This is a genomic window from Pseudomonas asuensis (assembly GCF_014646755.1).
Classification (GTDB): domain Bacteria; phylum Pseudomonadota; class Gammaproteobacteria; order Pseudomonadales; family Pseudomonadaceae; genus Chryseomonas; species Chryseomonas asuensis.
The window spans coordinates 112,900-170,570 of sequence record NZ_BMNW01000009.1 but is presented as its reverse complement, the minus strand read 5'-3'; the positions used below and the strand labels follow the sequence as shown (position 1 = coordinate 170,570).

General features: G+C 51.0%; 48 protein-coding genes and 4 tRNA genes (2 of these 52 only partly in view). 24 read left to right on the top strand and 28 right to left on the bottom strand.

The features are described from left to right. The 12 genes from pheS to IEX86_RS18930 form a co-directional block, all read right to left on the bottom strand. On the bottom strand, positions 1 to 958 hold the 5' portion of the coding sequence (gene pheS, locus IEX86_RS18985) for a phenylalanine--tRNA ligase subunit alpha (protein ID WP_188867706.1). The gene continues 47 nt to the left of window position 1, outside the view; the window shows 958 of its 1,005 coding nt (coding positions 1–958); the start codon lies at positions 956 to 958; its stop codon lies off the left edge, out of view. Positions 959 to 1,052: 94 nt separating this feature from the next. Further along, positions 1,053 to 1,409 (bottom strand): 50S ribosomal protein L20, encoded by a 357-nt coding sequence (gene rplT / locus IEX86_RS18980; RefSeq protein WP_188867705.1) that lies wholly within the window; start codon positions 1,407 to 1,409, stop codon positions 1,053 to 1,055. 26 nt (positions 1,410 to 1,435) lie between these two features. Then, entirely contained in the window at positions 1,436 to 1,630 is a 195-nt protein-coding gene (gene rpmI / locus IEX86_RS18975) for a 50S ribosomal protein L35 (RefSeq protein WP_010794562.1), read from the bottom strand. Positions 1,631 to 1,691: 61 nt separating this feature from the next. Further along, positions 1,692 to 2,243, bottom strand: coding sequence for a translation initiation factor IF-3 (infC, locus tag IEX86_RS18970; RefSeq protein ID WP_188867704.1), 552 nt, complete (start codon positions 2,241 to 2,243; stop codon positions 1,692 to 1,694). Next, on the bottom strand, positions 2,243 to 4,165 hold the full coding sequence (thrS, locus tag IEX86_RS18965; protein ID WP_188867703.1) for a threonine--tRNA ligase: 1,923 nt from the start codon (positions 4,163 to 4,165) through the stop codon (positions 2,243 to 2,245). The genes infC and thrS overlap by 1 nt, the downstream gene beginning before the upstream one ends. A 677-nt stretch (positions 4,166 to 4,842) precedes the next feature. Beyond that, positions 4,843 to 4,929: transfer RNA gene (locus IEX86_RS18960), tRNA-Leu, on the bottom strand. 126 nt (positions 4,930 to 5,055) lie between these two features. Then, a tRNA-Cys gene (locus IEX86_RS18955) sits at positions 5,056 to 5,129 on the bottom strand. 41 nt (positions 5,130 to 5,170) lie between these two features. Then, positions 5,171 to 5,246, bottom strand: a tRNA-Gly gene (locus IEX86_RS18950). 64 nt (positions 5,247 to 5,310) lie between these two features. Next, positions 5,311 to 5,868 (bottom strand): CDP-diacylglycerol--glycerol-3-phosphate 3-phosphatidyltransferase, encoded by a 558-nt coding sequence (gene pgsA, locus IEX86_RS18945; RefSeq protein WP_188867702.1) that lies wholly within the window; start codon positions 5,866 to 5,868, stop codon positions 5,311 to 5,313. Between the two features lie 32 nt (positions 5,869 to 5,900). After that, on the bottom strand, positions 5,901 to 7,727 hold the full coding sequence (gene uvrC, locus IEX86_RS18940) for an excinuclease ABC subunit UvrC (protein ID WP_188867701.1): 1,827 nt from the start codon (positions 7,725 to 7,727) through the stop codon (positions 5,901 to 5,903). 1 nt (position 7,728) lies between these two features. Next, positions 7,729 to 8,373: a response regulator transcription factor GacA gene (gene gacA, locus IEX86_RS18935; protein ID WP_188867700.1), complete on the bottom strand. Its 645-nt coding sequence runs from the start codon at positions 8,371 to 8,373 to the stop codon at positions 7,729 to 7,731. A gap of 132 nt (positions 8,374 to 8,505) precedes the next feature. Next, positions 8,506 to 8,595 (bottom strand) — tRNA-Ser (locus tag IEX86_RS18930). 123 nt (positions 8,596 to 8,718) lie between these two features. On the opposite strand from IEX86_RS18930, the gene IEX86_RS18925 reads away from it, so the two are divergent. The 7 genes from IEX86_RS18925 to IEX86_RS18895 are packed head-to-tail and all read left to right on the top strand — an operon-like array spanning position 8,719 to position 12,796. Then, positions 8,719 to 9,387 (top strand): Bax inhibitor-1/YccA family protein, encoded by a 669-nt coding sequence (locus tag IEX86_RS18925; RefSeq protein WP_188867699.1) that lies wholly within the window; start codon positions 8,719 to 8,721, stop codon positions 9,385 to 9,387. Between the two features lie 46 nt (positions 9,388 to 9,433). Then, complete coding sequence (gene tusD, locus IEX86_RS18920; protein ID WP_188867751.1) at positions 9,434 to 9,826, top strand: sulfurtransferase complex subunit TusD; 393 nt, start codon at positions 9,434 to 9,436, stop codon at positions 9,824 to 9,826. Next, positions 9,826 to 10,185: a sulfurtransferase complex subunit TusC gene (tusC, locus tag IEX86_RS18915; RefSeq protein ID WP_188867698.1), complete on the top strand. Its 360-nt coding sequence runs from the start codon at positions 9,826 to 9,828 to the stop codon at positions 10,183 to 10,185. Before tusD ends, tusC begins: the two co-directional genes overlap by 1 nt. After that, entirely contained in the window at positions 10,182 to 10,478 is a 297-nt protein-coding gene (tusB, locus tag IEX86_RS18910; protein ID WP_188867697.1) for a sulfurtransferase complex subunit TusB, read from the top strand. Before tusC ends, tusB begins: the two co-directional genes overlap by 4 nt. Next, positions 10,478 to 10,792 (top strand): TusE/DsrC/DsvC family sulfur relay protein, encoded by a 315-nt coding sequence (locus IEX86_RS18905; protein ID WP_188867696.1) that lies wholly within the window; start codon positions 10,478 to 10,480, stop codon positions 10,790 to 10,792. The genes tusB and IEX86_RS18905 overlap by 1 nt, the downstream gene beginning before the upstream one ends. Then, the gene (locus IEX86_RS18900) at positions 10,792 to 11,763 is read left to right on the top strand and encodes a glycosyl transferase family protein (RefSeq protein ID WP_188867750.1); all 972 of its coding nucleotides are present in this window, start codon (positions 10,792 to 10,794) and stop codon (positions 11,761 to 11,763) included. The genes IEX86_RS18905 and IEX86_RS18900 overlap by 1 nt, the downstream gene beginning before the upstream one ends. A gap of 28 nt (positions 11,764 to 11,791) precedes the next feature. Continuing rightward, positions 11,792 to 12,796: a glutathione S-transferase family protein gene (locus IEX86_RS18895; RefSeq protein WP_188867695.1), complete on the top strand. Its 1,005-nt coding sequence runs from the start codon at positions 11,792 to 11,794 to the stop codon at positions 12,794 to 12,796. Here IEX86_RS18895 and cysG read toward each other — a convergent pair. The 6 genes from cysG to IEX86_RS18865 are packed head-to-tail and all read right to left on the bottom strand — an operon-like array spanning position 12,765 to position 20,332. Further along, entirely contained in the window at positions 12,765 to 14,183 is a 1,419-nt protein-coding gene (gene cysG / locus IEX86_RS18890) for a siroheme synthase CysG (RefSeq protein ID WP_188867694.1), read from the bottom strand. The two genes, IEX86_RS18895 and cysG, sit on opposite strands and share 32 nt — an antisense overlap. Then, a complete protein-coding gene (serS, locus tag IEX86_RS18885; RefSeq protein ID WP_188867693.1) occupies positions 14,183 to 15,463 on the bottom strand; it encodes a serine--tRNA ligase in 1,281 nt (426 codons plus the stop codon). Before serS ends, cysG begins: the two co-directional genes overlap by 1 nt. A gap of 13 nt (positions 15,464 to 15,476) precedes the next feature. Continuing rightward, on the bottom strand, positions 15,477 to 15,851 hold the full coding sequence (gene crcB, locus IEX86_RS18880) for a fluoride efflux transporter CrcB (RefSeq protein ID WP_188867692.1): 375 nt from the start codon (positions 15,849 to 15,851) through the stop codon (positions 15,477 to 15,479). Then, positions 15,848 to 17,176, bottom strand: coding sequence for a replication-associated recombination protein A (locus tag IEX86_RS18875; RefSeq protein WP_188867691.1), 1,329 nt, complete (start codon positions 17,174 to 17,176; stop codon positions 15,848 to 15,850). The genes crcB and IEX86_RS18875 overlap by 4 nt, the downstream gene beginning before the upstream one ends. A 9-nt stretch (positions 17,177 to 17,185) precedes the next feature. Further along, positions 17,186 to 17,809, bottom strand: a complete 624-nt coding sequence (gene lolA, locus IEX86_RS18870; protein ID WP_188867690.1) for an outer membrane lipoprotein periplasmic chaperone LolA — start codon at positions 17,807 to 17,809, stop codon at positions 17,186 to 17,188. Positions 17,810 to 17,830: 21 nt separating this feature from the next. Next, the gene (locus IEX86_RS18865) at positions 17,831 to 20,332 is read right to left on the bottom strand and encodes a DNA translocase FtsK (protein WP_373290464.1); all 2,502 of its coding nucleotides are present in this window, start codon (positions 20,330 to 20,332) and stop codon (positions 17,831 to 17,833) included. 255 nt (positions 20,333 to 20,587) lie between these two features. On the opposite strand from IEX86_RS18865, the gene aat reads away from it, so the two are divergent. From aat to infA, 3 genes are all read left to right on the top strand, one after another. Next, a complete protein-coding gene (gene aat, locus IEX86_RS18860) occupies positions 20,588 to 21,277 on the top strand; it encodes a leucyl/phenylalanyl-tRNA--protein transferase (RefSeq protein ID WP_188867689.1) in 690 nt (229 codons plus the stop codon). A 41-nt stretch (positions 21,278 to 21,318) separates the two neighbouring features. After that, complete coding sequence (locus IEX86_RS18855; RefSeq protein ID WP_188867688.1) at positions 21,319 to 22,026, top strand: arginyltransferase; 708 nt, start codon at positions 21,319 to 21,321, stop codon at positions 22,024 to 22,026. A 101-nt stretch (positions 22,027 to 22,127) separates the two neighbouring features. Continuing rightward, positions 22,128 to 22,346, top strand: coding sequence for a translation initiation factor IF-1 (gene infA, locus IEX86_RS18850; RefSeq protein WP_002553999.1), 219 nt, complete (start codon positions 22,128 to 22,130; stop codon positions 22,344 to 22,346). Positions 22,347 to 22,397: 51 nt separating this feature from the next. Here the strand turns inward: infA and clpA are convergent, their stop codons facing one another. Together clpA and clpS are read right to left on the bottom strand one after the other, a co-directional pair. Then, on the bottom strand, positions 22,398 to 24,665 hold the full coding sequence (gene clpA / locus IEX86_RS18845) for an ATP-dependent Clp protease ATP-binding subunit ClpA (protein WP_188867687.1): 2,268 nt from the start codon (positions 24,663 to 24,665) through the stop codon (positions 22,398 to 22,400). 26 nt (positions 24,666 to 24,691) lie between these two features. After that, positions 24,692 to 25,051 carry an ATP-dependent Clp protease adapter ClpS gene (gene clpS, locus IEX86_RS18840; RefSeq protein WP_188867748.1) on the bottom strand — a complete coding sequence of 120 codons (360 nt, stop codon included), beginning with the start codon at positions 25,049 to 25,051 and terminating at the stop codon, positions 24,692 to 24,694. Positions 25,052 to 25,278: 227 nt separating this feature from the next. Here clpS and cspD point away from each other — a divergent pair, with 227 nt between their 5' ends. Beyond that, entirely contained in the window at positions 25,279 to 25,551 is a 273-nt protein-coding gene (gene cspD, locus IEX86_RS18835; RefSeq protein ID WP_188867686.1) for a cold shock domain-containing protein CspD, read from the top strand. Positions 25,552 to 25,613: 62 nt separating this feature from the next. Here cspD and IEX86_RS18830 read toward each other — a convergent pair whose 3' ends face one another. Next, positions 25,614 to 25,895, bottom strand: a complete 282-nt coding sequence (locus tag IEX86_RS18830) for an Rdx family protein (RefSeq protein WP_188867685.1) — start codon at positions 25,893 to 25,895, stop codon at positions 25,614 to 25,616. A gap of 65 nt (positions 25,896 to 25,960) precedes the next feature. Here IEX86_RS18830 and IEX86_RS18825 point away from each other — a divergent pair, with 65 nt between their 5' ends. Then, positions 25,961 to 28,162, top strand: a complete 2,202-nt coding sequence (locus IEX86_RS18825; RefSeq protein ID WP_188867684.1) for a patatin-like phospholipase family protein — start codon at positions 25,961 to 25,963, stop codon at positions 28,160 to 28,162. 28 nt (positions 28,163 to 28,190) lie between these two features. Here IEX86_RS18825 and IEX86_RS18820 read toward each other — a convergent pair whose 3' ends face one another. From IEX86_RS18820 to recQ, 3 genes are all read right to left on the bottom strand, one after another. Then, positions 28,191 to 30,491 carry a FimV/HubP family polar landmark protein gene (locus tag IEX86_RS18820; RefSeq protein WP_188867683.1) on the bottom strand — a complete coding sequence of 767 codons (2,301 nt, stop codon included), beginning with the start codon at positions 30,489 to 30,491 and terminating at the stop codon, positions 28,191 to 28,193. A 172-nt stretch (positions 30,492 to 30,663) separates the two neighbouring features. After that, the gene (locus IEX86_RS18815) at positions 30,664 to 31,107 is read right to left on the bottom strand and encodes a MarR family transcriptional regulator (RefSeq protein ID WP_188867682.1); all 444 of its coding nucleotides are present in this window, start codon (positions 31,105 to 31,107) and stop codon (positions 30,664 to 30,666) included. A gap of 117 nt (positions 31,108 to 31,224) precedes the next feature. Further along, the gene (gene recQ, locus IEX86_RS18810; RefSeq protein WP_188867681.1) at positions 31,225 to 33,360 is read right to left on the bottom strand and encodes a DNA helicase RecQ; all 2,136 of its coding nucleotides are present in this window, start codon (positions 33,358 to 33,360) and stop codon (positions 31,225 to 31,227) included. A 327-nt stretch (positions 33,361 to 33,687) separates the two neighbouring features. On the opposite strand from recQ, the gene IEX86_RS18805 reads away from it, so the two are divergent. The 6 genes from IEX86_RS18805 to IEX86_RS18780 all read left to right on the top strand — a co-directional run bounded on the left by IEX86_RS18805 (position 33,688) and on the right by IEX86_RS18780 (position 42,137). Then, positions 33,688 to 34,272: a UPF0149 family protein gene (locus IEX86_RS18805; protein WP_188867680.1), complete on the top strand. Its 585-nt coding sequence runs from the start codon at positions 33,688 to 33,690 to the stop codon at positions 34,270 to 34,272. A gap of 15 nt (positions 34,273 to 34,287) precedes the next feature. Beyond that, positions 34,288 to 34,689, top strand: a complete 402-nt coding sequence (locus tag IEX86_RS18800; RefSeq protein ID WP_188867679.1) for a YbaN family protein — start codon at positions 34,288 to 34,290, stop codon at positions 34,687 to 34,689. Between the two features lie 679 nt (positions 34,690 to 35,368). Next, a complete protein-coding gene (locus IEX86_RS18795) occupies positions 35,369 to 38,281 on the top strand; it encodes a ribonucleoside-diphosphate reductase subunit alpha (RefSeq protein ID WP_188867678.1) in 2,913 nt (970 codons plus the stop codon). 304 nt (positions 38,282 to 38,585) lie between these two features. Further along, positions 38,586 to 39,830: a ribonucleotide-diphosphate reductase subunit beta gene (locus IEX86_RS18790; RefSeq protein ID WP_188867677.1), complete on the top strand. Its 1,245-nt coding sequence runs from the start codon at positions 38,586 to 38,588 to the stop codon at positions 39,828 to 39,830. A 59-nt stretch (positions 39,831 to 39,889) separates the two neighbouring features. Further along, entirely contained in the window at positions 39,890 to 41,215 is a 1,326-nt protein-coding gene (locus tag IEX86_RS18785) for an ATP-binding protein (RefSeq protein ID WP_188867676.1), read from the top strand. Positions 41,216 to 41,327: 112 nt separating this feature from the next. Continuing rightward, positions 41,328 to 42,137 (top strand): DUF6216 family protein, encoded by an 810-nt coding sequence (locus IEX86_RS18780; protein WP_188867675.1) that lies wholly within the window; start codon positions 41,328 to 41,330, stop codon positions 42,135 to 42,137. Between the two features lie 292 nt (positions 42,138 to 42,429). Here IEX86_RS18780 and IEX86_RS18775 read toward each other — a convergent pair whose 3' ends face one another. Beyond that, positions 42,430 to 46,293, bottom strand: a complete 3,864-nt coding sequence (locus IEX86_RS18775; RefSeq protein WP_229685414.1) for a DUF3427 domain-containing protein — start codon at positions 46,291 to 46,293, stop codon at positions 42,430 to 42,432. 278 nt (positions 46,294 to 46,571) lie between these two features. Here IEX86_RS18775 and IEX86_RS18770 point away from each other — a divergent pair, with 278 nt between their 5' ends. Next, the gene (locus IEX86_RS18770) at positions 46,572 to 47,822 is read left to right on the top strand and encodes a serine hydrolase domain-containing protein (RefSeq protein WP_188867674.1); all 1,251 of its coding nucleotides are present in this window, start codon (positions 46,572 to 46,574) and stop codon (positions 47,820 to 47,822) included. A gap of 89 nt (positions 47,823 to 47,911) precedes the next feature. On the opposite strand, the gene IEX86_RS18765 is transcribed toward IEX86_RS18770, so the two are convergent. After that, positions 47,912 to 48,322 carry a septal ring lytic transglycosylase RlpA family protein gene (locus tag IEX86_RS18765; protein ID WP_188867673.1) on the bottom strand — a complete coding sequence of 137 codons (411 nt, stop codon included), beginning with the start codon at positions 48,320 to 48,322 and terminating at the stop codon, positions 47,912 to 47,914. Between the two features lie 314 nt (positions 48,323 to 48,636). On the opposite strand from IEX86_RS18765, the gene IEX86_RS18760 reads away from it, so the two are divergent. After that, a complete protein-coding gene (locus IEX86_RS18760; protein ID WP_188867672.1) occupies positions 48,637 to 51,045 on the top strand; it encodes a helicase-related protein in 2,409 nt (802 codons plus the stop codon). A gap of 43 nt (positions 51,046 to 51,088) precedes the next feature. On the opposite strand, the gene IEX86_RS18755 is transcribed toward IEX86_RS18760, so the two are convergent. Together IEX86_RS18755 and IEX86_RS18750 are read right to left on the bottom strand one after the other, a co-directional pair. Beyond that, positions 51,089 to 52,279, bottom strand: coding sequence for a sugar transporter (locus IEX86_RS18755; protein ID WP_188867671.1), 1,191 nt, complete (start codon positions 52,277 to 52,279; stop codon positions 51,089 to 51,091). An 861-nt stretch (positions 52,280 to 53,140) separates the two neighbouring features. After that, complete coding sequence (locus IEX86_RS18750) at positions 53,141 to 54,145, bottom strand: DUF2167 domain-containing protein (protein ID WP_188867670.1); 1,005 nt, start codon at positions 54,143 to 54,145, stop codon at positions 53,141 to 53,143. Between the two features lie 268 nt (positions 54,146 to 54,413). Between IEX86_RS18750 and IEX86_RS18745 the strand changes: the two genes are divergently transcribed. From IEX86_RS18745 to IEX86_RS18730, 4 genes are all read left to right on the top strand, one after another. Further along, complete coding sequence (locus tag IEX86_RS18745; RefSeq protein ID WP_188867669.1) at positions 54,414 to 54,836, top strand: GFA family protein; 423 nt, start codon at positions 54,414 to 54,416, stop codon at positions 54,834 to 54,836. A gap of 124 nt (positions 54,837 to 54,960) precedes the next feature. Next, positions 54,961 to 55,416, top strand: a complete 456-nt coding sequence (locus tag IEX86_RS18740; protein WP_188867668.1) for a CBS domain-containing protein — start codon at positions 54,961 to 54,963, stop codon at positions 55,414 to 55,416. Positions 55,417 to 55,674: 258 nt separating this feature from the next. Further along, positions 55,675 to 57,291 carry an MFS transporter gene (locus IEX86_RS18735; protein ID WP_188867746.1) on the top strand — a complete coding sequence of 539 codons (1,617 nt, stop codon included), beginning with the start codon at positions 55,675 to 55,677 and terminating at the stop codon, positions 57,289 to 57,291. A 6-nt stretch (positions 57,292 to 57,297) separates the two neighbouring features. Next, a protein-coding gene (locus tag IEX86_RS18730; RefSeq protein ID WP_229685412.1) for an HlyD family secretion protein crosses the window boundary here: on the top strand, positions 57,298 to 57,671 show its 5' portion. It continues 811 nt past the right edge of the window; 374 of the gene's 1,185 nt are visible here — the first part of the coding sequence; its start codon is at positions 57,298 to 57,300; its stop codon lies off the right edge, out of view.

Genomic DNA, 57,671 nt, shown 5'->3' with positions numbered 1-57,671 from the left:
GCAAGTCATTCACGCCATAACGCAGCATGGCTAAGCGCTCAACGCCCATACCAAACGCGAAGCCCTGATATTTCTCAGGGTCGATACCCGCCATTTGCAGCACGTTAGGGTGCACCATCCCGCAGCCTAATACTTCAAGCCAGCTAGGCGTTAGCTGACCATCTTTATTGACATGTCGACGAATATCGACCTCTGCTGAAGGCTCAGTGAATGGAAAATAGGAGGGTCTAAAGCGAACCTCCAACTCCTCTTCAAAAAATTCGCGCAAAAACTCTATTATCGTGCTCTTGAGATCGGCAAAACTGACTTTTTCGTCAATTACCAGACCTTCTACCTGATGAAACATTGGTGAATGCGTCTGGTCGGAATCGCAGCGATAAACACGTCCTGGACAAATAATCCGGATTGGGGGCTGCTGCTGCTCCATGACACGGATCTGTACTGGCGACGTATGCGTACGTAACAAGCGCGTGGCATTGAAATAGAAAGTATCGTGCATCGCACGTGCAGGGTGGTGACCTGGAATATTAAGTGCTTCGAAGTTGTGGTAATCATCTTCGATTTCCGGCCCCTCAGCGACGCTGTAGCCAATACCAGTAAAAAGTCGCTCAATGCGCTCTAGTGTACGGGTAATTGGATGTAGCCCACCGGTTGCTTGCCCTCTGCCGGGCAAAGTCACATCAATGCGCTCTGCTGCCAGCTTTTCAGCTAAAGCAGCTTCTTCCAGAAATTGTTTGCGTGCATTAAGCGCATCTTGTACACGCTCTTTAGCCGCATTAATCAGCGCACCGATTTTTGGCCGCTCTTCTGCAGGCAGATTGCCTAGCGTCTTCATGACCTGAGTGAGCTCACCTTTTTTGCCCAGGTAGCTGACTCGTAGCTGCTCAAGAACAGTCGTGTCTTCAGTTTGCTGCACGGCCTCCAACGCTTGGCTGACCAGTGCCTCCAGGTTTTCCATTCACCGACTCCAGATACAAAATAGGGGAAGAGCTTTAGGCCCTTCCCCTATTGGTGACGTTACCGCCGGGCCGAGGCCCTAATTGACGCGGGGCTTAAGCTAAAGAAGCTTTAGCTTTCTCGACAATCGCAGCAAACGCTAATTTTTCATTTACCGCCAGATCAGCCAAAACTTTACGGTCGATCTCAATGGCTGCCTTTTTCAGACCGGCAATGAAACGACTGTAGGACAGACCGTTTATACGAGCACCAGCATTAATACGGGCAATCCATAGGGCGCGGAACTGACGCTTGCGCTGACGGCGGTCACGGTAGGCGTATTGGCCTGCCTTGATCACAGCCTGCTTGGCAACACGGAACACGCGGGAGCGAGCACCGTAGTAACCTTTAGCCAGCTTCAGAATTTTTTTATGACGACGACGGGCAATGACGCCACGCTTAACACGAGCCATGAGTTATACCTTTACCTTGTGACCGATTAACGAACGCGCAGCATGCGCTCGACTTTTTGAACGTCAGACGGGTGCATCAGAGATGTACCACGCAGCTGGCGCTTACGCTTAGTGGTCATTTTGGTCAAGATATGACTCTTGAACGCGTGCTTGTGCTTGTAGCCGGAAGCAGTCTTTTTAAAACGCTTCGCTGCACCACTCTTGGTTTTCATCTTTGGCATGTTCATATACTCCGCATTGAGTGATTACGCATAACCGCAAGGCCTGCCAGTGCCCTGGTGGTTATTTTTTCTTTTTGGGGGAGATGACCATAATTAGTTGGCGTCCTTCCATCTTAGGATGCTGTTCTACGGTGCCATATTCAGCAAGGTCAGCTTCGACCCGCTTCAATAACTCCATACCCAGCTCCTGGTGGGCCATCTCACGACCACGGAACCGCAAGGATACCTTGGCCTTGTCCCCCTCATTAAGGAAACGTACCAGGTTGCGTAGTTTTACCTGGTAATCCCCTTCTTCCGTCCCTGGACGAAACTTGATTTCTTTTACCTGAACCTGTTTTTGGTTCTTTTTCGCTGCAGCGGTTTGCTTCTTCTTCTCGAAAAGATGCTTGCCGTAATCCATGATGCGGCACACAGGAGGTATCGCATCGGCGGAAATTTCCACCAAGTCTAGCTTGGCTTCATCAGCAGCGCGTAGCGCTTCATCAATCGAGACGACGCCAATTTGTTGGCCGTCAGCACCAATCAACCGGACTTCACGAGCCGAGATATTCTCGTTGATCGGAGCCTTGGGTTGAGTTCGCTTATCCTGTCTCATTTCACGCTTAATAGTCATTACTCCAATTCTTGTCGACCGCGACGAGCAACTGCTTGAGCTAGAAGCTCTTTGAAGTCCGCAATAGGCATTGAGCCCAGATCAGCACCTTCACGCGTGCGTACAGCCACGGCTCTTGATTCAACTTCCCGATCACCTATAACCAGAAGATAGGGAACCTTGAGCAAAGTATGCTCCCGAATTTTAAAGCCGATTTTCTCGTTTCTCAAGTCAGCTTTAGCTCGGAAACCATTTTGATCAAGAATTTGCACTACTTCGTTAGCGAAATCGGCCTGCTTATCAGTGATATTCATGACCACTGCCTGTATTGGAGCAAGCCACGCTGGGAAAGATCCCTCGTAATGCTCAATCAGAATACCAATGAATCGCTCAAAAGAGCCTAGGATAGCACGATGTAACATTACCGGGTGTTTACGGCTGTTGTCTTCACTTACATACTCAGCGCCCAGGCGGGACGGCAGGTTAAAGTCAAGCTGCAATGTACCGCATTGCCACACACGCCCCAGACAGTCTTTCAAGGAAAATTCAATTTTCGGACCGTAAAACGCGCCCTCTCCCGGCTGCAGATCATAGCCTAGTCCCGCATGATCAAGTGCCGCAGCTAGAGCTTCCTCTGCCTGATCCCACAAATCATCTGAACCTACACGCTTTTCAGGACGAGTAGAAAGCTTCAGTTGTATATCAGTGAATCCGAAATCTGCATAAACCGCCAACGTGAGCTTAATGAAGGCGGCCGCCTCTTCCTGCATCTGATCTTCTGTACAGAAGATATGAGCATCGTCTTGGGTAAAGCCCCTTACACGCATAATGCCATGCAGCGAGCCAGAAGGCTCGTTACGGTGACAGGCGCCGAATTCTGCCAGACGAAGAGGCAATTCTTTGTAACTTTTAAGCCCCTGATTAAACACTTGCACGTGACACGGGCAATTCATTGGCTTAATGGCATAATCACGACTTTCTGACTCGGTCGTAAACATGTTGTCAGCATAATTAGCCCAGTGCCCGGATTTTTCCCATAGAGACCGATCCACAACTTGCGGCGTGCGAATTTCAGAATAGCCATTTTCATGTTGAATACGGCGCATATACTGCTCAAGCGCCTGATATACAGTCCATCCATTAGGATGCCAAAACACCATTCCTGGAGCTTCTTCTTGGGCATGAAAAAGATCCAACCGCTTACCTAATTTACGGTGATCACGCTTTTCAGCCTCTTCAATGCGCTGAATATAAGCTGCTAACTGCTTTTTATCAGCCCACGCTGTACCGTAGATACGCTGGAGCTGCTCATTCTTTGAATCACCCCGCCAATAAGCACCTGAAAGCTTCGTCAGCTTGAATGCTTTAAGGAAGCGTGTATTAGGTACATGCGGCCCACGGCACATATCAACGTATTCTTCGTGGTAATAAAGACCCATTGCCTTTTCATCAGGCATATCTTCGATCAAGCGAAGTTTGTAGTCTTCACCACGCGCTTTAAACGTTTCAACAACCTGCTCGCGCGGCGTCATACGCTTAATGACATCGTAGTCCTTATCAATCAACTCGCGCATTCGAGTCTCGATGGCTGCCAAGTCATCCAGCGTAAAGGGACGCTCATAAGAGATGTCGTAATAAAACCCTTCATTAATGACAGGGCCAATTACCATCTTTGCTGTAGGAAACAGCTGCTTTACCGCATGCCCTACCAGATGCGCACAGGAATGACGGATGATTTCCAGCCCTTCCTCATCTTTGGGAGTAATTATCTGCAACGATGCATCGTGGTTAATAACATCACAAGCATCTACCAAACGACCGTCTATCTTTCCTGCCAAAGTGGCTTTTGCCAATCCAGCACCGATCGACTGAGCGACCTCGGCTACAGTAACAGGGTGATCGAATAGACGTTGACTACCGTCGGGAAGAGTAATGGCGGGCATGGCGCCTCCTTTAACAGTGGTGACCCATACCAAGGGCCACATGGTTCGGATGAGCCAGTAAGCTACAGCATCGAAATTAAAAGCCCCTACCGAACGATGGTAGGTCTAAACACTTTTCAATCAGTCGATGAAGGGTCACTGGAGCAACAAAGAATGTATATGCTTTCAGAAAATGATTACCTATACAACCAAGCACTAGCAGTGAGCACTTACAAAGCCATTCTCGATAGCGAAAACCAGCCAGCTGAAACTGAAGAATAATTAACGGAGGCCGATAACCCGCATAACCAAAGCGGGACCGACACGCCGTGATTATTCCAGACATACCCATCGTACGAATTAGCCTGAAAGACTATGCGCTGCTAGCAAGGGCGCTAGATTCAACAGTATTTTCTATTACCTTGAAAACAGACGAAGGAAAGCCCATTGCCTGGCGATTTTCTAAAGGTTATTTCACAAACAAAAGGATGTTTGAGCAGATAATTGGTCGATTGCCGCTATAAACAGGCAAGCCTGTCATTTAGTCTCCCTGCTACCTATAGAACATTTCGCCCAGGCCTGCCCTAGAAAAGGCATACATAGGCCCGCCTAAAAGTTTTAAGGCAGCAAAAGGGGCTAGAGAAAGGAGTTAGCAAATAAAAAAGGGCCTGACCAATCTGATCAAGCCCTTTTTTATTTGGTGCCCGGAGCCGGAATCGAACCGGCACGGAGTTTCCTCCGAGGGATTTTAAGTCCCTTGCGTCTACCGATTTCGCCATCCGGGCGGTAGCGCTTTAACGAATTGAACCTTCACCAACCACAAAGGATAATTACCGCTCTTTATGGTTGGGCAGCCCAACACGTACTAATTAAAAAGCCCTACAGACCATCAGATCTGCAGGGCTACATAGTGGAGGCCGAGGTCGGAATCGAACCGGCGTACACGGATTTGCAATCCGCTGCATGACCACTCTGCCACCCGGCCTCATAAGAAGACGTCATCTACAATGACGACTACAAACAAATTGGAGCGGGAAACGAGACTCGAACTCGCGACCCCGACCTTGGCAAGGTCGTGCTCTACCAACTGAGCTATTCCCGCGTCTTGGTGACGGGCGCCATTTTATACAATCCCATCACGCTGTCAACTCATTGATTCAAAAAAGTTATTTTTTCTTCGTTATGCTCAGGTGCGGCCAGGCTGCAAGCAGGTAGCTACACATGGACCAAAGCGTAAGCGCAGCCGCTATGATAAGAAGCACATAGCCCGTCAGCACCCAAAACGTCAGCTGAGGAGGATTAGCCAATAATACGATCAACGAAACCATCTGCGCTGCCGTCTTCCACTTGCCAAGACTGGATACTGCCACCTGAGCGCGCGCGCCTAACTCCGCCATCCACTCACGCAACGCCGAGACTACAATTTCTCTGCCGATTATGATCGTAGCAGGCAGAGTTAGCCAAATAGTGGCATGCTCCTGAACTAGCAGCACCAGCGCCACAGCAACCATAAGCTTATCGGCAACCGGGTCTAGGAACGCACCAAACGCCGTACTTTGCTTCCATCGACGAGCTAAATAGCCATCCAGCCAATCGGTAAAACTAGCCAAGGCAAACACTGAACTCGCAGCCCAATAGCTCCAGGAAACCGGCATGTAAAACAGAGCAATAAAAAAAGGAATGAGCAGAACGCGCAGAACAGTAAGCAGGTTAGGAATGTTCATCGGCACAGGAAATATATGAATGTATGGTCATTCTACTCACTGTGCAGTGCAGCATAAATCTGCTCTGCTAGTTTTTTACTAATTCCTGGCGCCTTCGCTATCTCGTCAACACTTGCACGATTGAGTTCCTGAAGGCCCCCGAAGTATTTCAGTAGCTCCCTACGCCGCTTCGGCCCTACTCCAGCAACATCCTCAAGCGTAGAGGTACGGCGAGCCTTTCCTCTTCTCGCACGATGCCCTGTAATCGCAAAGCGATGTGCTTCGTCGCGAATCTGCTGTATCAAATGTAGAGCAGGAGAATGCCCAGGCAAGCTGAACTCATTGGATGGGTCATTCAGATAAAGTGTCTCCAACCCCGGCTTACGCGTTACGCCTTTAGCCACACCCAGCAAGACAAGATCTGGAACAGCCAACTCTTGAAGCACATCCCGAGCCATAGCCAGCTGCCCTTTTCCGCCATCTACTAATAAGATGTCAGGCATCTTGCCTTCGCCATCCTTGAGTTTGCTGAAGCGGCGAGTTAGCGCCTGGTGCATGGCAGCATAATCATCGCCAGCTGTGACGCCCTCAATATTGTAACGACGGTAGTCCGATTTAATAGGCCCCTCAGGACCAAACACCACACAGGAGGCAACTGTAGCCTCGCCACTTGAATGGCTAATATCGAAGCATTCTAGTCTCTGCGGCGTTTCATCGAGGCCTAGCGCCTCAGTCAAAGCCTCAAAGCGAGCCGCCATATGCTGCCTGTTGGCCAGCCGAGTATTAAGCGCTTGCTCAGCGTTTGTTACAGCCAATTGCTGCCAACGGGCGCGAGTACCTCGAACCCGATGCGAAATCTCTAGCCCTCTAGCGTGCAGCTCATTAAACGCACTAATGAGAGTGGCGAAATCCTCATGAACAGCATTTACAATCACTTCATCAGGCAGGTCTCGCTCTATATGAGCAAGATAATACTGCTCAAGAAACGCGAGAAGCACGTCATTGGCCTCCTCCTCAATAGCAACTTGAGGAAAGAAATTCTTGCTACCAAGAACACGCCCGCCGCGCACAGTTATCAGATGAACACATGCACCGCCTGGATTCACCATTGCAGCAATGACGTCAACCTCGCCACTTTCGCCTTCCATATGCTGTTGATCCTGGACCCGCCGCACTAATGCGATCTGATCACGTAACTCCGCTGCCCGCTCAAAGTTTAATGCGATGGATGCCTTATCCATGGCCGCGCTTAACTCGTCAGCCAGTGCATTACTACGCCCCTCCAAGAACATAGCCGAATGCCGGACATCCTCAGCATACTCTTCCCGGGAAACCATGTTCGTGCACGGCCCCTTGCATCGCTTAATCTGATACTGAAGGCATGGCCGGGTACGATTTTTGAAAAAACCGTCTTCACACTGACGCACCATGAATGCCTTTTGCAGAAGATTCAGACTTTCGCGAATGGCACCCGCACTGGGATATGGCCCAAAATAACGACCCCGCACCTTCTTGGCGCCGCGATGAATAGCGAGCCGAGGAAATTCATCTTCGGTCGACAAGAAGACATATGGGTAAGATTTGTCATCTCGTAGAAGGATATTATACGGGGGACGTAATTGCTTGATGAGGTTCTGCTCAAGCAGAAGCGCCTCAGTTTCATTACCAGTAATGGTTGTTTCGATCTGGGAGATTTTCGCTACTAATGCTGCTGTCTTGGGAGCCAAGCCAGTTTTACGAAAGTAGCTCGATAGGCGCTTTTTAAGATTCTTCGCTTTTCCGACATAAAGCACCTTGGCGCTTTCGTCGAACATTCGATAAACACCCGGCCGAGAACTGCAGCCAGCCAGAAAAGCAGAGGAATCAAACGTTTCGGTCATCTCAACTCGTGGCGTCTACCATCCCGTGACGAACTGCCAACAAAGCCAGTTCTACATCACTGGTGATAGAGAGCTTTTCATAAATACGATAACGATAGGTATTAACAGTCTTAGGAGACAAGCAAAGCTTATCTGAGATCACCTGAACCTTATGGCAATTAGCAATCATCAGAGCGATTTGAATTTCGCGTTCCGAAAGAAGGTCAAAAGGCGTGCCATTATTTTGAGGCTGAAAAGACTTGAGCGCTAATTGCTGAGCAATTTGAGCACTGATGTATCGCTGCCCGCTAAAAGCATGACGTATGGCAGTAATCATCTCCTGAATGTCTGCACCCTTGGTGAGATAACCAGAGGCGCCAGCCTGCAGCAGGCGAGTTGGGAAAGGATCTTCTTCGCATGCAGTTACTGCTATGACCTTTACTTCAGGATGGCTACGAAGAAGTTTTCGAGTAGCTTCCAGCCCGCCAATGCCAGGCATTTTAACGTCCATAAGGACTACATCAGGCTTTAATTCTCTGACAAGCTTTAATCCACTCTCGCCAGAATCAGCCTGACCTATAACCTGGATACCATCGACATCCGCCAGCATGCGGATAATTCCGGCCATTACCAGATCATGGTCATCGACCACTAGCACTTTAATCACCGTGCACCTCGTAACGCTGATGCAGAAGCCAATTACAAGCCCAAGACTCATCTTAGGCTAATAAATGCAAAGGAATGTGTAACGACTATACACAAGTCAGAGATAAACGCACGATGACTTGAAGCAAGAAGATGGCGGAGGCGGTGAGATTCGAACTCACGGAAGAGTCTCCCCTTCGACGGTTTTCAAGACCGTTGCCTTAAACCACTCGGCCACACCTCCGCAGGTGCGGGTCGCAATATTACCCTAACGAAACACGCTGTCAAACACTTAAATCTATTTTTTTCAAAGAGTTGTTATTATCTTATGGTATGAATAGGTTTCGACCACATTAGGAGTGTCGTTATGAACGAGCGTCAATATGCCTTCAACCCTGCGGTTGCCGAGCGGCGCGACATTAGTCGTACGCTACGCAACACTTATGCTCTGTTGGGAATGACGCTAGCCTTTAGTGGCTTAGTAGCTTACGTCTCGCAGCAGATGCGGGTTTCGTATCCCAACATTTTTGTTGTCCTGATCGGCTTTTATGGTCTGTTCTTTCTCACTGTAAAATTGCGTAACAGTGGCTGGGGCTTGGTCAGCACGTTTGCGCTTACCGGCTTCATGGGATATACCCTAGGACCGATATTGAATATGTACCTAGGCTTGCCTAACGGTGGAAGCATCATTTCCTCCGCCTTAGGCATGACAGCTTTGGTCTTCTTCGGGCTTTCCGCCTACGCGCTAATTAGCCGTAAAGACATGAGCTTCCTGTCGGGTTTTCTAATGGCAGGCTTCTGGATATTACTTGGCGCAATAGCACTGTCGTTTTTTGTGAACATCAGTGGCTTGCAGCTTGCAATCAGCGCTGGCTTTGTGCTGTTTGCTTCAGCCGCCATTCTATTCCAGACAAGTGCCATCATTCACGGCGGCGAAGATAACTACATCATGGCTACCATTAGCCTGTACGTCTCGATATACAATCTGTTTGTCAGCCTGCTCCAGTTGCTAGGCTTTGCCAGCAGCAACGATTAACGAGATTCGCATTGGAGAGGCCCGCTTCGGCGGGCCTTTTTTATTTATGAAATTTGCTATCGTCGTGTTTTCCGCCCCGCACTCCCCCTCTTCCCGAAGAGCTCTTCGGTTTGCTCAGGCGGCGCTATCAGCTCATCATGAAATAATTCGTCTTTTTTTCTACCAAGATGGTGTACACAATGGCTCCAGCTCAATCGTAACGCCTCAAGATGAGCCAGATTGGGCAAATCAATGGGCTACATTTATTCAGCAAAATCAGCTGGACTCTGTTGTTTGTATTTCTGCCGCTTTACGGCGAGGCATCTTGAGTGAAAGCGAAGCTCATCGCCATGGACGCCAGGGCGCCAACCTTTTGGAACCATGGCAGCTCTCAGGCCTAGGACAACTTCACGAGGCTGCACAAACAGCGGATCGCTTGATTTGCTTTGGAGACACCTAATGGCAAAGTCGATGCTCATTATCAGCCGCCAAGCCCCATGGTCAGGCATGGCCGCACGAGAAGCTTTAGACATTGCCTTGGCTGGTGGAGCCTTTGACCTACCAGTTTCCATGCTGTTTATGGATGATGGTGTTTTTCAATTAACTCCCTCTCAGGCTGCCTCACGACTTGAGCAGAAGGACCTGAGCGCTAATTTGCAAGCTCTCCCCTTGTTTGGGGTAGAAAAGCTTTATGCACTGGAAAACAGCCTGCTGGAGCGCAACCTAAAGCCCTCCATGTTTGAGCTAGATGTCGAGAGTCTGTCTAACGCACAGGTTCGCTTACTGTTAAACGAACACGATATGGTGATAACGCTGTGAAGACGCTTCATCTTATTTCAGCGTCGCCATTCCAAAGCTTGACGCTAGACAGCGCTCTACCTTTACTGGCAGATCAAGATGCGCTTTTGCTGATGGGTGATGCTGCGTACCTGTTACAGAAAAGCCCTCGATCAGACGCTCTACTCGAAAAACTTCCGGTAGGTATTAAAGGCTTTGTTTTACGGGAGGATGTCGAGGCCCGCGGGCTGAATGAAACATCTCGCTTCGACGCGATCGACTATGAGGATTTTGTTAGCCTCTGTGTAACTTATGACAAGGTACAAAGCTGGTAATGAAGGCACTTAACGTTGATCAGGAAGGTTATCTACTTGACTTGGAAGACTGGTCTCCTGAAATAGCAGAGGAGCTTGCGCGCCGAGAAAGTATTTCTTTAACGCCCGAGCACTGGGAAATCCTAAACGCGCTCAGGCGTTTCTACGCTGAGTTCCAGCTCTCTCCAGCTAATCGTCCCCTGATTAGATATATCGCACAGACACTAGGCCCAGAGAAAGGTAACAGCCTTCATCTGAATCTCCTTTTCAAAGGCAGTCCCGCCAAGCTCGCCGCTAAGCTTGCAGGGCTTCCTAAACCGACAAATTGCTTATGATGACAATGTCTGAAGAACATCCCTTTGCACAGTTCATACGGATCATTGGCAAGGGCAAACGCGGCGCGCGCAGCTTAACCCGAGAAGAAGCGCAGGAGGCTATGGGAATGATCCTCGACAAGAAAGTCGAGGATGTTCAGCTAGGTGCCTTTCTAATGCTGCTTCGGCACAAAGAAGAAAGTGCAGAAGAACTTGCCGGTTTTACCGAGGCCGTTCGTACCCGCTTGAATGCACCCGATATTCAAGTGGATCTAGACTGGCCAAGCTATGCTGGTAAAAGACGCCATTTACCTTGGTTTCTTCTTGCCACCAAATGCCTGTCATCTCATGGCATTCGCATTCTGATTCATGGCGGTGGTGCTCATACAGCAGGCCGCCTATACACCGAACAGGTACTTGATACGCTGGGTATACGCTTTTGTACTGATTGGGACCAAGCACAGGACGCCTTAAACACGGATCATTTAGCATTCGCACCGCTCGAAAAATGGATGCCGGTATTGCAACAGATGATCAGTCTGCGCAACACACTTGGGTTACGCTCTCCGATCCATTCGCTAGTTCGATTACTAAACCCGCTTAACGCAACTTGTATCTTGCAGAGCATATTCCATCCAGGCTACCAACCCATTCACCGTGAGGCTAGCCGTCTTTTGGGCGACAAAGCCATCATTATCAAAGGTGAAGGTGGTGAGATCGAAATCAACCCAGACAGTGATTCTCATCTTTATGGAACAGAACAGGGAATAGAATGGGATGAAATGTGGCCCGCACTTTCAGAAAGACGCCACGTCAAACCTGAAAGAATTGATGCTAACCACCTACTAAAAGTATGGAATGGCGAGGCACAGGACCCCTATGGTGAGCTAGCCATTCTTTCCACGATGGCCTTAGGACTTAGAGCGCTAGGTCATGAAAGAGAATTTGCGCTAGGCAAAGCAAAAGAGTATTGGAATCAGCGCCACTCATAAAACTTCCAAACTGCATAGCGAGGAGACAATGGGCCTGTTAGTTGAAGGCAAATGGCTTGACCAATGGTATGAAAACAGCAAAGACGGCAGTTTCAAGCGCGAAAATGCTCAATTTAGACACTGGATCACTCCTACTGGTGAGGCCAGTCCCACTGGCGAAGCTGGCTTCAAGGCAGAACCTGGCCGCTACCATTTATATGTTTCTTTAGCCTGCCCATGGGCTCATCGCACACTTATTTTTCGTAGACTTAAAGGTCTTGAGAATATTATTGATGTGTCCATAGTAAGTTGGCTTATGAAAGAAAATGGATGGACCTTCGATCAAACACGCGGATCAACAGGCGACCTGCTTGGCCCTACACGATTTCTTTACGAACGCTATCTGGAAGCCAAGCCCCAGTACACAGGCCGCGTTACAGTGCCAATGCTCTGGGATAAAAAGCGCCAGTGCATTGTTAACAACGAATCTGCCGACATTATTCGAATGTTCAACAGCGCATTTGACACCTTGACCGAGAACCGCATCAATTTTTACCCAAAGCCGCTGCAGAAAGAAATCGACTCGCTTAATGAGCTTATTTACTCAACGGTAAACAATGGTGTTTATAAGGCAGGCTTTGCGACAGAGCAAAAAGCCTACGCACTCGCCTTTGAGGAGCTGTTTACAACACTTGATCAGCTAGAGGACCGCTTAGGTAACTATCGCTATTTGACGGGCGAATATCTGACAGAAGCAGACTGGCGGCTTTTTACAACACTGATACGCTTCGACGCTGTCTACTACGGCCATTTCAAATGCAATCTTCGTCGTATTATGGACTTCCCCAACCTGCAAGGGTGGTTAAAAGAACTCTATCAATGGCCAGACATTGCAGAAACGGTTAATTTTGAGCACATCAAGCATCACTACTACGGAAGCCATGGGACGATTAATCCAAGTGGCATCATCCCAGGCGGCCCAGCATTGGATTTAGTCTCCCCTCACAATCGCGAGCAATTTTCTAGCTTGGGCCTATGGCAGGAAAATCACTAGGATGCGACTGCCCTTCGAACCACGCTAGCTTGTCACGCAAGGTTACCACTTCACCCACGATGATCAGCGTGGGTGCATGAACTTCATGTTCTGCCACTAGGGTAGGCAAATCTGCCAACGTTCCTGTAAACACACGCTGACTAGACGTCGTTCCTTGTTGAACTAAGGCTGCGGGGGTACTTGGACTTCTGCCGTGCCTGATGAGCTGCTCACAAATGACAGGCAGTCCAACCAAGCCCATATAAAAAACCAATGTTTGCCCTGGCGCAGTCAGATCACTCCAAGGAAGATCGCAGGTGTCATTTTTTAGATGCCCGGTGATAAAGCGCACCGACTGGGCATAATCCCGGTGCGTTAATGGTATGCCTGCATAAGCGGCACAACCACTCGCAGCGGTGATTCCCGGGACTACCTGAAATCCAATTCCATGAGAAGCTAAACGCTCAATTTCCTCGCCACCACGCCCGAAGATAAAGGGATCACCCCCTTTGAGTCTCAACACACGCTTACCTTGAGTAGCTAAGTCAATCAGGAGCTGGTTAATCTCCTCTTGCGGTACAGCATGCTCAGCTCTTTTTTTACCCACATAAATTCTATCGGCGTCTCTACGGCACATGTCCAGAATAGCGGGCGCAACCAAGCGATCGTATAGTACGACATCAGCCTGCTGCATAAGACGCAAAGCCTTGAATGTCAAAAGATCTGGATCACCCGGCCCTGCACCTACCAGATAGACCTCTCCTTTAACAGTAGAAGACGCATTGCGGAGCTTTTCCTCAAGCAACCGTTCGGCTACCTGAGGTTGGCCTGCTAAGACTTTCTCACCAATTTCGCCCTGAAATACTTCCTCCCAGAATACGCGTCTTGCCTGGACATCATCGAAACGCCGCTTGACCTTGGAGCGAAATTTTTTAGCCAGTCCTGCCAATTCACCATAAGCAGCCGGTATCCAGCTTTCAAGCTTGGCTCGCACAAGGCGAGCCAAAACAGGCGCATCGCCACCACTTGATACTGCGACTATCAAAGGCGAGCGATCAATAATCGCAGGAAAAATAACTGTACATAACGCTGGCGAGTCCACCACGTTGACAGGCACACCTATTGCCTTAGCCTGAGTAGAAACCTGGACATTGATATCTTCGTTATCGGTTGCAGCAATAACCAGAACGGACCCACTCATATCACTTGCCTGATAAGGCCGCTCTACCAGCGAATCGCCACTGTTTACAATCAGCTCGCGCATGGCCGGATGGATGCGAGGTGCGACAACCTTGAGCACTGCACCTGCATCTTTGAGCAAACGCGCCTTGCGTAAAGCAACCTCTCCTCCGCCGACAATCAATACAGATCGGCCGATTAGATTGTGAAACAGTGGCAAGAACTCCATCAGCCAATTACCTCAATACCGCCCATGTAGGGCTTGAGGACTTCTGGCACCTGAACAGTTCCATCTGCCTGCTGATAGTTTTCTAATACTGCCACTAGCGTACGACCGACTGCCAAACCAGACCCGTTCAAGGTATGCACAAGTTCAGGCTTACCTGTTTCTGGATTGCGCCACCGAGCCTGCATGCGACGTGCCTGGAAGTCGCCACAGTTAGAGCAGGAAGAAATTTCACGATATTTATCCTGGCTTGGGATCCATACTTCCAGATCATATGTCTTGGTAGCACTAAAGCCCATGTCACCAGTACATAGGGCAAGCACACGGTAAGGCAATTCCAGAAGTTGCAGCACACGTTCAGCGTGGCCTGTCAGCGCCTCTAGTGCTTCGAAGGACTTGGCAGGTTCAACGATATGCACCATTTCAACCTTGTCGAATTGATGCTGACGGATCATGCCACGCGTGTCTCGCCCAGAAGCACCTGCCTCACTACGGAAGCAAGGCGTATGGGCTACCAGCTGAATAGGAAGGGCTTTGGCACCCAAGATCTTGCCTGCAGCCATGTTGGTCAAGGTGACCTCTGCAGTTGGAATCAGGTAGAGAGGGCTTTCACCTTCCCGAGGCACTTTAAACAGATCTTCCTCAAACTTAGGGAGCTGTCCTGTCCCCTGCAATGTTTCAGCTTGCACAAGATAAGGTGTGTAAGCTTCTTCATACCCATGCTCAGCCGTATGCAGATTGATCATGAACTGTGCCAACGCGCGGTGTAGCCGAGCAATAGGACCGCGCATCAAGGCAAAACGGGCACCAGAATAGCGAGAGGCAGTTTCGAAATCCAACCAACCGTGGGCTTCCCCTAAGGTCACATGATCCTTAGCCTCAAACTCGAAATGCTTGGGTGTTCCCCAACGGCGTACTTCTACGTTTTCATCTTCATTAGCGCCTACCGGAACGGATTCATGCGGCAGATTGGGCAATCCCAAGAGCAAAGTGTCCAGCTCGGACTGGATCACATCCAGCTCACGCTTAGCGGCCTCTAACTCACCACCCATCCGGTCAACATCAGCCAAAAGCGGCGCAATGTCTTCACCGCGAGCCTTGGCTTGGCCAATAGCCTTGGATCGACTGTTACGTTCGGCCTGAAGCTCTTCGGTACGTGTTTGCACAGACTTACGAGCTGACTCCAAGGATTCGATGCGCTGTACATCAAGCGTGAAACCACGCACGGCAAGACGTTCTGCCACTTCCTGAGGCTGCGTACGTACCAGTTTTGCGTCAAGCATGTTTTTTCTCGTATCAGAGTTTTGTCAATGACAGGCCTGCCCAAGTAGCAAGCAGACCACCTACGACACTGGCCGTGGCGTATCCAATGGCAAGCAAAGCCTGGCCACCTTCCAGCAAGCGTAACGTATCAAGGGAAAAGGAGGAAAACGTTGTTAATCCACCTAGAAAACCAACAACAAGCCCCGCTCTGAGCTCAGCAGGAACATCAGGGCGAATCAAGAAAAGTCCGTATAAAAGACCAATCAATAAACAGCCCACACAGTTGACAATCAAAGTGCCTATATAGAAATGCCTAGGCCAAGCCGCCGCTACCCAGGACGTTGCCATAAATCGCAGCAGCGTACCTAATGCACCGCCTACCGCAACGGCCAGAATCATACGTATCATGATTTTTTCCGCCGTTGACGCGGACTTGCCCTATCCAGCTCACCCAAATGAGTCAGTTTGTCGCGAATTTTGAGTTCTAAGCCGCGAGGCACGGGCTCGTAATAATGAACGGGCACCTTATCCTCAGGGAAATAATCCTCGCCAGCTGCATATGCGTCAGGCTCATCATGTGCATATCGATATTCCTCTCCATAGCCCAACGACTTCATCAATTTGGTTGGTGCGTTTCGAAGATGTACAGGCACCTCCCTAGAGCCATCCTGTTTAACATCTGCCATTGCCTTATTGAATGCTTTATAAACTGCATTACTTTTAGGCGCACATGCGAGGTATACCAACGCCTGAGCAATGGCAAGCTCACCCTCCGGGCTGCCTAGTCGCTCTTGCACATCCCAGGCGGAAAGACAGATGGATAGCGCTCTAGGATCAGCATTGCCTACGTCTTCACTGGCCATACGCACAACGCGCCGGGCGATATAAAGCGGATCACAGCCTCCATCGATCATGCGAGCGTACCAGTATAAGGTCGCATCAGGATTGGAGCCCCGAACAGACTTATGCAACGCGGAAATCTGATCGTAAAACGCCTCACCACCTTTATCGAAACGACGACGCCCATCGCCGAGCAAGCTTTGTAAAAGGTCCGGGCTGATGCTTGCGCCGTCCTCAGCCAGATCGGCCACGTTTTCAAGTAGATTGAGTAACCTGCGGCCATCCCCATCGGCCGCAGCCAACAGAATCTTCCGGCTTTCATCTGGAAGACTTAACTGGCGCCTACCAAGGCCTTTTTCTTCAAGCAGTGCTCGACTGGCAAGCTGAGTTAAGGCTTCTTCATCCAAGCTTTTAAGGACATAAACACGTGCTCTGGAAAGAAGTGCATTGTTAAGCTCAAACGAAGGGTTTTCAGTCGTCGCCCCAATAAACAAAAGGGTGCCGTCTTCAACATAGGGAAGAAACGCATCTTGCTGGGATTTATTAAAACGGTGAACTTCATCCACGAACAATATGGTTCGCCGTCCATACTGAGCAGCTTGCTGCCGAGCTATCTCAACAGCCTGACGAATTTCCTTTACGCCGGAAAGAACAGCCGAGATCGTCTCAAAATGAGCGTCGGTTACCTCGGCCAGCAAACGCGCCAATGTCGTCTTGCCGACACCTGGCGGCCCCCAGAAAATCATGGAATGCAGCGCGCCCTGCTCAAGAGCTTCCCGCAGAGGCTTTCCACGTGCGAGCAGGTGTTGCTGGCCAACGTACTCGTCCAGCGTGGTAGCTCGCATACGAGCAGCCAGTGGCTGAGCCACTGGCGCTGTACGGAATAGATCCATAGGACAGGATCACTCCTGAATGACGTCAGCACCTTTCGGAATTTCAAAAACGAATTCCGAGGCCTTTACCGGCTCATTCATCTTGGCGTTGAAGAACAAAATATTAGTACGCTGACCGACACTATCGATCAGCTGCATATCGTTGATTACGCTACCGCGAAAGGAGAGCCGCAAGCTATCAAATAGCGTATCGCTGGTTTTCGGCTTGAGGACGAAATCAGTGACATTACCGCTTTGCTTGTACGTAATCGTAAAGCTGTCCTCAATTTTCGATACATCACCCGACAACAGCAGTGCTGGTGTCTGGGTCAGGCGCTGATCGAGCTTCTGGATAGTGACCTGTTCAAGATCAGGGTCATACAGCCATACTTTCTGTCCATCAGATACAAGCAGTTGCTCCATGGGAGAATCTGTATGCCAGCGAAAAAGACCTGGACGCTTGAGGCTTAGATTACCTGCCGTCTCCTGTAGTCGTGTGCCAGAACCGTCTAGTGTTAGCTGGGAGAAGCGAGCCGTCATGGTCTGCGCTTTTTCCAGATACTGGGAAAGGCGATCAGCCGCGTCCGATGCAGCCTGAGCCGAGAAGCTTAAAAAGGTTGTAATTGCCAGGGCAAACAAGCGATTCAATCGCATGGAATTCCTCTTAAACATTAGTTAATCACGCACAGGAGAAGGCGCAATGACTTCCCTTGACCCGTTCGTATTCATAGGCGTGACAACTCCAGCCATTTCCATAGCCTCGATCATTCTCGCGGCACGGTTATAACCGATTTTGAGCTTACGCTGAACTGCGGAAATAGAAGCTCTACGACTTTCCGTTACAAAGCGGACAGCCTCATCATAGAGAGGATCATCTTCCTCTCCTTCACTGCCACCACCGCCACCACTACCATCAAACGAGCCGCCGCCCTCATCAGCACCGGCAAGAATGTCCTCGATATAGTCAGGCGCGCCACGCTGCTTCCAGGCCTCCACCAAACGATGCACCTCATCATCCGATACGAAGGCGCCATGCACACGGATAGGCAGGCCCGTACCTGGCGGGAGATAGAGCATATCGCCGTGCCCTAGAAGCTGCTCGGCCCCACCCTGATCAAGAATGGTTCGAGAGTCGATCTTGCTAGATACCTGGAAAGCCATACGCGTCGGAATGTTGGCCTTGATAAGGCCTGTAATCACGTCTACTGACGGGCGCTGGGTAGCCAGGATTAAATGAATACCAGCAGCACGCGCCTTTTGAGCGATACGCGCAATCAATTCCTCCACCTTTTTACCAACAATCATCATCATGTCGGCGAACTCGTCGACAACCACAACGATTGTAGGCAAGGCCTTCAAAAGAGGCGCTTCCTCATCCATGCTTTCACGTCGATACAGAGGATCTGTTAGAGGCGTTCCTGCTTCTTCGGCATCCTTAATCTTACGGTTAAAACCAGCAAGGTTACGGACCCCCATTGCAGCCATGAGCTTGTAACGCCGCTCCATTTCAGCCACGCTCCAACGCAGCGCATTAGCAGCCTCTTTCATGTCAGTTACGACGGGGCATAAAAGATGCGGGATACCTTCATAAATAGAGAGTTCCAGCATCTTTGGGTCAATCATGATCAAGCGCGCCTCCTCAGGCGTCGACTTGAACAGAATCGATAACAGCATGGCGTTTACGCCTACTGACTTACCCGAGCCTGTTGTACCCGCCACAAGCAGATGAGGCATCTTGGCTAAATCAGCAATAACGGGTCTGCCACCAATATCGTGTCCCAGAGCCAGTGTTACTGGTGACTTAGAAGCCTCGTATTCAGCAGATTCCAATACTTCAGAGAAACGAACCATCTGCCGATCTTCATTTGGAATCTCGATCCCAACAGTAGTCTTGCCTGGAATGACTTCAACCACACGAACACTAAAAACAGCTAACGAACGTGCCAAGTCCTTTGCCAGGTTGGAAATTCGGCTAACCTTTACGCCAGCAGCAGGCTGTATCTCAAAACGAGTAATGACCGGCCCTGGATGAACCGACTCAACTATTACCTCGACGCCAAACTCCTTGAGTTTTATCTCAAGTAAACGCGACATAGATTCTAAAGACTCAGGCGAGAAGCTTTGCTGCTTCTTCTCTGCCGGGTCTAACAGTGATATCGGAGGTATTGTTCCTTCGATGGCAGAGTCGACAAAGTGCGTAGCAGGCGGAACATAGCGCTTAGGCTCGACAGCTTTAGGAGCAGGCGCAGGCGTCGGGATATTGATTTGCGGCGCTGGTCTAGCCATCTGCGGCTTTTCTGCTACAGCCCGCTCAGCGACTGGCGCAGCAGGAGCTGACCTTTGCTGAGGCATCTCGACCTCATCATCAAGCTCAACTGGCACAATGATACGCTCACGGGCCTTTTTGGGCTCTCGCTTGATAGCCGCTTGAGGTTCTTCTTCAACCTCAAGCGCCTCGTCGTCATAATACTCTTCGTCATCCTGCAGCTGTGAAGCAAGGCGCTTACGCTCGCTACGATTGCCCACCCAACGACTGGCACCTCCCTGGATAAGCTCGAACAAATCAAGCGTAATCTTTCCCGTCAAGTCCATAACCTTAAACCAGGAAAGATCTGTGAAGACCGTCAGCCCCAGCAGGAATACAGCCAAAAACAGCAGCGTACTTCCCTGCACATTAAGAGCACTGAGGGCAAGCTGCCCCAGACTTTCTCCAAGAGCGCCTCCGGCAGAAGCCGGTAGATGAGCATCAGCATGAAAGTGAATATAGGCTAAGGCAGAGCCGGCCAGAATCAGAAAAACCAGCCCGGTCAAACGCCATGAGAACAACCACCCACTCCACTCCCAAGGCATATACCGATGCCTGAAGACCTGCCAGGTCTTGACACCCAGCAGCAAGGGGAAAATAAAGGCGAAATACCCTAACGCCATGAACAAGACGTCAGCCAGCCATGCACCGGCGCGTCCTGCAGCGTTGTGGATCTGATCTATACGACTGGTGTGGGTCCAGCCTGGATCAGAAGGGTCATAGGTCAATAAAGCCATTAGCGTATACAGACACAACGCGGCTAACGCGATGAGCAACACCTCCTTCAAACGATAATGAAGGTGTTCGCGCCACTGTGTCACAGGGCTGGCAGAAGTAGATTGTTTCAAACGCGACTTTTCCTGCACCGACAACGTGAAGATGAAAAGAAACAAGGCAGCATTCTACGACTCTACGCAGCTCGTTCCATACGAAAAACCGAGTCGCAACAACAATGACCTATTTTTACCACGACTTTAGCCGTGAACCATGCATTGGAACATTCTTTTGCTGTTGTGACAAAGAGTTATGTAGCATTCCTCGACAAAGTTTAAATCAATAGGGAAAACTGGCGCTTAGCGGTAATCAGAGTTAGCCTGAAGATTACTTGGTTAACCCCCTCCCCTTCCATGCCGACTTGGTTGAAACGCGACTTTATCCAATTTCCGCCACTCAGTAGCGCACTGAGTGAACCTAATGGCCTGCTTGCGATAGGCGGCGATCTTTCGCCTGATCGCTTGATTGCAGCCTACCGCCATGGCTGTTTTCCATGGTTCCAGACAGGCCAGCCTATTCTTTGGTGGTCACCTGATCCTAGAACAGTATTAGCGCCTAAAGAAATCCACATCTCACGCAGCTTGGCGAAACTGATCCGTCAGGGCCGCTTTACGGTAACGTTCGACCAAGACTTTCCAAACGTGATCCAAGGATGCTCCCAACCACGAGATTACACGGATGACACATGGATCACATCCGAGATGCAGCAGGCCTATATAGAGCTTCATAGACGTGGCATTGCTCACTCAGTAGAGGTCTGGGACGAGGACTCACTCGTCGGCGGCCTATATGGCTTGGCAATCGGTAAACTATTCTTTGGAGAGTCTATGTTTAGTCGTACCGATAACGCCTCCAAAGTCGGCTTTGCTACGCTAACTCGACACTTGGCGGATTGGGGCTTTGCCTTGATCGATTGCCAGATGCCGACACGACATCTTGAAAGCTTTGGCGCGGCGAGCATTTCTCGTACTGATTTTTCGAACTATTTGGCACGATATCTGGACGAAACATCTAAAGCAGACTGGTCTTCGCAACCGGCATGACAGGACTGATTACCTTCCTCATGTTTTCCTAGAGGTAGATTATGAGCGAGCTGGCCCGATTGAAGTTTTACGCCACTCAGCCGCACACATGTAGTTACCTGCCTGATCAGCAGGCAACCACACTCTTTCTTGACCCTGCCCAACCTATGAGCGGCCAGCTATATGCCGAACTTTCAGAACTAGGTTTCAGGCGCAGTGGAGACCACCTGTATCGGCCTCACTGCCAGCAGTGCAAAGCGTGCATACCGGCACGAATTCGCGCTACCGATTTTGTTCTGGATAGACGCCAGAAGCGTATTCTGAAGCGAAATTCGGACATTGTTGTTGAGAAACGCAGACCTCGCTTTACGGATGAGCATTATCGCCTGTACGCACGCTACATTACTGAGCGACATGCAGATGGCGATATGTACCCTCCAAGCCGGGAACAATTCACGACCTTTCTTATTCGCGAGCTGCCTTATGCGTTTTTTTATGAAATGCGCTTGGGCGAACGATTGATTGGTGTTGCAGTTACTGATGTATTGCCTAACGGCCTGTCTGCGGTTTATACCTTCTACGACCCAGACGAGGAACGCAGAAGCCTAGGGACCTTTGGCATTCTTTGGCAGATTGCAGAAACAGTACGCTTAAATCTTGAAGCGGTTTATCTCGGTTATTGGATCAAAGGCTGCAGGAAGATGTCTTACAAGACTCAATACCGGCCCATCGAACTCTTTGTTAATCAACGATGGGTTCAAGTGTCCTGACATCAGACATGGCATCAATTGAGTTTTTCGGGCACAATGCATGCCGATTTTCCGTCTGGATGGTCCAGGCAATTTTATGTTACCGAGGGGCTTCATAACCTATGTCGAAAGAAGACAGCTTCGAAATGGAAGGTACTGTCGTCGACACCCTGCCTAACACCATGTTCCGCGTGGAGTTGGAAAATGGGCACGTCGTTACGGCGCATATTTCTGGAAAGATGCGCAAGAACTACATTCGTATCCTAACCGGAGACAAGGTGCGCGTGGAACTGACGCCCTATGATCTGAGTAAAGGTCGAATCACGTATCGCGCTCGTTGATACCTCCACAAAAAAGCCCGGCATATGCCGGGCTTTTTTGTGGGCAAAACCTTATGCAGGTTCTGCCGTGGTCTCATACTCAAAGGCCAACTCATCACCCTTGAGATCGATATGAACCACACCACCATGCTCAGCAAGCTCACCGAACAAGATTTCTTCAGCCAGGGGCCGCTTGATCTTATCCTGAATGAGGCGCGCCATAGGCCGTGCTCCCATTTGAGGATCATAGCCATTAGTCGCCAGCCAACCGCGAGCAGCATCTGAAACTTCAAGCTGAACACGCTTATCTTCCAGCTGAGCTTGCAGCTCAGTAAGGAATTTATCCACGATACTCTTGATAGTCTCATGACTGAGACGGCCGAACTGGATAATGGTATCCAGACGGTTGCGGAACTCCGGCGTAAAGCTCTTCTTGATAACCTCCATAGCGTCGGTTGAATGATCCTGCAAGGTAAAGCCGATCGAGGCACGAGAAGCTGTCTCCGCACCGGCGTTAGTAGTCAGGATTACAATGACGTTACGGAAGTCAGCCTTGCGGCCGTTATTATCCGTAAGTGTACCGTGGTCCATGACTTGCAGGAGCAGGTTGAATACCTCTGGGTGCGCCTTTTCGATCTCATCAAGCAGAAGCACACAATGTGGCGTTTTTGTTATGGCCTCAGTCAACAGGCCACCCTGGTCAAAGCCCACATAACCGGGAGGCGCACCAATCAGACGCGAAACGGTATGACGCTCCATGTACTCCGACATATCAAATCGGATCAATTCGATACCCAGCGCCTTTGCCAGCTGCCTTGCCACCTCGGTTTTACCAACACCCGTAGGACCAGCAAACAGGAAGGAACCAACCGGTTTGTCTGGAGATTTAAGGCCTGCGCGAGAAAGTTTAATGGCAGTCGATAGTGAATCGATTGCCATGTCCTGACCAAAGACAGTCAGCTTGAGGTCACGCTCCAGGTTACGTAGCAATTCCTTGTCGGACGTATTGACAGTCTTTGGAGGAATCCGGGCAATCTTGGCAACAATATCCTCAACCTGCGCCACTTCAATACGCTGAACACGCTTTGATTCAGGCTGCAGACGCTGGAAAGCCCCTGCTTCATCAATAACGTCAATGGCCTTATCGGGCATATGGCGATCATTGATGTAACGAGCCGCCAAATCAGCTGCTGCACGCAGTGCTTCGTCGCTGTACTCAATGCCATGGTGCTGCTCGAAGCGAGCCTTCAGGCCTCGCAGGATACCGACAGTATCATCAACCGAAGGCTCCACCACATCGACTTTCTGGAAGCGACGGGCCAAAGCACGGTCTTTCTCGAAAATGCCACGGAATTCCTGGAAGGTTGTAGAGCCTATGCAGCGAATTTCACCCGAAGACAAGAGAGGCTTTAGCAGGTTGGACGCATCCATCACACCACCCGATGCAGCACCTGCACCAATGATTGTATGAATCTCGTCAATGAACAATACGGCATGGGGGCGCTTACGTAGCTCATGGAGTAACGCCTTGAAGCGCTTCTCGAAATCGCCGCGGTATTTAGTGCCCGCCAACAAGGCGCCTAAGTCCAGTGAATAAACAACGCTATCTGCAAGCAGATCCGGCACTTGCCCATCCACAATGCGCTTGGCCAAGCCTTCAGCAATAGCGGTCTTACCGACACCTGCCTCACCTACCAGCAAAGGATTATTTTTGCGGCGACGAGCCAGAATCTGCGCAACACGCTCAACTTCATTCTCACGACCCACCAGAGGATCAATACGACCCTGGCGTGCGAGTTCATTCAGGTTACTTGCATACGCCTCAAGAGGATGGTTACTGGCGGTTGTTTCTCCCCCCTCCTCGTCAGGCTGGTCCTGCTCCTGATCTCTCTCGTTAGTGCCAGGCACCTTGGAGATTCCATGAGCAATAAAATTAACGACATCGATACGCGCAACGCTTTGCTGCTTAAGCAAAAAGACCGCCTGGCTTTCTTGCTCTGAAAAAATGGCAACAAGGACGTTCGCTCCGGTTACCTCTCGCTTGCCGGAACTTTGCACATGGAAAACGGCACGCTGCAGGACACGCTGAAAACCAAGCGTAGGCTGGGTTTCACGCTCTTCATCTTGCTGCGGGATAAGCGGAGTCGTCGAGTCGATAAACTCGTTTAAATCCCGCCGCAACTTATCCATGTTTGCACCACATGCACGAAGCACTGTTGCAGCCGCTTCGTTATCCAGCAACGCGAGGAGGAGGTGTTCGACAGTCATGAATTCATGACGCTTCGTTCTTGCCTCCTTGAAGGCAAGATTGAGGGTGACTTCGAGCTCACGATTCAACATAGCTTCACCTCATAGCCAGGCACAGATCAACTTTCTATTTCAATCTCACAAAGGAGCGGATGCTGGCTCTCCCTAGCATATTGATTCACTTGCATGGCCTTGGTTTCAGCAATGTCGCGAGTAAAGACTCCACACACGGCTTTACCTTGGGTATGAACGACCAACATTATCTGTGTGGCCTGTTCACGATTCATGCTAAAGAACTTCTCAAGCACCTCAACAACAAACTCCATCGGGGTGTAGTCGTCGTTGAACATAAGTACCTTATACAACGACGGAGCCTTCAATGCAGGTTTTGCTTCCTGGACAGCCAGGCCTGCACCGTCATCCTCGTGATGTGAAGGGCCTTGTTCTGATGTTAGTCGAATATGGCTGATTGGATGCATGCTCAAGAAATTTTTTCTAGTGAATGGATTAGAAGGTCCGCAAAGACCTTGATCTACTTCTCAGGCGAATACCGCATCGCCTTGACTAACCCTAAAAGGGTGTTAAAACCTTTGGATACCCATAAGGGTACCAGGGGTTCCGTGTTTTAGTGCGTTCAAGACTATCTGAACGGGACTGTAGTGGGATAATACTCCACCTGTGGAGTCCTTTGCAGAGGGATGCCAGCATGCTCAGCGGCAAAGTCAAGTGGTTCAACAATGCCAAGGGATACGGCTTCATAGTAGCGGAAGGAAGCGATGAAGACCTATTCGCTCATTATTCAGCAATTCAGATGGACGGCTATCGAACACTGAAAGCTGGCCAGGCCGTGAATTTTGAGATCATACAAGGTCCCAAAGGTTTGCATGCCGTCAATATTCGCGCTGCGGAAGTAGCCGTACCGGCAAGAACTGAACGAATCAGCGAGCCTGCCGATGCAAGAATGACTTCCGAGGTGTAACGTCAGGATTCGTGTTTATGCCTGAGCAGCTTATACTGCTCAGGCATAGAATCTTGCTTACCTTACCGATCACTATGACCTAAATCCCTCTCCGGATTAATAAGGTCACGAACACGTTGTTTCAAGGCCTTGGCTTCAGGAAAGCCTCCATCTCTTTTTCTCTCCCATATGAGAGCCCCATCACAAGTAATTTGAAAAGTACCGCCTGTCGATGGCGCGAGACTGACCTTACCCAAATCAGTAGCGAAAGTACTTAACAGTTCCTGCGCCATCCAAGCTGCTCGTAGCAGCCACTGGCACTGTGTGCAATAGGTAATAATCACCTCTGGCTTTTGCTCAGTCATCTCATACTCCTTTTTTCACCTGCTTATAATAAGCTGCTCTTCTTTCGCCTGCCCGTGGCTTGCTCATGCGCTACCTAGTTCTTTGCTTATTACTGTTACTACCAATCCTTTCATGGAGCGATCAAACTCATCCTAAAATAGGGCTGGTATTGTCTGGAGGCGCAGCGCGTGGGCTCGCTCATATCGGCGTTTTGAAGGCACTGGAAGAACAAGGTATCCATGTCGATGCCATTGCAGGCACCAGCATGGGCGCAGTTATTGGCGGTTTGTATGCAGCTGGCTATAAGGTAGATGAAATCGAGCGCATCGCCAAAGAGATGGACTGGCAGCAAGTGCTTTCGGATCAGCCGCCCCGCCAGGATGTTCCTTTTCGCCGAAAGCAGGATGATCGCGACTTTCTTATCAAGCAGCAGCTCAGCTTTCGAGACGATGGAACCCTAGGACTTCCTATTGGCGTCATTCAGGGGCAAAACCTCTCAATGCTGCTTGAAAGCCTGTTGGTTCATACGAGCGAAACACGAAATTTTGACAAACTCGCCATTCCTTTTCGGGCTGTTGCGACCGATATCGTGACGGGTGAAAAGGTTATATTCAGTAAAGGTCACCTACCACGCGCCATTCGGGCTAGCATGTCGATTCCTGCCGTATTTGCTCCGGTTGATGTAGAGGGTCGGCTGCTCGTTGATGGTGGCATGGTCGACAATATCCCTATCGATGTGGCTCGCAGCATGGGGGTAGATATGGTCATTGCAGTCGATATCGGTACTCCCCTGCTTAAACGTAAGGAACTTACTACCGTCGTAGACGTGCTGAATCAGTCCACCACATTAATGACCCGCAATAATTCCGAAGCTCAGCTAGCAACGCTGACAGCCGAAGACATTCTGATTGAGCCGCCTCTCGCAGCTTATACAAGCGCTGATTTTGGCAGCGTTAACGAGTTGATTGATGCAGGTTATCGCGCTACCCAATCCTTGTCCTCCCGCCTGGCCAGTTTAAGGCGGGCACCTATTGATGACACCGATATTGCACTCTCCATAGCGCGCCAGCCAGGACAGCGAAACCCTATCATCACCGAAATACGGATCGAGAATAACTCCAAGGTGAGCAACACTGTCATTCGGCATTACATACGCCAGTCACTGGGCGAGCCGCTTGATTTAGAAAAACTTAAGGATGACATGGGCACCATTTATGGGCTCGACTACTTCGACCAGGTGGAATACCGCATCGTCAGACAGAAAAAGAAAGGCGAAGATGATAACGCCCTCGTGATTCATGCGCTTGGAAAGCGCAGCGGTACTGACTTTTTACGGCTAGGCCTGAGCCTATCTGACGACATGAAAGGCGATAGCGCTTTCAACATAGGTGCCAGCTATCGGATAAACGGTATTAATACACTAGGTGCCGAATGGCTAACCCGCCTGCAGATCGGCGACAAGCAGGAGCTTTACACTGAGTTTTACCAGCCCTTGGATGTAGGCTCACGGTATTTCTTTGCGCCCTATTTAAGTACGGATACCCAAAACATCGAATCCATTCAGGACAACGATCCAGTAGCCGAATATCGTCGCGAGCGGTATGGGTACGGAGTCAATATTGGAAGGCAGATTAACAACAACGGAGAGATTCGCTTTGGCGTTGGTCAACGCTGGGGCAAGACAAAAGTTCATATAGGCAATCCAGGCCTGCCAACCGATACCTTCAGTGAAGGTTTTTATGAACTGAAGTATTCATTCGACACTATGGATAACGTCGACTTTCCTCATGAAGGGGAAGATATCTCCCTCACTCTGCGCCAATTCGATACAAGTCTAGGCTCAGATGAGCGCTACCAGCAGATGGAGTTCAAGTTAGATAAGGCATTGACCTTCGGCCAAAGCACCGTAGTACTGGGTGGGCAATACGGCCGAACGTTTAATGACATCGACACTGTAACCAGCAGTTATCTGCTAGGTGGTGCGAGGCAGCTGTCAGGTTATCGCCAGGATGCCTTGTCGGGTCAAAACTATAGATTGGGACGACTAATTTATTATCGCCGCATGACTGAACGCTCGCTCCTGCCGCTCGATTTTCCTGTCTATCTAGGCGGAAGCCTTGAGCAAGGACGCATCTGGAACAACGGAAATAGCTATGACAGCGGTTCAATTACTGCAGGCAGCGTTTTCCTGGGATTCGATACGCCCTTAGGCCCACTTAACTTTAGTTATGGCCTGAACGATGATGGCCAGCGGGCGGTTTACCTGAATCTTGGAAATAACTTCTAAGGTTCAGGCATTTAACCGTAAGCGCGTGTTAGGCGATACGCGCCAGCAGCACTTCAGCCTCATGGCGTTGAGCATCGTCTCCTTCATTAAGGATTCGCTGAAGAATAGCACTAGCCGCACGCATATCCCCTTGCTGCATGCAGGTCTTGGCTTGCTGCAATAGTGGGCTGGCTGGATAGTCATTCAGCTCATTATCTGCCACCGAAGCGCTTGGCATGTGACCAGCGAAATGCTCGTCCAAAGGCATATCCAGCTCGTCTACTGAGGGCAGCTCTCCTAAGGTATAAGGAAAGTCATCAGTCGATTCAGCAGGCTTTGCCTTTTCATGTCCCTGTTCAGCATCCAATAGCTCCGTCAGGGCGATGGCGTCGTCAAAACTCAAATCCTGCAAATCCAGATCGAAATTCTCGATATCGGCTTGAGTGGGCTTCATTTCATCGGCCCTTAAATCAAGCTGAGGCTTCCACTGTTCTTCTAGATCATCAGGTAAATCAAACGACTCCTCCAGGAGCTCTTTCTCATTTGCTTCAAAGGGCTGCTCTTCAGTTACCTCTTGAACCATACCCGGAAGAAGTGCTTTTAGCTGCTCGATCGCTTGCGCATCGCCACCCAATTCTCGTACAGCTGCTTCCTGGACAGCAAATAGCTTTCTCTCACCTAATGCAGCCAGCACCTGAAGCAGCATCATGCGCATATCCAGCCGATCCGGCTGTTCTTTGATGCCCTCCTCTAGCACTTCTCGCGCCTGGTTATAACGCCCATATGCCAGATAAATTTCAGCGCGCCCCAAAAATTCATCGTCAACCTTGCGCGTAGCCTGTTGGATGATAGGCGTCTGAGGCTTGGAGACATCTGGTTTAGGATGGCTCGCAATGACGGCTGGCTCGACAAGCGGCACGAGGACATGGTTATGACGCTCAGGCTCAACTTCATTGGGCATCTCAGCAACCACTGTAGCTGCCGACTCTTCTTTTGTGCGCCGACGACGTAGCGCAGCCAGAGCAGCCACTAGCAAGGCCGCCAAGGGAACGAGCCACAGATAATAGGATGAAAAGCTGCTTCCCGGCTCCGCATCAGCCTGCACCGGCATTGGAGAGGCAGCATCATCTGTGACCTTTGGGGCGTTCTCTTCAGGTAGCGCAGGTGTAGCAGGCGGAGCGATAGTGGCGGCCTGCGAGGGATCTTGTGACGATGACGGAGCTATTACGGCACTGTTATCTGGAAGACTCGGTTGAGCCTGGATCAAAGACGGATTTACTGGAGCTGCTACACCGCCTGAGTCAACGGAGGAGCGCAACTGAGCGACCTCCTGTTGCAAGGCCATGATCTGGTTATCCTTGCTTTTTACAGTCTCATCCAAACGAGTTTGAAGCTCTTCTAGTTGAGTTTGCAGCTCAGCCATACGTAGCAGCAACTGATCCTGCTGCGCAGCAACTGCGGACGCTGCCTGCCCCTCTTCAACCTGTACCGATGCTGGGGTTACAGGTACCTCTGGCAATGCACGCTGCTCATGTGCAGCACCTTGCCCTGCAACTGGAGAAGGAGCTGATATGGCGCCTTGTTCACCTGCCGCGGCTCGCGCAGAAAACTCAACCGGAAGACGTAAGGTTTGCCCTACTCTCAACCGATGAATATCACCTGCTGTAAATGCAGTGGTATTCAGCGAATACAAATCATCCATTGTTTGCTGAACGGAGCCCTTACCTGCCTGGCGAACCAGACTCTGCGCAATCTGCCACAGCGTGTCATTTGCTCGCGTTGTATAGGTAGCAGTACCTGCCTGGAGGCCAGGGCGCGGTGCAGGCACAGGGGCTGAAGCTGAAGATCGTGGGGCACGGGGCGTAACGGGACGCGGGGCTGCTACCTGCGCATAACTGTCGCTACGGCTTGCCACTGAGCTGGCAGGCACACGATAACCAGGCGGATCCACCAATACGGTGAACTCCCGCAGCTGCCGACCTCCGGGTAACTCCAAGCCCACGAGAAAGCTCAAATACGGTTCATTAACCGGACGAGCAGACGTCACCCGAATATAGCTCCTACGCCCTGATTCAATAACTGGCGTGAAGCTTATGTCGCTCAGGAAGTGAGTACGATCCAGACCAGCACGAGCAAACTCGTCGTTAGAGGCAAGACCAATATGAAAGTCACTGGCCTCAAGGCCACCTATATCCACAAGCTCGATTCGAGCATTGAGAGGCTGGTAAAGGGCTGACTGAAGCGTGATATTGCCAAGCCCAACCGCAAAGGCCGAACCGCTACCGCCTCCCAGCACAAGACCAGACACCATCATAAGAATTCGAAAACGATTAACGTTTTTCGTGGCCATTCAGCGCCCTAATTGCAGATAAATACATTTACCGCTCTGACAAACGGTAACGGCTGCGCTCGTAAAAAATTTAGGACGAAGCCTGACGAGTGCTACTCAAAAAAGTAGCACTGAAAGTATAGAGGAACAAATTAATGAGCTGCGGCTCTCAGCGGAGCCGCAAAGATTCCGATTACTGGCCTCGTTTTTCGAGGTTAGCCAGTACTTTTTGATGGACTTGTTGGCAAATATCAATCGCCGAATCATCAATGCCAGAAAGCAACTCTTCACGTAGCGCGTCAGCAATCGTCTGGATTTTTTCAATGAGTGGCCCAGCGGCGGCCGTCAACATGATGCGCTTGGCTCGACGATCCTCACTCACTGCTACTCGGCGTACCAGCTTTTGAGCTTCCAGGCCGTCCAAAAGACGAGCCAACGTCGGCCCCTCTACACTGACGCTTTGAGCCAATTCCCGCTGCGTTGGGTGCTGATCTTTCATGCGTGCAAGGGTCAGCAATACTTGCCAACGTGCCTGGGATAAGCCCAAATGGCTCAAACGGCGATCAAGCTCTGCCCGCCATGCACGCGAAACATGGAAAAGTTGGCGACCAAAGAGATGGAGATCGTTTTGCGGCATGGACCAATGACCTTATCGTTTTGACGGTTATTATTGTTTAGCTATTAAACAGCCTTCAATCTAGTTTTGATAGAAAATTTATCTCGCTATCAAAGCATTTAACAGCTTCCTTTATTTCTATTCTGCAAGTTCTGCCGCAAGCGCAGCCCTTACGCAATATAAAACCCCAACGGGCACCTGATCAGCGAAACGATCAGCCAACGCTGCTGCAGGAGGTAAATCACCGTCCTCCTCCAAAAATGCATCTTGAATTTCGCCTAGAAGATCGTCTGGCAGATCCAGCGCCTGCTCCAATGAAAGTTGCTGTCGCGTAATAGCCTCCGCCAGGATGCTATAAACATTTTTCTCAGAACATGATAGCTGTCGTGAGATCTGCAATGGCGTCATTCCAGCTCGCACCAGCGTTAGTATTTCATGGCGAACATCGGTAACCGGCTCTGGAGCCGCCGATGAATCGGTCAGTACGTCTAAAAAGGCTTGACCGTATCGCTCAAGCTTACGCGCACCGATACCGCTGATACGCCCCATATCATGCAGTGTTCTTGGCTGCCCCCGTAACATTTCCAGTAAGGTTGCATCAGGGAAAATCACATAGGGTGGGACTCCATGTTCTTCCGCCAACTTACGACGCAGCGTGCGCAAGGCTTCCCATTGCTGACGCTCCTCAGAGCGTACCAATTGGCTGGCAGCGCTGGGACCAGAATTGTTACTGCGTGTACGTTGTGGCTTGGGATCACGACGCAACTCAAGTGTCGCCTCGCCGCGCAGCAGTGGGCGACATGCCTCCGTCAGGCGAAGTCCACCAAAGCCATCTACGTCAACATCCGCGAAACCACGTGCTACCAGCTGACGAAAGAGCGTTCGCCACTCATCTTCTGCCAATGTCTTACCAATACCAAAAACAGCCAGACGCTCATGCCCTAAGCCCTTAATCTTATCGTTTTCACGGCCAAGCAGGATATCGACCAGATGTCCGACTCCATACCGCTGGCCGCTTCTGTAAATAGCCGATAATGCTTGGCGAGCAGGCTGAGTGGCATCCCAAGTTTCAACCCCATCAACGCAATTGTCACAGTGCCCACAGGGGTTTGGCAGCGTCTCGTCAAAATAGGCCAGCAATACCTGACGGCGACAACGTGTTTCTTCGCATAAGGCCAGCATAGCTTCAAGCTTATTACGCTCGACTCGCTTGTGGCGTTCATCCCCCTCGGAACCCTGCATCATCTGGCGAAGCAGCAATACATCCTGTAGCCCGTAAGCCATCCAGGCATCGGAAGGCAAGCCATCGCGCCCTGCTCGCCCGGTTTCCTGGTAATACGCCTCCAGGCTCTTGGGCAGATCCAGGTGCGCCACAAAGCGAACGTTCGGCTTATCGATACCCATGCCGAAAGCAATGGTTGCCACCATGATAAGCCCCTCCTCGTTGAGGAAACGCTTTTGGTTAAACGCACGCAGCTCGTTGGAAAGCCCTGCATGGTAAGGCAATGCCGGGAAACCCTGGGCGGAAAGGTACTCGGATACCTCATCGACTTTTTTGCGCGACATGCAATAGACGATGCCCGCATCGCCCCGGTGCTGAGTCAGAAATGACAAAAGCTGCTTACGAGGCTGCTCTTTTGGAACAATACGATAGAAGATGTTTGGTCGATCAAAGCTGGATAGAAATTGCTCGGCATCTTGCAGGTGCAGCCGCTGAATCATTTCATCGCGGGTACGCATGTCTGCGGTGGCAGTCAAGGCAATACGCGGTACGTCTGGGAACTGCTCTGCCAACTGGCCAAGCTGTAGGTATTCTGGTCGAAAATCGTGCCCCCACTGAGAAACACAGTGCGCTTCATCAATGGCGAACAGCGCAACATTGCCGAGGCGCTGCAGGAAATTGAGCATACGCGGTTGCACCAGACGCTCTGGTGCAAGGTACAGGAGCTTGATTTCGCCGCGCTCAAGCCGTTCTGCGATTTCGCGCTGAGCTTCAGGTGCAAGCGTTGAATTGAGTGCAACCGCCGGCACGCCTAACTCATCCAGTGTGGCAACCTGATCGTCCATTAGAGCAATCAATGGTGAGACCACAACAGTTAGCCCCTCGCGCAACAAAGCGGGCACTTGGTAACACAAAGACTTGCCACCGCCAGTAGGCATGAGCACTAGCGCATCTCCGCCATTGGCAACGCGCTCAATAATCCGGGCCTGATTGCCACGGAACGCGCCATAACCAAAGACGTCTTTAAGAATACGCAAAGCTTGATCGAACATGCTGCCTCCATTTGATGGCGCGCATTATACGGGCACTGGCAAGAAACGCCCGGTTATCCGTCACTCAACGCCCAAGGCTGTAACAAACCCCTGATAGAAGGGCAAGATTGGCTAGATTAATGACGTGCCTTTTGCCGCGGCGCACTGGCTCGTCTACAATCGGCTTCGTTAAGGCAGTTGCAGAACGTGACACCAGGCACGTCGCATGGGTGATTCCCGAGTTCAGCCTATGAACAATATGGAACACAAAGTGCGATTTGCGGGAACATCATCGTAACGCAACTGCCTTTATCGTATATCCAGCCCGTTTTCCGAGGTAAATAACCGATGTCCTTCGCTGAACAACTGTCCCGTCTCCGTGAGTTTCTTGATGCGGACGACCTGCATGAGGAAGCGCTCGACTACATTGCAGCGCACGGTTATCTGACCGCTCTGGCCATTTGCCCGGTAGACGTACCTGAGCGTGAGTGGATCGATGCCCTTTTCGCTGAGCCGCCGCATTATGCCAACGATGCACAACGTGAAGAGATCGAGTCCACCCTTATTCAACTCAAAGCCCATATCCTGCGCATACTTGGCAGCGATGAAGAACTCGAACTTCCGTGTGATCTGGATCTAGGCGACGACCCAGATGATTCTGATCTGCGCGGATGGTGTATCGGGTTCATGGAAGGTGTCTTCCTGCGCGAGGCCATTTGGTTCGAGCAGGCCGAGGAAGAAGTTAGCGAGCTGTTGCTGCCCATCATGGTAGGTTCTGGTCTCTTCGAAGAGCAGGCCGAATTCAATGATATTGCTGAAGACCCTGAACTGGTGGACAACATGATTTCCCAGATCCCGGAAATCCTCACGCAGCTTTTCCTGCTCTGCCATGCCCCTGAAGAGAAGCCGGCACTATTGAAGCCCCGTCATTGAGGGTTTCAGCATCGAATGCCTGAACGAGATGTACGCGTCAGCCGGCGACCCTGGGTTCGTTATAGCCTGCTGACGCTGGGCTGGGTCAGTGTCGCTCTGGGCGTAATCGGCATTTTTCTGCCTCTTCTACCGACCACCCCCTTTTTATTATTGGCAGCGGGCTGCTTTATGCGCAGCTCGGAGCGCTTCTATAGCTGGCTAATCAATCATCCGCGGTTAGGCCCGTGGATCAAGGACTATCTGGAAGGTGAAGGCATTCCACTTAAGGGAAAGATCTACGCCATTCTCACCATGTGGATCAGCATTGGAATCTCCAGCTGGCTGATACCCTATTTCTGGGCACGCGCGTTTATGCTTACCAGTGCTGTCTGCGTGACTATTTATCTCCTTCGACAGAAGACAAGGCCACTACGTTAATGCAACTTAGGTATCAGCCTTAAACCCCTGCATTTTTACTTGACTTATCCCTCATACCTGTATCGTCCCCAGTCACAAAATCACCACTACATATAGTGTTAGCGCTTGAACGAAATTTCATTTGCCTGCTCTGACGAAAAGATACGGAAAACGCGACTGACGGTGAACCTCAGAAGCCACGCGACCTGCGTAGACATATCCCAAAATTACCCACTTTTTATCCACAGGCTGTGGCGTTTTATCAACTTGCAAAGTGACCGTTAGCGCATTATCTTGTACCTCGCTTTAACGAATATCCCTATATGTTGGGGTTCGACGAGCAACCGGACACTAGACAAGGTAAAATTTGTCAAGCCTTCAAGCATTCAGCTTCCGGTTGGTCGAAGCTCTTTTTCAATGACGATTAACGCAGCTTCGGAGACCAGCCAACCCGCTTTTTCTCCCCGAAGCTCATTCAGCCACTACCACTACATGATGTGGTTAGCTGCTGGCTGTTACCGAATCGTTTTTGAGCCTTTAAATGCTTTTGGCTCATAGTTGAGTGTTTGACGTGCCTGGTCATAAGCCGGGCTCGGTGTGAGCATTTTGCAAAGCCAACCCGGCGCCGTTTTGCAAAACGCTTAAAGATAGGAGTCATGAAAGGCTCCATCGTACTTATCACGTTAGGAGACGAACCCGCATGCAGACTGATCTGTCCCGCGAGAAAGCAACGACTGACGGCTTTCCGGCCGACGACAACAACCTGGACGTCAAGGCCACCGCTCCCGGCCAACTGCGTGTCATCAAGCGTAACGGCACTGTTGTTCCGTACACCGACGACAAGATCACCGTCGCCATCACCAAGGCATTCCTGGCTGTTGAAGGCGGTACTGCTGCGGCTTCCTCCCGTATTCACAATACCGTGAAACGCCTGACCGAGCAGGTCACTGCGACCTTCAAGCGTCGTATGCCTTCCGGTGGCACCATTCACATTGAGGAAATTCAGGATCAGGTTGAGCTGGCGCTGATGCGCGCAGGCGAGCAGAAAGTTGCTCGTGACTATGTGATCTACCGTGAAGCCCGCAGCCAGGAGCGTAAGCGCGCTACGGCAGAAGTGGCCGAGCCTCACCCAAGCATTCGGGTAACAAAGGCTGACGGTACTCTACTGCCGCTGGACATGGGTCGTCTGAACACCATCATCTCCGAAGCGTGTGAAGGCCTGGCCGAAGTCAACGGCGAGCTGATCCAGCGTGAAACCCTCAAGAACCTGTACGACGGCGTAGCTGAGAAGGACGTTAATACCGCACTGGTCATGACGGCGCGTACCCTGGTTGAGCGTGAGCCCAACTATTCCTTCGTTACTGCCCGCCTGTTGCTTGACAGCCTGCGCGCTGAAGGTCTGTCCTTCCTGAATGTTGCAGAAAGCGCTACGCACCATGAAATGGCCGATCTGTATGCCAAGGCCCTGCCCGCGTACGTTGCCAAAGGCGTAGAGCTGGAACTGCTGGACCCAAAACTGGCAGGCTTTGACCTGGAAAAGCTGGGCAAGGCCATCAATCACGAGCGTGACGGCCAGTTCACTTATCTCGGCCTGCAAACGCTGTACGACCGCTACTTCTTGCACAGCAACGGCACCCGCTTTGAGCTGCCGCAGCTGTTCTTCATGCGCGTCGCCATGGGCCTGTCCCACATGGAAGCCGACAAAGAAGCGCGCGCAATTGAGTTTTACAATCTGTTGTCCAGCTTTGATTACATGGCGTCCACACCGACCCTGTTCAACGCGGGCACCCTGCGCCCACAGCTTTCCAGCTGCTACCTGACTACCGTTCCGGATGACCTGTCGGGCATCTATGGCGCTATCCACGATAACGCCATGCTGTCCAAGTTCGCTGGCGGCCTGGGTAACGACTGGACACCCGTCCGTGCATTGGGCTCCTATATCAAGGGCACCAACGGCAAGTCCCAGGGCGTTGTTCCGTTCCTGAAAGTGGTGAACGACACTGCTGTTGCGGTAAACCAGGGTGGCAAGCGTAAGGGCGCCGTCTGTGCGTACCTGGAAACCTGGCACCTGGATATCGAGGAATTCCTCGAGCTGCGCAAGAACACCGGTGACGATCGCCGCCGTACCCACGACATGAACACCGCGAACTGGATTCCAGACCTGTTCATGAAGCGTGTATTCGATGACGGCAACTGGACCTTGTTCTCCCCTTCTGATGTTCCAGACCTGCACGACCTGTATGGCAAGGCATTCGAAGAGCGTTACGAGTATTACGAAGCCCTGATCGAATACGGCAAGATCAAACTGCACAAGACCATCAAAGCCAAAGATCTATGGCGCAAGATGCTGTCCATGCTGTTCGAAACTGGCCACCCTTGGTTGACCTTCAAGGACCCATGCAACCTGCGCAGCCCGCAGCAGCACGTGGGCGTGGTACACAGCTCCAACCTGTGCACCGAGATCACCTTGAACACCAACAAGGACGAGATCGCCGTCTGTAACCTGGGCTCGATCAACCTGGTAAACCACATTCTCGAAGGCAAGCTGGACATCGAGAAGATCGGCCGTACCGTAAAGACTGCCGTGCGCATGCTCGATAACGTTATCGACATCAACTATTACTCGGTTCCTCAGGCGCGTAACTCCAACCTGAAGCACCGCCCGGTAGGCATGGGCATCATGGGCTTCCAGGATGCACTGTACCTCCAGCACATCGCCTATGGTTCAGATGCGGCCGTCGAGTTCGCCGACAAGTCCATGGAAGCGATCAGCTACTTCGCGATCCAGGCATCTTGTGATCTGGCTGACGAGCGTGGCAGCTATGAGACGTTCGAAGGCTCGCTGTGGTCCAAGGGCATTCTGCCGATCGACTCTGAAAAGATGCTGATCGAAGAGCGTGGCTCCAAGTACATTGAAGTCGATCTGTCCGAGACGCTGGACTGGGCACCCATTCGCGAGCGCGTTAAGAAAGGTATTCGTAACTCGAACATCATGGCCATCGCGCCGACCGCGACCATCGCCAACATTACTGGCGTATCGCAGTCCATCGAGCCGACTTACCAGAACCTGTATGTGAAGTCGAACCTGTCGGGCGAGTTCACCGTGATCAACCCCTACCTGGTGCGTGACCTGAAAGCACGCGGCCTGTGGGATCCGGTCATGGTCAACGACCTTAAGTACTACGACGGCTCCGTACAGCAGATCGAGCGCATCCCGCAGGATCTGAAGGACCTGTACGCTACCGCCTTTGAAGTCGAAACCCGCTGGATTGTGGAAGCAGCGAGCCGTCGTCAGAAGTGGATTGATCAGGCTCAGTCTCTGAACCTGTACATTGCTGGCGCCTCGGGTAAGAAACTGGACGTGACCTACCGCATGGCGTGGTTCCGTGGCCTGAAGACCACCTACTATCTCCGTGCCCTGGCCGCCACCAGCACTGAGAAGTCCACGATCAACACTGGCAAGCTGAACGCCGTCAGCGCGGACCCGATCACTGGCGTACAAGCCAGTGCTGCTCCGGCCCAGAAAGCCAGCGCGCCGCACGCAGAACCTGCGCCAGCACCAGTACCACAGGCATGCAGCATCGATGATCCTGACTGCGAAGCCTGTCAGTAAGCCATAAGCCCTCTCTTCTGAGAGGGCTCGGGGACGGGCTTAGCGCCCTCCCCGAGCGCTGTACCCAAATACAACAAGTACTGAAAGTCGGCCTTATGAGCCGATTGGCCTGACCTTGCCTTGAGCATGATTACAGGGGCTCACCCTGGCAGAGCAGGCATGATTGAGGCGAAACCCTAAGCGGCTCCTATTCACTGCTTAACCGTATAACGCCCAATCAAACACCGTGCCCCATGTGCACTCTAAAAATATCTAGATATTCAAAGACTGGCCAAGCGCCGGTCCTCAAGCAGGAGAACACACCATGCTGAGCTGGGACGAATTCGACAAAGACGAAGAAACAACTGCCACGCCTGCTGCTGCACAGCAGGACGGCGACATGCCACTGGAAAAACTGGATAGCGTAGGCGGCGCCGCTGCCAACGAAGCGCGCGCTGTTGATGCCGCTGACTCTGACGCCGTAGCCCGCGCCAAGGCCGCGCTGAACGAGCTCGACATTCAGGAAGGCCTGGACGATCTGGAAGGCTCCTCTGCCCGCGTACATGTCGGCGACAAGCAAATGATCAACGCCCGCGCTGATCTGAACCAACTCGTACCCTTCAAGTATGACTGGGCTTGGCAGAAGTACCTGGATGGCTGCGCCAACCACTGGATGCCGCAGGAAGTCAACATGACCGGGGACATAGCCCTGTGGAAGAGCGCTGACGGCCTCTCTGAAGACGAGCGCCGCATCGTGAAGCGTAACCTGGGCTTCTTCTCCACCGCGGACTCGCTGGTTGCCAATAACCTTGTTCTAGCCGTATACCGTCTGATCACCAACCCCGAGTGCCGCCAGTACATCCTGCGGCAGGCGTTCGAAGAGGCGATCCATACCCACGCCTACCAGTACTGCATCGAATCCCTGGGCATGGATGAAGGTGAAATCTTCAACATGTACCACGAGATTCCGTCGGTTGCTAAAAAAGCCTCCTGGGGCCTTAAGTACACCCGCTCCATCTCTGACCCGGAATTCAAGACCGGCACACCCGAGACGGATCGCCAGTTCCTCAAGAACCTGATCGCGTACTACTGCGTACTGGAAGGTATCTTCTTTTACTGCGGTTTCACCCAGATCCTTTCCATGGGCCGCCGCAACAAGATGACCGGTACTGCCGAGCAGTTCCAGTACATCCTGCGTGACGAGTCTATGCACCTGAACTTTGGCATCGACATGATCAACCAGATCAAGATCGAAAACCCACACCTGTGGGATGCCCAGATGAAGGACGAAGCCACCCAGATGATCCTCCAGGGCACTCAGCTCGAAATCGAATACGCGCGCGACACCATGCCCCGCGGCGTACTGGGCATGAACGCGGCCATGATGGAAGACTATCTGAAGTTCATCGCCAACCGTCGCTTGACTCAGATCGGCCTGAAGGAAGAGTACCCCGGTACCACTAACCCCTTCCCATGGATGAGCGAAATCATGGACTTGAAGAAAGAAAAGAACTTCTTCGAGACGCGCGTGATTGAGTATCAGACTGGTGGTGCGTTGAGCTGGGACTGACCTATAAAATCCATGATGTAGCTGCTTCTCAGAATACGGGAAGCAGCATTGGAGACCGAATGATTGAGTTCGCAGGACTAGACACTAGTCCATATACTGTCCACAATGTTTTCACCCCCACCCAACCAGCCAAGCTTACCTTTATTGATCGAGATATCGTTAATAACGATCTAATCGATGCTTTAGAGACGCCGGGAACACAAGTAGTGGTTTATGGACATACCGGGAGTGGGAAAACCACGCTACTAACCAACAAACTGGAACAAGTTTATTCCCATCACATAACAACCAGATGCATGAAGGGAATGACATTCGAGCAGATCCTTACAGAAGCATTTGATCAGTTAACGCCGTTTTACGAATCTGACCGTTCAAACTCTTCAAGCGAAAGCGCAAAAGGAGCTATCTCTGCTTCTTATTTAGCTATTAAATCCTCGCTTGAAGCAACTAAAATTAAGGCAGTTAACTCTACAGAAAAGCGCGCCTTACCTCCCCAGTTGACTCCCCAGGCATTAGGCAGACTTATTGGCAATTCTGGCCAGTGCTGGGTCATAGAAGACTTTCACAAGATTGAGGCCACAGAAAAGGATAAGCTATCCCAACTGCTTAAAGTATTTATGGATTTAGCATATGAATACCCATGTGTAAAAATCGTCTGCCTGGGTGCCGTTGATACAGCTCGCCAAGTTGTTGATTACGATAAAGAGATGAAAGAGAGAGTAGCTGAGATTGCAGTCCCGCTGATGACTGAAGACGAGCTATTCTCTATCATTACTAAAGGAGAAAAACTCCTTAACATAAGATTCAACCAAAGCACAAAGAGAAAAGTTGTTAAATATGCATGCGGGATAGCATCCATATGCCATAGGCTCTGTCTTAACATGTGCACTAGCGCGAACATAAAGTACAAGCAGAGCACTTTAACTGTCATTGATGACCATCACTTTGACAATGCAGTTGAAAAATACATTAGAAGCGCTTCTGACTCGCTAAAAAGTTCTTTTGACAAGGCGCTAAAAATTAGACGAAGCACAAAATTCGACAGTTCTACACTTATTATTAAAGCATTATCAGTGGTGCCGGAACGAGGATTAGCGCGACTCAACTTACTTAAGATAATTAAAGAAGATGAACCCAATTATACTGATCACATCCTGAAATCGCACCTGATCAAGCTAACAGAGCATGAATATGGCGCAATTTTAAGATACGATAGTAATTCGGGCCTTTATTCGTTTACAGATCCATTCCATCGTGCATATGCGCAATCTCTTCAACATACAGATGCCAAACAAACGACTCAGCCGCAATTAGTCAGGCAAATTTTTATTACACTTAAGGAAGACTATGCGGTTATTGAGTATGAAAGCTCGGTAGAGCACTGACTACTATCCTTGCAATTGGAGACCAGTAGTCAAATGGATTTTTTATTTTCTTTCTTCTGATGACACTTACATTATAAATAAAATTTATCACACAATAAAAATGACCCTCAATATGACAAACTTACTGAATCTTATAGCAGAGCATCTAACCACTATCGCAACACTGGCAAACCTGCTATTTATTACAGCAGCTTTCCTTTATATATACTTAAGGGCTGGATCAATTTTATTCTTACGCGATCGACTTTGGAAATTTTTTGGAGGAAAAGCATCATTTAGCTCACCTAAACTTCAAAAACTAAAAGATGACGAAAGAGAGCTAGAGCATTTTAAATTTGAATTTGACGTGCCTGCTTCAACCTTAAGAGAGGCAGAGCTATTTGAAAACTGGATAACAACTAAAAATCTCTCCCTTCGAGATGTCATACATGCCAAAAAATATATTGACTGGCAAGACTTCAATAATCTAAATATAAAAGATATAAGTATAAAATCCAGAACTTGGATTTCAGCCATTATAGCAATCCTGCTATACACAACAATGGTTATGGCATTCGCCCTAGCAATACCAAAATATGCAATGATAAAATTAGCGGACACTAATTACTTCTATATATCTGAAGAAAATATAAAATTTTCAATTTTTAGTAATAACTATTTAAACAAAAAATCTTGCGAATCTGATGAGAACTTATCACCCTTGATAAACGAAAGCCAATTACCGATAGAAAAATTGATATCTCTTTGCGAAGAATTAAATAAAGAGCAAAACAAGAAAGCCATAAACAACATCCTTCTAGAGCAGCGCATTACACTTTCTATATTAGGTATTTTCTGTTTTTTCTCATTTTTTATCGTAATCCGCTATGTAGCCAAAGTGCATGCTGCAAAAAGAATCAAGGGACGGCTTATTCCGGATTGATTATGAAAAGGAGCAGACCTACATACAGCCCATTTAAGATTAGAAAAATCTACCTCCATTATGATTTGGTAAATTTTCTCCTCCGCGCTCTGGCCTCTGTACCAATGTGGAGGGCGTGCCAAAGTAAACTGAAATCCAGATCTTAAAGTTTTACATCTTCCAGCAGCCTAGCAGTAAAGGAAAACAGCTTTTTTTCTAACGCCAAACTAGCGGGAGCGCTTTAAGGTTTCAATGCATGCAGGTTGCCAAAAAGCAAAGTACCAAGGATATTGGTATACAAGCAGCATCCTTTTTACTTCATTCCCAGCACAACACTCATCGGCCCACTCCCCTCATGCCGCAGGTACCTCACCTTCCCGTAATAATTAAAAGGTGCCGCTTTTCCAGCCTCCAGCTTATGCTCCCGCACAAACAGATGAATAGCGATTCCCAGTCGCTCATGCTCGATTATTTCCTTACCTTTCTTGCTTTGAGGCGTGGTCGCGTTCTGGCTTTGCCAATGAAAAGTATGCTGATCGACCCAATGATCCAGGTATTTATGCTCCTCGGCTTTGCCCTGCTTATTCAGCGTTACAAGAAGTACGTGAGCCTTCTGTTCGGGCAGCACGACGTGGCCAACATTCCAGTTGCCTGGGTTGAACGCAACACCAAACAATGCAGGAATATCCTCGCGCAAAAAACGCTGACCTATCGCCATTTCTAACGGATCTAGCACTGCTTTAAACCGAGCGAAAGTACGCAGTTGTTCGCGTAGTTCCTCCGTTACCGATATATCAGCATAATCCGGGTTGTTAGCGCGTAATATATAGCTGCCGTCCTTTTCCTTGAGGATGACACGCAGGAGGTATTGGTTATCTCCGGCCCCATCCTGGCGCTCGATAGCCAGGGTCGAGCCAGTGATGCTGCCCGCTGACTTCGAGTCCATGTGTTCTAGCAATAAGTAATCCCCATCGAGGATGGGGCGTTTACCTCCATTCATGGAGTTACCGGACGCACGGGCGATGAAGTGCCGGGTCGGGTCCAGATGGCCGAAGCCTTCGCCAATACGACGATACTCTTCGCTATCGGCATGACCCGTTTTGAAGTGGCCGCAGGCAATTTTCAAATTAGGGAAGAATGGCAACTCAGTACCGGTTGGCTCTTCCTTTCGCAGTGGGATGACGGGTGCTAACGCCCCAGACTGACGAGCCGTGTATTGTGCCAAGCGACAATCGAGCACCTCCTGTAGCAGACCGGTAAAGGTTTCTCGATCATCAGGCATAACGCTAAAGCGTGGCTGAAAACGGCCTTCATCTACTTTAAAGAAAGCATCAGCTTTACTTTTATTGCCACCGATCCAGGCATTGATCGGGTTGGCTTGCCAATAGCGCAGCCATGCTGGATCACTGCTATTAACAAGGTTAGCCAGTTCTGGAGGCAAGTCGCCCAGGAGCATACGGCGGCGCTGCAGTACCGTCCAGGAACGCTCAGCCAGCTCCGCTTCGGTAGGCGGTAACTGCCAGCCATCCAACTCTTGAAAGGCTTCCAGCAGGATCATCTTGAAGCTTTTGGTCATTGGCGTAGTTTCAAGCTCACGCAGGAAGGCCTTATGTGTCTCGACCACTACACGTTGGCCGCTGTCTAGGTCGCCCAGCGTGTCCACCAGCGTGAACCAATTGCCGTACTGCTTTTGCATCTGCTGTAGGCTGGCACCCGCCCGATAGAACTCGCTAAGCGTTGGACGGCGATTAAGGCTTTCGCGCAAGGCTAGGTAGTGGCCTCGAATGCCGTCACTATCTAGCGCTTTGAGGAATTCAATCAATTGCAGATCGTAGTTGACGAAGCAGCCTTCGGGTAACTCCAACTGCTGCGACTGGGCAGCACGAGCATAATCGGCTAACTGCCGATGATTCATGCTCCGCCCCATGAGCGCCTGTGGTTTGTGTAAAAAGCTCTGGTGGTTTCCGATGAAGTCCAGTACCACCAAATGGTCTTTACCTTCGGCCCGACGCAGTCCTCGACCCAGTTGCTGGAGAAAGAGGATCTTCGATTCGGTTGGCCTTAGCATCATGACAGTATCGATGGCAGGCAAGTCGACGCCTTCGTTGAAGAGATCGACCGAAAAAATTACCGTCAAACGACCATCGCTGAGTTGCTCTAGGGCTTCCCCTCGGGCGATCTCTGAGCCAGCGTATACAGCAGCAGCTTGAATGCCCGCCTTGCGAAACTGCTCGGCCATGAACTCTGCATGGCGAATGGAGATGCAAAAGGCCAGCGTTCGTTTCTGCGCATACTGACGCCACGTGCGTAAAGCATGACGGGCGCGTCCGAGCGTAGCGAGCCGGCTAGCCAGTTGCTCAGGATCGAAACGCCCGTTGCGCCAAGGGATGGACTGGTAATCCACGTCCTCATCGAAGATACCATAGTAGCGAAACGGCACGAGTAAACGCGCTTGGATACCATGGAATAAATTCGTCTGGAAAACCAAGTTGTCATCGCATAACGAGAGTATGTCTGAACAATCGGTGCGATCTGGGGTGGCGGTGAGACCGAGTAAAAAGGCCGGTAGGAAATGGTTAAGCAAATGCCGGTAAGTAGGCGCGGCAGCGTGGTGAAACTCATCCACTATGATGTAATCGAAATGGCGCGGAGAAAAGCGCTGCAAGTGCTCGTTACGTCCTAACGTCTGGATCGATGCACAAAGCACCTCGACTTCTATATCGCGCTGCTGGTTCATGTAATACCCCACACGTAAACCAGGGCGAATACGTACGAAGGTTTCAGCCGCTTGGTGCAGGATTTCCTCTCGATGCGCTACAAACAATACACGTTTAGCACCGAACTGCCTGGCGTCGAACGCAGCAAGCCAGGTTTTGCCTAAACCGGTCGCAAGAACGACTAATCCGCGCTGATAGCCTTCTACACGGGTTTTATCGAGCGCGGCCAACGCCTCATTTTGTATTGATGTTGGGGTAGGAGGTGGCTTGATCTCCTCTTCCACGCCGATGGGCGCTAGAGTAGGCAGCTTCTTGCGCCGCGCCTCATAAGCATCAATCCAGGCGTGCGTTAGCGGCTTAGAACGTGGATCAGCGAATAACGTTTCGAAACGGTCACAGGCTTCGAGAAATCCCTTATCGCCAGGATAGTCGATGCGATAGTTCCACTCTAGGCCATCACGTAATGCCTTACGGCTGATGTTGCTAGAGCCAATAAAAGCCTGACCTTGCACGTTATTCGAGTCGTCCTGCGTCACGAATAGGTATGCCTTCAAATGGAAGCTGTGCGGTCCTTTACATTCATAAACGCGCACTTCGGCGCCAGCGTCCTGCAGCAGCATCAATCGACGCAGGGCCTCCACATCCGTTACATCGAAGTAATCACTGGTAAGGATACGTACACGCGCAGGCATAAACGCTGCCTCGTGCTCACCTGGGGGTTGAAGCTTGACGTGCAGGTCATCGATCAGCAGATCCAGCCCGCCCGTCATGACGAACGCAACGGCCATATCGATCTTTTTTGCACTGCTGATAGCGGCGAGCAAGTGCGGCAGAAAATGGTCTTGGCCGCCTGTTACTAGGCGCTGCCTAGGTGCCTCAGCGCGGCAAGCCAATAGGTTTATCCATTGCTCATCACGACCAGGGCGCTGATCGCGGGTATGCCAGATCTTGATGTCAGCAACATCGTCCACAGTAGCCAGCCACTCACGTAGTTGTTCCTCGTCAGCATCTGTAAAGCGTCGTCCACTCTGCTCCCGCTCGCCCCGTCCAAGTTTGAAACTGCAATAGAAGGCTCCACCCGGCTTTAGTCCACGCCAGAGATTGGCTAGCGCTTGGGGCATCTCTATTTGTGGAACGTGCAATAAGCTGGCGCAAGCCCAGATGCCATCATAAATGTAGACTTCACTGAACTGAGAGAAACGAAGTACCTGTACCGGTTGCCCTAGATAATCGCTGGCAAGGTCCGCTAACGCCGGCGAAGCATCAAAAGCCGAGACTTGATAACCCTGCTGGATAAAAGCTTTGGCATCTCGCCCAGAGCCACAGCCAGCATCAAGTATGTAACCACCAGCCGGGATTCGAGCTAGGAAATGCATGTGTAGCTCGTGCATATCGACTTCAGCGGTTTCAGCGAAAAACTGTGCAGCGTGTTGCTGATAATAATCGTACGTACTGTTCAACGTTACGTCTCTGTGCAAACGATCTGATCCAGATATCGGCACTAACAATAGCAGGTGAAGTTATAGATCCGAGCACCATGCCCCTCGGCAATCATCCTGCAGCGCGTCTAAACCTTACTTAATCAATCAAACGAGGATGGATATCGCTCCGCTCAACCCATCCTATGGCTTTGGTCATACTTTCTTAGGAACCGTCCCGCTTGTAGTCAGTTCTTAGCGGGCAGCTGTAACCGCTATGCTTTACGCGGACCTACTCCATGCTAACTGCGAGAATAGTCATGACAATTATTTCAAGGACTGCCGCCCTCTCCCTTCTTGCCTTGTTTATGGCGGGCTGCTCTACGCCACAGGCCGAGACACAAACGTCCAAGCCCGAGTTAATCGGGCGCGCTCAGGATCTTTATGATCTACCGCCGGCTTACCAGCCCGGAACGTATCGGCATATGGATCAGCTTTTCTTCACGCGGGAAGTACACCGCGGCTCGGCAGTTTATCCGCTGCCACGTCAGCACGAGATCAACGTGCGTTACCAAACAGATGATGGCACGCTGGGTGTTGATGAGTTCATGCAACGCAATTACGTGGGTGGGCTGCTGATAATTAAGAACGGCAAAATTGCTCTTGAGCGGTACGGCTTGGGAAATACAGAGGAGACGCGCTGGACGTCATTTAGCGTGGTGAAATCCATCTCCTCTTCCCTTGTTGGAGCGGCGGTACAACAGGGGCGAATCAAGAGTGTGAAAGAACCGATTGCACGTTACCTGCCACAACTATCGGGCGGCACCTATGACAACGTGACGATAGAGCAGGTATTGCAAATGAGTTCCGGGGCTGCCTGGAACGAAACCTATCGCGATCCCACGTCGGATAGGCGCCGGATGTTTGAGCTTCAGCTCGCCAATAAACCCGGCGAACTGTTAAAGCAGCTATCAGGACTCAAGCGTGCCTCGGCGCCCGGTACGACCTTCAGGTACAGCACGGGTGAGTCGCACCTTCAGAGTGAGTTGGTTCATGCCGTAACGGGTATGACTACGAGCGACTATCTCTCCGAACGTATCTGGGCACGCATGGGCATGGAGTACGACGCCTTTTGGCAACTCGACGCTAGAGCAGGTCAGGAAATCGGCAGCAGTGGGTTCTCGGCTACCTTGAGGGATTATGGCCGCTTTGGACAGTTCATTCTCAATGATGGCGTGATCAACGGTGAGCGTATCTTGCCAGCAGGATGGATTGATCAGGCCACCCGTATAGACCCAGCATCTTATCTAGCTCCCGGAAAGTTATACGAAGGCGAGTATCCCTTGGGTTATGGCTATCAGTGGTGGACATTCCCTGTAGGTACCCACGCCCTTCCCGGTCATGAAGGCGGTGCGTTCGAGGCACAAGGGATATTTGGGCAATTCCTGTATATCAACCGCAAGGAAGGTGTCGTTGCCGTGGTTTGGAGCGCTTGGCCTAAACCCGAAATGGATAAACAGGAAATGGAAACCTATGCGTTCCTGGGTGCTGCGATCAAAGCGCTGCGCTGACATCCAGAGACTTCTTTAGGGACGTCTGCTTAAAGGGAAGCAACCTTATTAAGCAAACGTCTCAACGCTGACGGCAACCCTCTAAAGCTTTAATCGATTCGCTCAATTTTCACTGGACCTATACCGTTTTCTACCAGATCGACCCGTTTAGCGGCAGCGCGCGACAGGTCGATAATGCGGCCGCGGATAAAGGGGCCTCGGTCGGTAATCCGCACAACAACCTGCTTATTGTTTTCCAGGTTGGTTACACGCACCTTGGAGCCAAGGGGTAGTGTTTTGTGGGCAGCCACCAGCGTGTTGTTATTGAATATTTCCCCACTGGCAGTCTCGCGGCCGTGGAATTTGTGGGCGTAGTACGAAGCTTTGCCCTTTTGCTCAAACGACTTGGGCTCTTGCTTGGCTTCCTTGATTGGAACAGCTTCCGCTTTTTTATCCTGGCAGGCCACGCAGCCTACTAATAGACAGAAGAACAGCAGCACACGTTTTGAATCGACAAACATGCTTGAACCCTTCTTTATTATGGGTCTGCCGGTATACCTGCGCGATATCTAACAGCACGCAGTACACATTTGGGCAGCCTGTAGTTTTTCTTAGAAAGCAAAGCACTAGATGAATCAGTTCTTACTGCACTTGAGGGTTTGAGTGCAGCATTGACTTTCTCGTTCTCTAGGATGGCACCGTAACATCACATTTGTGATGAACTGCTCAGTTATCATTCTGCTTTTATAACTGCTCCATCAGTCGCACCGAATGACCGAAGGCTGCACAATCTTGTCTTAACGCCATAACTCACTGATTTTAGAGATGTCCCTGCATGCCTAAAGGTGACTATAGACAGCGTAAAGCCCTTCGTTTGGAGCGTCTCAAGCGGTTCATTGAGTGGGCAACCGAGCGCTATCCTGATTTCATGCCCAAGAAGCACCACCAGGAAGAGTGGTACAAACCTTACATTGGGTACGCCACTCCCAATCTGGGCCGAGCAGCCAAGGGTTTTTGGCTGGGGCTTGATGCCGATACGGTCGAGGCGGCCATGGATCAGCCTGATCCACAACAGTTATTAGGTCGTATTCTTTTGCGTGATAGCAGCGACTATGCCTGCAGCGTCGATATTTTTGGCGCTGTAAAGACAGTCTCACTGGGCTCCACGCAACTCTTGATCGAGCCGGAATGGACGTTGCGTCTGGAAGATAGCGACTCGCACACAGCTTTCGAGGAGCAGGCTCGCCAGGCTATCGAACGTTACGTTCAGGATCGACTACGCCTCTTGGAGCGTCCCTTCCAGAACATGAGCGAAGAATACCGACTGGAGGTGCTCGACCGGTTGAAGCCGGAGCTCTCGCGCATTGATGAATTCCTGGAGCGTGCGGTTGAAACTATCAATGAGGTCTGCCATGAGCTGCACTTTGTCGTAGAGCTGCGCCATGGCGATCTGACGCTGGATATACCGCGTCGTATACCTGCAAATCAGGGGCATATTCTTAGCGAGGATGAAGTTAAGGCACTAAAGGATGAGGATCGGCGGGAGGTATTGGCCAAGTTTGATATGGTCCTTGAAGAGGCCGGCGATTTCGATCTGTTGCAGCTTGGGCAACATCGTCTGACAGAGCTCTTTTTGCAAGACTCTGGGCGGTTGCGTAAAACGATTCGCAGCACGCTGCGCAACTTCAAGGAAAAGATGGCGTTTGCCACGCTCCTGCAAAACGATCCTCGTTTTTTGCACTACCACAAGCTGTATCCCGCTCGCCAACTGACGCGTAAATGGACTGCCCTGCTTGGTCCTACTAATAGCGGTAAGACACATCAATCTATCGAAGCGATGACCTCGGTTACCCATGGCATCTACCTCTCGCCGCTACGCCTGATGGCGTTGGAAAACCAGGAGCGAATCGAGTCCATGGGTATCCCCTGCTCGCTCGTAACCGGTGAGGAGGAAATCATTCGGGAGGGCGCAACACACTTTTGCTGCACTGTTGAAGAGTTTGCGCGCTTTCGCCAGAAACGCTGGGATGTGGTCGTGGTAGATGAAGTACAGATGATGGCCGACTCGCAGCGCGGCTGGGCCTGGGTAGATGCGCTCGTCAGCGCCTATACACCTGAGCTGATTATGACTGGACCGCCGCTGATCGAGCCATCACTAAAAACACTATGCGACCTATGTGAGGACCGCCTAATCATCAAGCGCACCAAGCGGCTCTCCCCCGTTGAGGTTTCAAGACATTCCACCAGCCTAAAGAACCTGGAGCCAGGATCGATGCTGGTGGCTTTCAGCCGCCGGACGGTACTGGATCTCAAGGCAATGCTGGAGATGACGGGCAAGACCGTTTCCGTGGTTTATGGCGCTCTTTCCCCAGAGGTGCGGCGCGAACAGGCGCGACGCTTCCGCGAGGGCGAAGCCGATATCATGGTAGCGACCGATGCCGTGGGCATGGGTCTTAACCTGCCGGCACATACCCTATGCTTTTATACGGATGAGAAATTTGATGGCATCCAGGTGCGCCAGCTTAATGTGCAGGAGGTCAAGCAGATCGGCGGACGCGCCGGCCGTTTCGGTCACCACGACGAGGGCGTTATTACCGCATTGGAGCCCCATGTGCTCAAGTCGATCAAGCGGCTGTTCAACAGTCCTGACAAGCCTGTCGACCTGTCTCAATTTCAAGTGCGGCCATCCATCGATCACTTGAAAGCCATTTCAGACTTGATGAATGAGCCCAGCCTGCTCAGGTCTTGGCTGACGTTCAACCGGAACATCAACTATGGCGATGCGTTTATTTCGGTATTGCCTGACGAGCTGGCCGATTGGATCAGGGCAATCGATGATCCACGCATTCCAATGTGGTTACGCTGGATTTTTGCGTGTACACCTATTCGAGGAGGCCTGGAAAGCCCTGCCAGCAGCTTTGCACAGCATTGGCTGAAGAAGGTAGCTCAGGAAAAGACCATAGAGCTGCCGCGCCTGATTCTGGAGTCAGACCTTGCTACGCTGGAAAGCTCCCTGCATATCGTAGAAACCTACCTGCATCTTGCGCGTACACTGCCGGAATACTTCCCGGATATTGAACGTGGCGAAGAACATCGCTCATTGCTTAACGAAGCCATTACCCGTGAACTCTCACGACGCAAACGTCCTCGACGCTCAAGCCTTGGACGAGGCAATCACAACGGACGAGACAAGCAGGGAGACCCAGAGGGAAGACGTGCGCCTCGCTCGGCACGCAGTCGCTAGCAGTAAATGCCGAGGGCCAACGAGGCGCCTCGGCATCTTGTTTTTACAGGGGATTGGCGTTGAGTTGTTTGGAGAACTTGAGCGTCATGATGTAGCAGAACGCCAAGCCGGTAAAAGCCAGTAAACCACCAACCACGCCGATGTGAATGAGGCCGATTTGAATGCCTACCACGCTTCCCATCAAGGCCCCGCCACCAATACCAATATTATAAATGCCCGAGAACAACGCCATTGCCACATCCGTGGCGTCTTTTGCCAGCGCCAGCACCTTAGCCTGCAGAGCAAGACCAAAACACATGATCGCAACACCCCAAACCACACTCAGCCCGCCTAAGAGATAGGTGTGCTGGGCAAATGGACGAAGCACAAGCAAGCAGACGGTGATACCCGCAATGGCAGCGATCAGGAAGCCATTGGGATACGTGATGCTATAACGGCTGAACAATACGGACCCTATAACACCTGCGCCTCCGAATAAGAGCAGCAGAACGGTGGTCATGTTGCCGCTAAGGTGGCCTATCTCCTGAGCGAAAGGCTCAATGTAGCTATAACCCGTAAAATGTGCCGTCACAACAAGCACTGTCAGAATGTAGATGCAAATCAGTGCAGGCCGTCTGAACAGCACTGGCAGGCTGCTCAAGGAGCCGGAGTTCTGACTTGGCAGCAGTGGTAGAGCTCTGGCCAGCCAGATCACTATACCGGTGGCAAAAATCGCAATCGCTACAAACGTTGCCCGCCAACCGAGCATTTCACCTAATACCCTTCCTAGTGGAATGCCTAGCACCATAGCCAGACACGTACCGGTTGCCAGCAGGCTTAAGGCCTGTGTCTGCTTGCCCTCGGGAGCAATGCGTACGGCGAGCGATGCGGTAATGGACCAGAAGACCGCGTGCGCAAACGCAATACCGATGCGGCTTACAATCAACACTGTAAAATTCCAGGCGAACCCTGACAGGATATGGCTGGCAACAAATACGGCAAATACCAGCATCAACAGGCGACGCCGCTCGATGTTTCGCGTGAACAACATCATGGGTAACGATAGCAGCGCTACGACCCACGCGTAGATGGTCAGCATGATACCCACTTGGGCGGGCGACATCTCAAAGGTTTTGCCAATGTCACTGAGCAGCGCCACCGGTACGAATTCAGTGGTGTTGAAAATAAAGGCTGCTAGAGCCAATGCAATTACGCCAAGCCAGGCACCGCCGCGTGCATCAACAGATGTATTCATCAGCAATATCTAATCTTCTGGTTTACAGGATGAGTATCGATCTAGCAGTCCAGGAAGGGCTGCCTAGGGCTTAGCCATCTCATGCCACTAGACCTCGAACGACAAAACGCTAACCCGCAGCTCCATAAGCCGCGTATCACGTATAGGGTATTCAGGAAGAACTGCAGTGCTTAGATGGGAAGCTAAGTAACAAAAATGATACGCTTAGTAACATCGACCGACAACATCACTAGACGTTCCAAAACAAGTAATTGATCGAGCGTGATGTACTTTTCTACAGCAGCGTATTAAAGGAAACGCTCTAAAGCAGGCTTGCCCTACCACGCGAAGCAGCGTCTGTGCAGAGTGTGAATATTGTTCTTCCTACACCATGTTTCGCCAATGAAGCGGCCTGGCTTTACCTATGGCCTTTTCGACTCCATACAGTCGACCGTAGTGGCGTAATTGAATGCCCTGTACCGATTCAGGCTAATCTGTGTATCGGGGCCATTAGCAGAAAAACTTATTTCATAACGAGTTTTTATCGGACTTCTCGCCCTCTCCGTACTTACAGCAGCCTTTACTCTCACCTGAATAGGATTCGCCAGATTCACGCTCTAGCGTATTAACCTCATTGGAGCAGATGCCTGAAGTGGCACACAGTATGTGGTCTCTTCTTGTTCAAAAAAGAGAACCATAGAGAGGACACGACGCTTCTGGTTTCCATTCTCTCACAGCAGTACATGCTCCGCGGTTAATGGGCCTGCAGAAAATCACGCCTGTGGGTACTAACCAATATTCAAAGACGGGAAAGCGTGGCCGCTGGATGGGCAGTCACGCTACAGCCGGACCAGGAATCCGGTCCGGCGCGCAGATTAAGCGTTACTTCTTATCGTCCGCCTCGGTGCCATTCATGTCCATGACGGTTTTGGCGGGTGTTTCAGGCTCGCTTAATGTAGTCGAGGCCGCTACAGGTTCTGCTTTCTTCTTACCCCGGAACCGATTGAATACCCAGCCAATCAGCAGCATAGGAAGCATCCAGAGTTTCTTGAAAAGCAGCAGCGCTCCAGCAAGAAGACCTAACTTGGCCGCTGCCTTGCCTGCAATCAAAGCGCCGATACCATAGGCCGCTACTTGATCGATGTCAGGGTTGAAATCGGCGTAGCGGTTACCGTCATTAAAGTTGGTCATGGCCAATACGGCAGGCGCACTCTTCTGGATCTGAGGCAGCTGATCCATGGCCGCGATAAAACTCAGCACCAGCACACCCTTACGACCCAAAACGCGGATATCGTAGTTCAGGCCGTGCTCGGTATCGTTCCCCAGTTTCAACTCCTGAGCCCAATAGAGCTTTTTGCCTTCCTTGTCGTAGTGTGGCGCAGCAGCCCAGCCTACCAGCTCAAGCGGCTCATACCCTTGCTCCTGGCGAGCCTTGTTGCTATCACGAACATCCTGCTGCATATCCTTGAGCAGGTCTGCATAGTTGATATCTGACGCATCCTCATCGGAAACGTAGCCACTTTTCTCGTAATAGACCGTCATGCCCCATGACTCGCGCTCGAAAGGCGAAACGCCCGCAGGCATTACCATGCCCATGGGAGGATGCTGGCTCGGAGGATTGCCCCAGGCTTCCAGTACACGCTCGGCATCCTTACTGTTTAAGAAGACGAACTCCTTGGGCAGGTCAAGCGTCGCGAGGTTGCCATCCAATACGATTTTGCCCGTCCGGAAGTTCAATGACTTGAGGAATCGGTCTACCGTCATGTCTTGTGCGTTTAACGTGGAAGACGCAGCACTGACAGGTTCGGGCTGTGGGTTGGCGGCATAAGAAGAAGGAATAACGGCCACAGCCAAAAGGCTGGCCAAGATCAGTTCCTTGATCGGCATAAAAGCTCCATGAAGATATATTTTGCTATCCAGCAGAAATCATATCATTAGAGCCGTTAAATATTTACAAAGCGCCGAAATTTTTTGATACATGTTATCAGCTATAAGAATAACGAAGCCTGCACGCTGATAACACCGTGATAGGGGATTTCTGGAAAACAGTAAACGCTCTGCTTGTGACAGAAAGTCGCCCTCCTCCTTTTTCTACCCGTGAACGTTTTATTCTCAGCTACGCTTTTTATTCCATTGGCAAGAAGCGAAATCGATCATGACAACTCAGGTCGAAAGACAGGGACGCTGCTTATGCCGCGCAGTGAACATCACGGTCAATCTGGAAAAGATGTCTGTCAGCGCCTGTCACTGCTCGACATGCCGACGATGGGGCGGCGGTCCGCTAATGGTCGTCGAGAGCGCGACCCCATTGCAATTCGAGGGGGAAGAACATGTGCAAGTCTATGACTCGTCAGAATGGGCCGAGCGTGGCTTTTGCAGTCGATGTGGCACCCATCTATTTTACCGACTGAAGCAAGGCGGCTTTTATGCCGTCCCGGTTGGACTGCTCGACAACCAGGACAATTGGACATTCTCATTACAGGTTTTTATCGAAGAAAAACCTGCTTTTTACTGCTTTGCCAACGATACCCAGACCCTGACGGGAAAAGAGTTGGTGGCGCAATTTAGCGCCGAATAAAAGCATGCCGTATACGTGCTTGAAAATTTTTATCGCGCCTATGGATTACGTTGTTTAGTGCTATTCAAGCAGGTCAGGTTATGTTCTTTTCGTCATATTGATTTGCCAGCAAGGGAGGAATGACATGAAGACGGTAGCGGATATCCTTAGAGCCAAGCAAAGCCAGGGTGTATTTACGATCACCCCGAACGTCACGGTACTCGACGCGCTTAAAGTCATGGCCGAGAAAAATGTCGGCGCTCTACCGGTTACTGAGGAAGGCAAGCTGGTAGGCATCATTAGCGAGCGTGACTATGCTCGCAAAGGCGTACTCCAGGGACGCTCGTCCATAGGAACTGTTGTTCGGGAAATCATGACCCGCGCCGTCATCACGGTAACACCTCGGGAGAGCCTTCGTGAGTGCATGTCGCTCATGACCGATCGCCACTTGCGCCACCTGCCGGTAATCGACAACGATCAGTTGATCGGCCTGCTTTCCATTGGCGATATTGTAAAAGAAACGATCGCTGAACAGGATGGGCTGATCCTCCAGCTGGAACAGTACATTCGCGGGGAATATCCCACGTCGATGGCTGGATGAACTCAAGGGCTGGTCATGGTGTGCAGCCACCCTGACTAGCCTCGTAAGCGCACAGCCTGAAGTCAGGCTTTTGCCTGGCAAATCAATACTTCCTGCCTTTCAGGCTGAACTGTTACCGCGCCTTATGGACGAATCCATTGCCATCACTTAATTAAACAGTGAATGGCGTCTCTTAAGGATTCAATAAGGCGCGTATCCGCTGTGCCCGATAAATATCTGGAACCCCTGCCCAATTGGGAGCCCCATGAGCGGCCCTCAATGCCGGGCTCCCCGGCTACACCACTGCATGCCCCTCCGGTACGACTTGCCTATGCCTTAGTATCCGTATTGCTGGGCCTTACAGGCGGGCTCGGTAATGCACTGATCAGTGTAAACCTTCCTTATATTCAAGGCGATTTAGGCTTGACACCTACTCAAGGTGCCTGGCTGCCAGCAGCCTTTCTGATGGTGAACGTATCGGCCAACCTGATTCTCGTGAAATTTCGCCAGCAGTACGGCCTTCGCCGCTTTGCTGAGATTGGGTTGACGCTTTACGCCATCCTCACGATCGCCCATGTGTTTGCCAATAACTTTCCCATGGCAGTGTTGGTTCGGGCTGCCAGCGGCTTTGCTGGAGCGACGATTACCACCCTGGGTACGTTGTACATGCTCCAGGCGTTCAGGAAGGCCCAAGTCGGCAAAGGTTTGGTCATTGGTGTAGGTATTTCGCAGCTGGCTACACCGCTTGCCTGGTTACTGTCACCCGCGTTAAGAGATTTAGGGGAATGGCACCGCCTGTATATCTTTGAAGCAGGCATGGCCCTGTGTTCATTGGCGGCCATCACTGTTCTCAAACTACCGCCGGGCATACGCATCAAGGCATTCGAACGCCTGGACTTTTTAACATTTGCCTTGCTTGGCCCTGCGCTCGCCATGATTGCCGCAGTACTGGCGCAGGGACGTATTCAATGGTGGCTGACACAGCCCTGGATGGGCTTTTCACTGGTAGCCGCGCTGGTTCTGATCATTATTGCAGTGGGGATCGAGCACCACCGACGCAATCCATTGCTTCAGACACGCTGGCTGGGCACGTCTGAAATGCTGCGCTTTGCCTTTGGGGCCATCATGCTGCGCTTTATTCTTTCCGAGCAGAATTATGGGGCCGTGGGCCTGCTTCAGACCCTGGGTCTGACAGCTGATCAATTACAACCGCTGTTTGTGGTGATCCTGGTTGGCATCATAGGGGGCATTGCGGTCAGCGCATTAGTCTTTAGCCCAAAAACCATGATCCCGCAGATTCTGGTGTCCATTGTCTTGATCGGTATTGCCAGCTTCATGGATACCGATTCGACAAACCAAACACGCCCGCATGACCTGTTTATCAGCCAGGGGATTCTGGCTTTTGCCAGCGGTATGTTTCTGGGCCCTTTAATGATGATCGGTTTTTTGCGCGCCCTGCAAAATGGCCCTACCTATATCGTCAGCTTTACCGTGCTGTTTTCCTTTACTCAAAGCCTGGGTGGATTAGCCGGTCCCGCCCTGTTCGGAACATTCGAGACGGTACGTGAGAAATACCATTCAAGCCATTTGATAGAAAATGTTAGCCGAGCCGACCCATTGGTAGTGCAACGTCTGCAAATCCAGAGTCAGGTCTATGCTCCGGTGCAGACAGACCCCACTTTGCAACAGGCACTAGGTACCTCTCAACTGAGCCAGGCAGCAACACGGGAAGCTCATGTGCTGGCTTTCAATGATGTCTTTCGGTTGATCGGGTTCGTGTCGATCACCTTTTTGAGCTGGTCACTTTTCCATACCCTTCGGCTTTCATACCGGCGAAGAAAAGCCGAACAAGCGCAGGCCGCATCGTCTACTTCTTCTAATAATGCTTCTACGTGAGACGCCATGAGCGACGAAAAACAACTACCTGATAACGAGCGCAAGGGCTCAAGCGAAACCGAGAAAGCCCCACCCCAAAGCGAGCAGGCTGCCTCCGTGCCGGATGCCGGAGCAGCCAATCCTGGCCCACCCAAGGTAATCAAACCATCGCGCGCAACGGTTCTGATTATGTTGGGTGTTGCGCTGGTCGGCGTTATGACGATCCTGTATGCCTGGCAGTTGTGGCCATTCACCAGTGGCATCGTGACCACAAACAACGCCTATGTGCGCGGGCAGATTACCGTGATGGCACCCCAGGTGAATGGATACGTCGCCGAGGTGCTCGTGCAGGACTTCGAACATGTGAAACAAGGGCAGCTACTGGCTCGAATTGATGACCG

Coding starts and splice junctions, on each gene's coding strand:
- rplT (WP_188867705.1), bottom strand. CDS start 1,409: ATGGCTCGTGTTAAGCGTGGCGTCATTGCCCGTCGTCGTCATAAAAAA.
- rpmI (WP_010794562.1), bottom strand. CDS start 1,630: ATGCCAAAGATGAAAACCAAGAGTGGTGCAGCGAAGCGTTTTAAAAAG.
- infC (WP_188867704.1), bottom strand. CDS start 2,243: ATGACTATTAAGCGTGAAATGAGACAGGATAAGCGAACTCAACCCAAG.
- thrS (WP_188867703.1), bottom strand. CDS start 4,165: ATGCCCGCCATTACTCTTCCCGACGGTAGTCAACGTCTATTCGATCAC.
- pgsA (WP_188867702.1), bottom strand. CDS start 5,868: ATGAACATTCCTAACCTGCTTACTGTTCTGCGCGTTCTGCTCATTCCT.
- uvrC (WP_188867701.1), bottom strand. CDS start 7,727: ATGACCGAAACGTTTGATTCCTCTGCTTTTCTGGCTGGCTGCAGTTCT.
- IEX86_RS18925 (WP_188867699.1), top strand. CDS start 8,719: ATGAACGAGCGTCAATATGCCTTCAACCCTGCGGTTGCCGAGCGGCGC.
- tusD (WP_188867751.1), top strand. CDS start 9,434: ATGAAATTTGCTATCGTCGTGTTTTCCGCCCCGCACTCCCCCTCTTCC.
- tusC (WP_188867698.1), top strand. CDS start 9,826: ATGGCAAAGTCGATGCTCATTATCAGCCGCCAAGCCCCATGGTCAGGC.
- IEX86_RS18905 (WP_188867696.1), top strand. CDS start 10,478: ATGAAGGCACTTAACGTTGATCAGGAAGGTTATCTACTTGACTTGGAA.
- IEX86_RS18900 (WP_188867750.1), top strand. CDS start 10,792: ATGACAATGTCTGAAGAACATCCCTTTGCACAGTTCATACGGATCATT.
- IEX86_RS18895 (WP_188867695.1), top strand. CDS start 11,792: ATGGGCCTGTTAGTTGAAGGCAAATGGCTTGACCAATGGTATGAAAAC.
- cysG (WP_188867694.1), bottom strand. CDS start 14,183: ATGGAGTTCTTGCCACTGTTTCACAATCTAATCGGCCGATCTGTATTG.
- serS (WP_188867693.1), bottom strand. CDS start 15,463: ATGCTTGACGCAAAACTGGTACGTACGCAGCCTCAGGAAGTGGCAGAA.
- crcB (WP_188867692.1), bottom strand. CDS start 15,851: ATGATACGTATGATTCTGGCCGTTGCGGTAGGCGGTGCATTAGGTACG.
- IEX86_RS18875 (WP_188867691.1), bottom strand. CDS start 17,176: ATGGATCTATTCCGTACAGCGCCAGTGGCTCAGCCACTGGCTGCTCGT.
- lolA (WP_188867690.1), bottom strand. CDS start 17,809: ATGCGATTGAATCGCTTGTTTGCCCTGGCAATTACAACCTTTTTAAGC.
- aat (WP_188867689.1), top strand. CDS start 20,588: ATGCCGACTTGGTTGAAACGCGACTTTATCCAATTTCCGCCACTCAGT.
- IEX86_RS18855 (WP_188867688.1), top strand. CDS start 21,319: ATGAGCGAGCTGGCCCGATTGAAGTTTTACGCCACTCAGCCGCACACA.
- infA (WP_002553999.1), top strand. CDS start 22,128: ATGTCGAAAGAAGACAGCTTCGAAATGGAAGGTACTGTCGTCGACACC.
- clpA (WP_188867687.1), bottom strand. CDS start 24,665: ATGTTGAATCGTGAGCTCGAAGTCACCCTCAATCTTGCCTTCAAGGAG.
- clpS (WP_188867748.1), bottom strand. CDS start 25,051: ATGCATCCAATCAGCCATATTCGACTAACATCAGAACAAGGCCCTTCA.
- cspD (WP_188867686.1), top strand. CDS start 25,279: ATGCTCAGCGGCAAAGTCAAGTGGTTCAACAATGCCAAGGGATACGGC.
- IEX86_RS18830 (WP_188867685.1), bottom strand. CDS start 25,895: ATGACTGAGCAAAAGCCAGAGGTGATTATTACCTATTGCACACAGTGC.
- IEX86_RS18825 (WP_188867684.1), top strand. CDS start 25,961: ATGCGCTACCTAGTTCTTTGCTTATTACTGTTACTACCAATCCTTTCA.
- IEX86_RS18820 (WP_188867683.1), bottom strand. CDS start 30,491: ATGGCCACGAAAAACGTTAATCGTTTTCGAATTCTTATGATGGTGTCT.
- IEX86_RS18815 (WP_188867682.1), bottom strand. CDS start 31,107: ATGCCGCAAAACGATCTCCATCTCTTTGGTCGCCAACTTTTCCATGTT.
- recQ (WP_188867681.1), bottom strand. CDS start 33,360: ATGTTCGATCAAGCTTTGCGTATTCTTAAAGACGTCTTTGGTTATGGC.
- IEX86_RS18805 (WP_188867680.1), top strand. CDS start 33,688: ATGTCCTTCGCTGAACAACTGTCCCGTCTCCGTGAGTTTCTTGATGCG.
- IEX86_RS18800 (WP_188867679.1), top strand. CDS start 34,288: ATGCCTGAACGAGATGTACGCGTCAGCCGGCGACCCTGGGTTCGTTAT.
- IEX86_RS18795 (WP_188867678.1), top strand. CDS start 35,369: ATGCAGACTGATCTGTCCCGCGAGAAAGCAACGACTGACGGCTTTCCG.
- IEX86_RS18790 (WP_188867677.1), top strand. CDS start 38,586: ATGCTGAGCTGGGACGAATTCGACAAAGACGAAGAAACAACTGCCACG.
- IEX86_RS18785 (WP_188867676.1), top strand. CDS start 39,890: ATGATTGAGTTCGCAGGACTAGACACTAGTCCATATACTGTCCACAAT.
- IEX86_RS18780 (WP_188867675.1), top strand. CDS start 41,328: ATGACAAACTTACTGAATCTTATAGCAGAGCATCTAACCACTATCGCA.
- IEX86_RS18770 (WP_188867674.1), top strand. CDS start 46,572: ATGACAATTATTTCAAGGACTGCCGCCCTCTCCCTTCTTGCCTTGTTT.
- IEX86_RS18765 (WP_188867673.1), bottom strand. CDS start 48,322: ATGTTTGTCGATTCAAAACGTGTGCTGCTGTTCTTCTGTCTATTAGTA.
- IEX86_RS18760 (WP_188867672.1), top strand. CDS start 48,637: ATGCCTAAAGGTGACTATAGACAGCGTAAAGCCCTTCGTTTGGAGCGT.
- IEX86_RS18755 (WP_188867671.1), bottom strand. CDS start 52,279: ATGAATACATCTGTTGATGCACGCGGCGGTGCCTGGCTTGGCGTAATT.
- IEX86_RS18750 (WP_188867670.1), bottom strand. CDS start 54,145: ATGCCGATCAAGGAACTGATCTTGGCCAGCCTTTTGGCTGTGGCCGTT.
- IEX86_RS18745 (WP_188867669.1), top strand. CDS start 54,414: ATGACAACTCAGGTCGAAAGACAGGGACGCTGCTTATGCCGCGCAGTG.
- IEX86_RS18740 (WP_188867668.1), top strand. CDS start 54,961: ATGAAGACGGTAGCGGATATCCTTAGAGCCAAGCAAAGCCAGGGTGTA.
- IEX86_RS18735 (WP_188867746.1), top strand. CDS start 55,675: ATGCCGGGCTCCCCGGCTACACCACTGCATGCCCCTCCGGTACGACTT.